This window comes from Pseudoalteromonas sp. SR44-8, assembly GCF_014163635.1.
Taxonomy (GTDB): Bacteria; Pseudomonadota; Gammaproteobacteria; order Enterobacterales; family Alteromonadaceae; genus Pseudoalteromonas; species Pseudoalteromonas rhizosphaerae.
In genome coordinates this window covers 57672-115342 of record NZ_JACJDS010000003.1, presented here as the reverse complement: position 1 = coordinate 115342, position 57671 = coordinate 57672, and the positions used below count along the sequence as shown (strand labels likewise).

Genomic DNA, 57671 nt, shown 5'->3' with positions numbered 1-57671 from the left:
CGTTCTAACTAATGTCATGTTTAATATGGGGGGACGTGCCCCCCAATATCCTTATTCTTGGGTCACAGTTGCTGTGTTGTAATCGCCCACTTGGGTGATCACGACTGAAGTGTTAGAAGCGGTAATAGCACCTTCAACTAAGTTGCCATTACCTACTTGTGTGACTGTGAAGTTGATGTTGTCACCACCAACGATAAATGCACCCGTATCGATACCTGCTACCATATTCATATCGCCTTGCTGCGAAATATCAATAGAATGGTTGCTGCCTTCCATAACTAAATCAATCGCATTCAGATCGCCACTTTGGCTAAAATCAACGCTATTGTTATTACTATTTAGCACACTTGCAAAGGTTAATGTTGCTTCATTTGTGCTGCCTAATTGACTGATATTAATGTCATTATCGTTTGAATTAAGCGATGTGTCAGGGTACGAAGATTGAATTAAAGCGGTATTCATGTCACCGGCTTGAGCTAAATCAACGTCGTTGCCTTGACCATTAAAATTAGCGATGTGAGCGCTGTTTTCGTTACCAATTTGAACGCTTGAGAATTCATTGTCAGCGCCAATTGTGCCCAAGTAGGTCTCGTTCATTGAGCCATTTTGCATAACAGTGAGTTCATTGTTATCACCTAATACATCAGCCCCAACTTGATTATTATCTTGTTGTTGATCAACCGAAACTTGATTGTCATTACCGGCAAATAACTCAGATGTGAAGGTATTGGTATTACCTTCTTGATCGATTGATAGGGTGTTTTCGTTTCCTTCAACACTTGCAAAAGTCGCAGTATTTGAATCACCCGCTTGTTCGATGTCTAAGCTGTTTTCATCGCCGCGAACAGAAGTAACCGTAACGCCGTTGAAATTACCTTCTTGTGCTATTACTACTTCATTCGTATTACCAACGAGTTCAGTAAGTGTAAAAGCGTTAAACAAGCCGTTTTGAGTAACTTCAATGGTGTTTTCGTCACCACTAATAGTTGCCAGCGTTGCTTCATTTAAAAGGCCTGCTTGAGATGCGCTAATTTTGTTGCTATTACCTTGCAAATCCAAATTATAAAACCAATGGCCGCCATCTTGCTGAGTAACTGCAATGTCGTTAGCATCACCTTGAACTACGTTAATCGCTTCGTTATTAATACCAAAAAAGCCCGTGCCAAACTGCGCAACATTGACTGAGTTATCATCGCCTGTTATGTCTGATAGAGCGCCATTAACTTCACCATCTTGGCTGTGACTTAGGGTGTTGTTATCGCCTATTACGTACGTTAAAGACAAGTTTTGAATTTGTTTTTGATCAACATTAATGCTGTTGTTATCGCCTAAACTTGTTACGTTTGCTTCAAGGCCATCACCTTGTTGCGTGACCATTACATCGTTACCCATACCTTGCAATGATGTTTGTTCAATAGTGAGGACATTGCCTACCGCAGTAGTTGACACTTGACTTGCTAATACAGAGGTTGATTGGTTTTTATCGTCGATATTTGCGTGTGCAACAAAGCTTGAACTTAATGCAACTGCGATTGCACATGTCAATAAAGATTTATTTAACTTCATGATTTTTCCTTAACTTATAATTATTAGAGCAGTCATTAATGGGTTGTGGATACCTTAATGTTCTGCATAGTTTGTTCGGCATGCCTTGCCGATTTAAGTTTTGTGATATCAAGAGCAAAAAGCTCACTCATACAAAAGTGAGTGAAGAATTATATTGATATGCAGTGTTGTGTTTTATGCAATTAATGCTTTTTTACTTACGCACTGCTACCAATTGACGGTTAACTTTATTGTGTAAACGTAATATTCGAAATCATCTCTTTTTATGATTTTTAATCTACTTTCTTTTCAATTGCTTACTTGTTTTCCACCGTAATCAGCTTGGAATGTTGAATAATCTGGTAATAAAAGATGAGGCGAGTAAGGCATCTACTGAGCGCTAATTACTCATAAAAACGATTGTGTTGTTAATAAATTGACCGTTAAAAACAGTGTTAAAGACTGGTTTTTTAGTAATTTATTGAATTTTTCTTGTCTGGTTTAGGTTTTCTCTGTCATTTATGGTGCTTGCCAGTGATATTTCAAAAGTAGTGAAGTTAGCGAAACTTAGTAACAAAGCTAAGTTAATATTTCTAACTATGGATACAAAATATGAAAACTAAATTATCTATTTTAAGCTTGGCTATTTTGCCATGTTTAGCTGCAGCACAAGTAACAACCATTGCTGCAGAGCCTTCAGCACGAGCTTCTCAAGACTCATTGCTTGTTATGTATAAAAAAGGCACTTCTGTGGCAATGCGAAGTCAAGCCCGCAGTTTAGTAAAAGCTAAAGTAAGTGATTTAAATAAAGATGGTGTTGATGATAACTATTCGTCGATTTTATCTGGTCGTCTAGCTAAGTTTGAAGTAACTGGCATGAGCACCAAGCAAGCAATTAAATTACTGCAAACACATGCAGCGGTTGAATATGTTGAGCCAGATTATCGCGTGAGCATTGCTACGGCTCCTAATGACCCTGATTTTTCAAAGTTGTGGGGATTACACAATGAAGGCCAATCTGGTGGAACGGCCGATGCGGATATAGATGCACTCGAAGCATGGTCAATTACAACAGGTGGTAAAGATGTCGTTGTGGGCGTTATCGATACTGGTGTAGATCACAGTCATAGTGATTTAACGGCAAATATGTGGATAAATCCGAATGAAATCGCAGGCGATGGCATCGATAATGATGGTAATGGCTACATTGATGACGTGCATGGTATTAATGCCATTACAAATGTTGGCGACCCAATGGATGACCAAGGTCACGGTACGCATGTCTCAGGGACAATCGGCGCTGCAGGTAATAACAATAATGGTGTTGTGGGTGTTAATCATGAAGCGGCGATTGTTGGTTGTAAGTTCTTAGATGCATCAGGCAGTGGCTCTACATCCGACGCTATTAAGTGTATTGACTATATGGTGAGTCTGAAAAATGCCGGTGTAAATGTTCGCGTACTAAATAATAGTTGGGGCGGTGGTGGCTTTAGCCAAGCGCTTGCTGATGCGATAACCGCCAGCGAACAAGCTGACATTTTATTTGTTGCCGCTGCAGGTAATGACGCCGTTGATAATGATCAAAATCCACATTATCCATCCAATTATGAGCATGAAAGCGTGTTGTCAGTGGCCAGCACTGATCGTAACGATAATATGTCAGACTTTTCACAGTGGGGTTTAACCAGTGTTGATTTAGGCGCACCAGGGAGCGCTATTTTATCAACCGTACCGGGTAATGGTTATGCCACTTACTCTGGTACATCAATGGCCACACCGCATGTTGCGGGTGTCGCTGCTTTGGTACTATCACTCAATCCTGACTTATCAACAAGTGAGCTTAAACAGCTGCTTATGGATAGTGGCGATGATAATGCACAACTGGCAGGGAAGACCGTATCGGGCAAACGCTTAAACGCTAATCAAGCTCTTGAGCAGGCAGACCCTACACCAAGCTTTAAACTATCTGTTACACCAACAGCTCAGCAGATCACTGCCGGTGAAACGGCAACATATACATTTGAAATTGGCTCAATTGCCCAGTGGCAAGGGGTTGTAGACCTTGAATTAATTGGCGATTTAGCTGGTGCTAGTTTATCAACAAACACTGCAACGCCTGGTGATGTGGTGATACTTAGTGTGCCAACTCAAGAGTCAACACAATGGGGGCGCTATGACTTTAGCGTAAATGCATCTTCTGGCGAGTTGGCTAAGCAGAAGTCAGTAAGCTTATTAGTTGATCCTGTTGGCTTAAATGATTTTACCTATACGAATGATACCGCAGTAGCAATCCCCGATAACAATGTTGACGGTGTTGATTCTGTGATCACCGTAAATGATCCACTGACTGTTTTTGCAACTCAAGCGAGTATTGATATTTCACATACTTACATTGGTGATTTAATCGTTACGTTAACCTCGCCTAGAGGAACAAGTTCTACATTGCATAGTCAGTCAGGCGGTAGCGCAGAGGATATAGTACAAAGCTACTCTTTAGCTGATTTTAATGGCGAAGTGGCAACGGGTGATTGGGTATTACATGTTGAAGATACCTATGCGGCAGATACTGGCACACTGAATAATTGGTCACTTACATTTAGTGCAATTGGTGAGGTAACCCCGCAGCCACCACAAGCTGATTTTGACTATGATGCACAAGCTTTAACAGTCTCGTTTACGGATTCAAGCAGCGATGCAAATAACGATATTACACAATGGAGCTGGGACTTTGGTGATGGTGCAACTTCAACAGATGCAAATCCAGTTCACGCTTATGCGCAATCAGGTAACTACCAAGTAACATTAACTGTAACCGATAGTGAAGGTAATACTGATTCGTCAGTACAGACCGTGGTTGTGAGTGATGTTGCAATTGCGTTGAGTTTAACCCGCGCGAATAAAACCCGCTTAAACACTATGCGTGTTGATCTTAGCTGGGAGCAAGTGGGTGCTCAATCACTTAATGTATATCGCAATGGTGAGTTTGTAGGAACAACGACTGATAACGGCCGTCACCGTGACTTCTTACGTAATGCAACTTTGCCAGCCTATGATTACCAAGTTTGTGTTACAGCAGATGTATGTTCAAATATCGTAACAGTGACATTTGAATAAGTGCACTTAACATTTAAATAATTCCCCGTGAAGTCCCAAGCCTTGCTGTTCCCCTGCAAGGCTTTTTTATTGCCTACTATATTGTTCCTGATAGTTAAACTCTGCACTTCAAACATCTAATAATATTATCAGATAGTCGTATTGTGGATTTTAACAGGCTCTGCTAACGTTCAACGATTACCCATAGTTTGAAATTCGGGGCGACTGACAACGCGCTCTATATTACAAAAAGAGAAACGTGCTTATGATCATCTTTTTTATCTGCCTGACTATTTTAATATTAGGTTACAAGTTCTACAGTCCCTTTGTAGAAAAACAAGCTGGTATGGACGCCACCATTGATACACCACAAAAACGTTTTAGCGAAGGTGTTGACTATGTTGCAATTCATCCTGTTCGTGCGTTTTTAATTCAGTTTTTAAATATTGCAGGGGTAGGCCCAATATTTGGCCCTATTCTCGGTGCTCTATATGGACCAATTGCTTTGGTCTGGATCGTACTCGGTAATGTATTAGGTGGAGCTGTACACGACTTTTACTCAGGTGTTATGAGTATCAAAGAGGATGGTAAAAGCCTACCAGAAATTGCAGGTAAATATTACAACGTTTTATTTAAAGGCTTTATGTTAATATTTACGGCGATGTTACTGTTTTTTGTCGGCGTGGTATTCATAATGAGCCCCGCTGGATTATTAAGCAACTTAGACGTATTTAAAGATACTATATTTGCCAATAATACCTTTTGGGTTTTGGCTATTTTGGCTTATTACTTTTTAGCTACTTTACTGCCAATTGATAAAATCATTACTAAATTTTACCCTGTTTTTGGTTTATTAATGATTGTGATGACGGTTGCAATTGCTGTATCACTGTTAATTAATGCGCCGCATTTACCGGTAGCTGGTGATTTTTTAGCGTATTTTGAAGCTGATCATGCCCATGACTTTTTAACTCCAAATCCAGATGGATTACCTACGTGGCCGTTATTGTTTATTACCATAACCTGTGGTGCTATTAGTGGTTTTCATTCTACGCAAGCACCAATTATTGCACGTTGCCTAACTAACGAAAAATACGTTCGTCCAGTTTATTATGGCGCAATGATGTGTGAAGGTATTGTTGGTTGTGTATGGGCATTAGCGGGTATTGCTGCTTTCCCAGAAGGCTATGCAGGTTTAAAAGCAATGCTTGATTTAGGCGGCCCAGGTTTGGTGGTTAACCATATAGCAAACAGTTATTTAGGTGTGTTTGGTGGTATTATGGCGATTATTGCAGTAGCAGTATTCCCAATTACCTCAGGCGATACGGCGTTTCGTTCACTTCGTTTAACAGTGGTTGATGCGTTTAGTATTCCGCAAAGTTTGCGTAATCGTTTATTGCTAGCAATCCCTATTTTAACGATTGCCTACTTTATGACTAAGCTTGATTTCTCTGTGATTTGGCGCTACTTCGCATTCTCAAATATGCTGCTTTCTACGAGTGTGTTATGGCTTGCGACTAAGTACTTATTTGACCGTGGAACATTTCACTGGATTGCCAGTGTACCTGCAGTCATCGCTACAGCAGTGACCTTGTCATACATAATGACTGCGGCAATAGGGTTAAACTTATCAAGTGATTTAGGTAAACCGATTGGTGCAGCAGTGGCGGTAATAGGCTTTATAGTACTAGCGATAGTGCATTCAAAGCATAAAGTGCGTGCAGTTTAATAAATCGTAATCTTAATAATGTAAAAGCGAGCCTTATGAAGGCTCGCTTTTTTATGTTTAATCGAGTTGTAATTTAGTTAATAGCTTTATCAACTTTTTGATCACTAACCGTTCAGGCAAACTATTAGCCGTTAAAAAGTAGCTTGCTCAAAGTAGCGAATATCATCAAGGGTGTTGCTGATCATCATTGCGCCCTCTAATAAACTCACTGTTTTAATCGCAGCACGTTCAGGATTAAGCTCTCCATTTATTTTATGTGCTTGAGTTAACCAGGCTAAATTTTTAATGAAAAAGCGCTTTACTTCATCGCGCACTTTATCAGGAAGGCTGTCACTTTGTGCGCCAAGTAAGCCACATAAACACATTTTTTTATCCATCACTAACGCATTTCTAAATAATTGCGTGTAAATATCGATTGGATTTTTACCGTTTGCTTTATGTGCCTCCGGTTCGCCAAGCACAGCGATAAAGGCATCAGTGTATTGATGCGCGAGTTCAGCACCTAAATCAGCTTTGGTCGGAAAATGATAATGCACACTCGCACTTTTAATACCAATTTCATTCGCCAACTCTCTAAAGCTAAAATTGCTATAGCCACCAAGTCTAACCTTATTTTCTGCTGCTTTTAACAGGGCTGCTTTTTTTGTCATTTTAAAACTTCCTTCATATCGCTGCAAAAAATTATCAACCAGTAGGTAGTTATTTTCAAGCTCTTTTATTTTTAGTTTGCAAAGATCGAGATCTTAATATAAATTACCTATCAGTAGGTAGGTGGGTAGTTTAATCTTGCCAATATTAGTTCAAACTGTGGTTAAAAATATAAAGAGATAATTATGAAAATTTATGACGTAGAAAACTTTCCTAATCCATTACGTGTACGTATTGCACTTGCTGAAAAAAATGCGACTGACAAAGTAGAATTTGTTGCTGTTGATTTATTAAATGGTGAGCATCGTACTGAAGCCTTTTTAGCTAAAAACCCCTTAGCAGGCGTGCCTGTTTTAGAGCTAGATGACGGGACATATATAGCAGAATGCACCGCGATTACTGAATACATTGATAGTTCTTTTGCTGGCCCTTCATTAACCGGTGTTGAGGCAAAAGAACGCGCGGTGATTAATATGATGCAAAAGCGTGCGGAGTCAATGGTCCTTGATGCTGTAGCCAGTTACTTTCATCATGCAACGGATGGCTTAGGCCCAGCACTTGAAACCTATCAAAATGTTGCTTGGGGAGAAAAGCAAGGTGAAAAAGCGCGCCAAGGCTTTGTTTATTTTAATACAGTGTTAGCCAATTCTGCTTATGTTGCCGGTGAGAATTTTAGTGTTGCAGATATTACTTTGTACGCCGGTCTGGTGTTTGCAGGCTTTGCGAAAATTGCTATTCCTAGTGAGCTATCACATTTAATTGCATGGCAACAAAAGGTCGCTCAACGTCCAAGCATTGCCGCTTAGTTATCAATTTATAATGTGGAGCTACTTATGAAAATTGCAGCTGATTTTAGCGAACGTGTTGTTGTGCATAGCGAATCGTTAGAATGGATAGCCTCACCGATGGCGGGTGTTGATAGGCGTCCACTTGATAGAGTGGGCGATGAGGTTGCACGCGCAACCAGCATTGTACGTTATGCGCCAAACAGCCATTTTTCTGCCCATACACATACCGGCGGTGAAGAATTTATTGTGCTTGAAGGTGTTTTTCAAGATGAACATGGTGATTTCCCCAAGGGTTCTTATATTCGTAATCCGCCTGAGTCAAAACATACACCAAGCTCTGAAAACGGGTGCGTTATATTTGTAAAATTATGGCAGTTTCAGCCAGAGGACAGAGAGCATGTTCGCTTGCAAACTAATACCATGCACGGTGTTCCTCACCCTGAGTTTAGTGATGTAAATGTAGCTCCTCTTTATAAAGACGCCTTTGAAGAGGTGAGTATTTTAGCATTTGCACCTAACAGTGAAATATCGTTAAACGCCTTGGGTGGGGGCGAGCTTTTAGTTCTTGAAGGCTCGCTTGAAGAGCAGGGCGATACATTAGTAAAACACAGCTGGTTAAGAGTGCCGCCTAACAGCGAAATTAAAGCAATAGCAGGCAGTGAAGGAGCCAGAGTTTGGCTTAAAATCGGTCATTTAACAGATGTTGAAAACCAAATAGCACGGCTTAAAAATGCATAATTAAGCATTTAATTAAAATAGGCACAATAAAAGTATATGTGCCTGTTTTTTGATCTACTTCACTATTGGTTACTAAGCTATCACCTATACTCAATGCTCATTTTATTGCGGAGTTCGGGTTATGGTAAATTTAACACACGGCTTATCTATTGGTATTGAGCGCTCTGGTTGCGAGTTTTTTTTAACCTTAAAAGCCATAGGCACACTCACTCACAAAGATTATGAAGTGATTACGCCGATGATAGACTCTGCGCTTGGCGAAGTTAAACATCCTATTGTTAATGTACTCATAGATGGAACTGAGCTTGATGGCTGGGAACTTAGAGCCGCATGGGATGATTTAAAACTTGGCTTAAAACACAACAAAGAGTTTAAAAAAATAGCCATATACGGCAACAAAGACTGGCAATCAACCATCGCTAAATTAGGCAGTTGGTTTGTATCAGGTGAAATTCAATATTTTGAGAACGCCACTGCGGCTTTAGAATGGTTAAAAAGTAATGATGAAGAAGTAGATGCTTAAATAAAGGCCATAATCGGCCTTTATTTTTAAAGTATTTATACCAATTCGCTTAATTAAGTGATCTATTTTGAGGCTGGAAAAACGTGTTGATAGCTAGGCAAAAAATTTGCTATTTAGTTGTTCTAAATGAGAATTTTTTAACGCAGATAGCGACACGTTTAGCCCCGTAAAATTATTAAGTATTATTGCGGATTGGTATTATACCTCTTGAAGTGTAGGTAATGCTGGAAAAGCCCCCTTGGCTAAGCAGGCTTTAGAGCCACAGCGAAGGCCGAAATTTAAAGCGCGTTTTACTATTTGCTGATTGTTGAGTTTATCCGTGAGCAATATATTTTCATCATTATGATTTAAATAATACAAAACCCCGGCAATAAACGCATCGCCCGCACTGGTGGTATCAACCGCCGTAATAATTGGTGCAGCTTCAGTAAATGTAAATACGTTATGGTAAACCGTTGCCGGTGCAGGGCCATCGGTTAAAAATACCAATTTAACACCTGTATCTAAAATAGATTGTAAATAATCATCAGGTGCTTGCTGTGTTTGCTCAGCTAAAAAGTTCAGCTCATCACGCGATAGCTTAACAATATCGCAATAGGCGTAACACGCGTGTACATTTTGCTCAATGTCATTGCTATTTTGCCACAAGCTATAGCGTAAATTCACATCAAAGCTGACTAGCTTATGGTTCTTTTTAGCCAGCTTTAAAGCATTGATCGTGGTGCGCGCAATGGCTAAATTAGTTAACGTGTTGGAACAAAAGTGTAGGGTACTCAATTCATCCCATTTGATATGGTTTAAATGCTCACTCGTTAACAGTAAATCGGCGGTATTGTGGCGATAAAAATTAAAGCTGCGTTCACCGGTTTCATCCAAACTGACAATAACCACGGCCGTTTGAGAGTCTTTAATTGTAAATAAGTACTCTGTACTTACCTTATATTGCGCAAGCGATTTACTTAATTGTTTAGCAAAATAGTCATCGCCCATACCGCCACAAAAAGCCGCTTTGCCGCCCAGTTTGGCATAACCTACCGCTACATTGGCAGGAGCGCCGCCAGCAATGGGCAAATAAGCACTGTTTTGAGAATCTTGCGGCAGCATATCAATAAGCAGCTCGCCAAGGCTAAGTAATTTGGTCATATTGTAAATCCTAAAAAACCTAGCAAGGGCTAGGTCAAAAGTAGTGGGAGAGTCTTTCAAGGTAAATAGATGTTAGGAGATCAAGCGCTGAAAATACATTATTCAGCGCTTAAAAATACTAAAGTTCGGTTAATTAAATAGGTATTTAAGTGTTAGTGACGTTGTACGGCCGTTAATAGTGCGGGCACGAATAATATTATTATCTGGGATAGAACCTTCTTCGGCTTCAGTAATACCGACTGTATCAAATAGGTTATTTACATTAAGCGCGATGCTAAGGTTTTCAGATAAATCGTAGCTTACAAAGCCATTTACTTGGGTGTAACCATCAAATTTAAGGTCGTTGTTGTCTTGAGCGTATGCATCGGTAGTACCAATAAAGCTTACACCAGCTGCACCTTTCTCGTAGCTATAACGCGCCATTAGTGAGTAAATTAAATCTGCTTGGCGTCGAGGCGTATTACCTTCTACTTCCGGTGTTAGTGCATCTTTAACGATTTCAGCATCGGTCCAGGTTAAGTTACCGCGAAAATCCCACGCATCGATGAAGTAAGTTGATTCAATCTCAATCCCTTTGGCTTCGTATTCACGGTCGAAAAAGGTTTGTGATGTAGCTTCAAAATTTTGCTCTTCAGTTTCTGCATAAAAAGCAGTTGCAAATACAGAGAAGGAATCAAAACGTTTTTTAACCCCAAACTCATATTGATTAACTTCATCTACAGCATCTTCTTTCGCAACAGAGCCATCTGCACGTACTTTACCAAATAAAAGTCGGTCAGCATTCGCTCGTCCGCCTTTACTGATACGAGCAAATGTTGCCAGACTTGGGTCAATTTGATAGTTAGCACCAATTGAATAAGATGTGTAGTTCCAGTCGTAGTTAACTGGGCTGGCATTAGTAATATCAATGCCTGCAACATTTTGTTCAGGAACGGATATTTCACCATCACGATTCATATCAACTGTAGAGGTTACTGCACCTGCGTAATTACCGCGAGCTTCCCCACTATCGTAACGGGCACTTGCATCAATACTTACATCGCCAAGTTTTGTAGAAAATGCAACGTACGGGGCGCGAGTGTCGTATTCTGTGTCGTAATCACGCTGACAACAGTTACCCCAAAAAGGTGTTCCGTATGCGTATAAACCATTTTCAGAAAACTCAGTACCATCGGCAGCTGTGACATTTAATAAGGCTGCGTTATCGCCCTTAAGCTCCATTAGATAAGAGTTCCATAACCACGACATGGCAATGTTTTGCGTTGATGCGTAGTAACCAAACGTAATGCTGGTGTCGTCATCGAGCGATTTAGTCAATTTAAAGTCGTTCACAATAGAGTCAAAGTCGTTCATTGTGACGTCAAACGTATGAATACGCATTGCTAAATTGTCTTTAAATGCAGCCCCAGTATTTGCATTGCTGAGTGTTGCACCTGCGCCGCCAATACTTTCTGCAATCGACGTTGCACTGCCTACTTCAGCAGGAATAAGTGAATTAAAGTTACCGCTTACAGATGATTTACGAAAACGGTTTTCGATACGCCAATCATTATCTAAGTCAAATACTGCTTCAAAGCCAATTGAGTCAACGTTAGGGTTCATACCGTCGCGAATATCGCCACTGCTAATTTGGTTTTCGCCGTTTAGACGCACTGTTTTTGTAAATAATGCCGAGTGTGGTGTATCCGATTGTGCGTCAAACCCAGGGATAGAATCGCCATTTGCATACATTGGCATCGGTAAGTAACCTACGCTTTTATCATCTAAATGCTTGTAATAAATTCGAACATAGCCGTTTTCAAAATCTTTGGTTAGGTTGGCTTTAATTTGCCCGCCTTTATTTGATGTGTAACCTGTTTCGCGTGGACCTTCACCTTGGCGAACAAAGCCACCGACATGAAAACGTACACTATCGCTTAGGTAAGTACCGTATTCAAAGTCTGTACGAACGCTATCGTAATCGAGGCCCAGAGTAGTTGATACGCTGCCTGATTCGTTTTCACCATTTTTAGAAATAAAGTTAATAATGCCACCAGGTGCATTACTTGCAGCCGTCGATGCTGAGCCGCCACGAATTGATTCGATTGTTTGTACGGTATTATCTAAGCGCATAAAAATATCAGCGTTACCAAAAGCGATATCACCGTATTGCAGTACAGGTAAACCGTCTTCTTGTAATTGTAAAAATTTCGCACCGCCAGATGCCACAGGTAAACCACGCACAGCAATGTTTGCGTTACCTTCACCACCGGTCGATTCTGCGCGAATACCCGGAATGATTCTAAACGCCTCAGCGGTTGAGCGAGGTGTAGACACTTCAACTTGTTCAAGCGACAAGCTACTGACTGATACGCTTGATGCCATAATCGTTGTACGACGTGGTACACCAGTTACAACGATTGTTTCAAGACCTTTGTTAGCTTGTACTTGAGAATTTTGATCTTCTTGTTGCGCATGTACGCCTTGGCTTACGGCAAGTGCTAATGCACTGATTAAATATAAAGGTGTGTTGTGTGTTGTCATGGTTACGCCTCGTTGTGTTGAACCCAATTGGATTTGTATTTTTACTTAATCGATTAAGTAAAAATAACAAATATTTTACAAGAAGCAAATTATTTTGTGCTTAATTTGCTCTTTTTTTATTCATTCATTGATTTATAAAGTATTTTTTATTGTCTTAGAATATAGGTTTACTCAGTTACAGGGTTATCTTGCTGTAAAGCCGTTGCTGATGGATCTTTAAAATAATTAAACAGCATAGCTAAAAATAAAATGACAGCAAAGCCCGTAGCTAAATAAAAACCGTAACGCACATGGCCAAAGTAATCGCTGATCATACCCATGAACAAGGGTGCTAAAGCCGCCGAAAGTGCGGTAAAAAATAATATCACGCCCGCCACAGCACCGTGCTGTTGCACTGCAAAGCAGGATATACCTTTAGAGTTTAAAGTCGGATAAACCATCGACATAAATAACCCCGAAAGCGGCAATAAACCCACAGCCCAATCAACGCCACCGAATAATGTACCGACATAACACAGCGCAATGCCTAAGCTTAAATAGGCCATAACACCTTGCCAGCTATAGCGGTTTAGTAACCATACGGCAATAAATCGCCCTGCGGCACGCAGTACAAAAAATATTGTCAATGCATAGGTTGCAAGTAGTGGCCAAGAGCCAGTGTAATCTTTTAACAGCGTAGGCATCCATACATAAATAGCAACCTCCGTGGCCACATAAAGGGCAATTGCCAGAGAAAAACCTAGCGCATACGGATTTTTGATCATTTTCATGGTGGTGGCAAGCGAAGTGGGCTTTGCTGTGGTTTTTACAACGGCTGGGTAGTCTGCACGCCACGCTAGTAAAGCGAGAATTAAACACATTACACCTGCAATAATGTACAGGTAAGTCCAGCTTACATTTTGCACCAGTAAGACGCCTACTAGAGCTGGCCCTACAATGGCGCCTATGCCAAAAAAGCCTTCTACCTTATTCATCGTTTTAGTGTGATCTTCGTTACTATGTGAAATATCACCAAGTAACGCAAGCGCACCCGTTTTAAATAAACCAATGGCTAAGCCTATGCAGCAAAGTAGCAATAAAAAGAAGGTAAAGCTGGTGCTAAACGCAAACAAGAAACAGCTCGCCGAAAATATTAAAAGGCCTAGCATGATGGTTGTTTTACGCCCTAAACTGTCTGCTAAAAAACCTAAAAACAATCCACTAAAAGCAATTAGCGCCATAGGTGCATAATGGAACGCGCTTGCTTGGGTCATGCTTAAACCAAACTCTTTAATAAGTTCAGGTATGATCATGCCCACCGCATCAGAAGTCATGGCAAACATAAAAAACATCATATATGTAAGCCAGCGTATTTGTTGCAACGGATCGCTGCTTACGTGTGTGTGTGATTTTGTCATGTACTTTTTCCTCGTTAAATGCTCAGTTAACACTTAGTAAGTCAGTTAGTTACTTATTGTAGTATTACGTGAGCCACGATTTTTGTATGTAAAATTATTAAAAATTACTTGTAAATTCTTACTTGCTAGTTAAAGATATATCTTAATCGATTAAGTTTCAACATGGTAATCACACAATGATGAAGAATAAAGTTCAATTGATCACATATGCTGATCGAATCACTGGCCAAGATATCAACGCATTGACCGCACTTTTAAATGGTCCATTACACGGCGTGTTCGGAGGTGTCCACCTATTGCCATTCTACAATCCAATTGATGGTAGTGATGCAGGCTTTGACCCTATTGATCATAGTGCCGTGGATGAACGGATCGGTACTTGGCAAGACATTCAAGTGTTAGGAGCAGACTATGATCTGATGGCCGATTTGATTGTGAACCACGTATCGGCGCAATCCTTTCAGTTTCAGGATGTACTAGCAAAAGGTAAAGCATCACCGTTTTGGGATTTATTTTTAACTAAAGAAGATGTCTTTCCAAATGGTATGAGTGACGCCGAGCAAAAAGCGATTTATCGCCCGCGCCCTGGCAGTTGTTTTACTCCAATGCCATGTGGCGATGGTCAAACGTATGATTTTTGGACCACGTTTACCGATAATCAAATCGACATTAATGTTAAAGTTGCTGCGGGCGTTGCGTATTTAAATAATGTATTAACAAAGTTCTCTGCTAATAACGTTAATATTATTCGTTTAGATGCGGCGGGTTACGCGATTAAGCAAGCTGGCACAAACTGCTTTATGCTAGATGAAACGTTTGATTATTTAGATAAGTTATCGGCGCAAGCTAATGCATTGGGTATGGAAACAATTGCTGAAATTCACAGCCATTATCAAACTCAAGTTGACGTCGCAAAGCGGGTCAATATGGTTTATGACTTCGCATTACCACCATTGATTTTGCACAGCTTATTTACCAATAATAGTGATGCACTTGTAAAGTGGTTAAATATTTCACCACGTAATTGCTTAACAGTACTCGATACCCACGATGGCATTGGTATTATTGATGCGGGTCCAATGGGTGATAAGCCAGGATTATTAAATGCAGCGCAAATTGATAATCTAGTTGAAACTATTCATGCAAATAGCAACAACCAAAGCCGCCAAGCAACTGGGGCTGCTGCCAGTAATGTCGACTTGTACCAAGTAAATTGCACTTATTACAATGCGTTAGGTGCAAATGATTTTGACTATTTAGTTGCGCGCGCGATTCAATTTTTTGCACCCGGCGTACCACAAGTTTACTACGGTGGCTTATTCGCAGCTAAAAATGATATGGCGTTACTAGCAAAATCAAATGTAGGTCGTGATATTAATCGTCCATATTTAGATGCTGATATCATTGCGCAGTCTCTTGCAAAGCCTGTTGTACAGGGATTACTAAAATTAATTGAGATACGTAATACTCACAGTGCCTTTGCAGGTGAGTTTAGTGTTGAAGGTGATGACAATAGTTGTGCTTTAAAGTGGCTATTAAACGACAGTGAAATTGTCCTAAAAGTTAATTTTGCACGTCGCGAAGCGTTAATAATTGAACGCACTGGGAATGAGCAAATACTCACCTCACTAAATGATTTGTTAAACTAAATTAAACCTTACAATCAGTCACTTATCAGCCACTATGACCTAACTGTAATTGGTAGTTGATAAGTGCTTTTTGCTCTTCTTTGCTAATAAATAAATTAGCTGCTAACGATCCTTTTTCTTCACTATTTTGATGAATTGTTGTTAATGTTGGCATAGAGCGCTGCGCTTCATCAATGCCATCAAATCCAACAATTCGCAATTCTTGGGGTATTTTTATACCTATTTTAACTGCTTCGCGAATTGCCGCGAGGGCAATAAGATCACTCATACAAAGTAATACATTGGGTCTAGGTATGCAGTTGAGCGCCTCTTTTGCTGCGATGCTCGCATAACGTTCGCTACTTTCTGGAATATTCCAAGTTCTATCGTCACCTAAGGTAATGTTAACTTCGCTTAATGCTTTTTGATAACCTCGTAATCTTTGATGTGCAATTGATTGACCGGCTTCGCATTCATGGTGCTCATATACACGACACAATACATTTTCATCTAATAACCGCAGTCCCAATATAGCGACCTGATCAGCACTGCTTTTTAATACGTGTTTAGCCACTTCATAACTAGCTTGTTCGTTATCTATGTTTACTGAGGCATTACGATCAATATCAAAATCAACGGTAACCACATGTTTGGGTACAATTTTTAATTGATCTACAAGTGATTGATTGCGCGGACGACCATAACAAATAAAGCCATCAACAAAATCTAATACGCTGTTAAGGTTTTGACTATTTCCCGAAAATAATAATAAGTTAATATTGTTTTTTTCAAGGATAGAAGCCACACCACGCATAAAACTACTGGCCACAGGATCCGACACCATATACTCAATACTGTCAGGTAATACCAGCGCAACAATATTAAATTTACCACGGCGTAATGATTGCGCTGCTTTATTGGGTCCAAAATAGCCAAGCTCTTTACACGCCAATAAAATAGACTCGCGACGACTTTTTGATAGTTGATCTGGACGATTAAATGCATTTGAAACGGTGGCGTTAGAAACGCCTAATTCTTTGGCGATGCTTTTTAATGTCCAATGTTTTTTTTGGGTCATACGACTTCTCATGATAGTGAACGCGATTCACTAATAAATTACCATATTTCACGCTAAATCAAAGTGTTAATTATATTGTAGCGTGTATAGCAAGTTACGTAATTAGGTATTAGGAACAAGAATGAACTAGAAAGTGGTTGTTATTAATAATAAAGTACTGGCTTTTTTATATCTGCTAGCTTACTAACTCACACGTTACTGTTTGGGTGATTTTTCACAAAGTCGCCTTATCATTTATATCTTTACATATGTACCATTTTTGATGATAAAGTACTGTTGTTTTCTATTTTGCTACAACTAATGAATTAAAAATTTTTTAGTTTTAGGCAAAGTATATTGTATGTAATGGCGATTATATGTTGCAAATTGCGTCCTCGATAACCCGTTCTGGATTGAAATAATAAAATTTATCAAAGGTAAATTATGAAAATGAATAGATTGATTTTGGCGTTACCGTTATTAGGATCAAGCTCTATGGCGCTTGCTAATACGACCCATCAGCGCGTATTCAAGCCACAAGCTGCGATTGTTGAACGTGTGCATCATCATGGCGTTGAACACGGCCATAATGAAAAAGCACCAATAGCACAGCTGCAATCACAACCCCAAAAATTTAGTATGTTAATGATGCGTAGCCAAGCTGCAACAGTCAGCTGCGATTTAAATGCACTGGCTAATGCTAGTTCAACGAGCATTATTACTGAGCTTAAAAATCAAGGTAGTGGCTGTGTTAATGAACTATTTAGTGCATCAGCATCAACTCAGAGCCTAGTATTTAGTTCTGATAATATGTATGCGGTTGCTAATCATGCAAAGTCACTCTCACAGACTTATGCTGGCGGTGGTGACATTGAACTCGAGGCATTGTTCCTATATTTACGAGCTGGTTTTTATGCGGAATTTTACAACGACAACGTGAGCTTTAGCTCTTGGGTTACGCCTGCCGTAATTGATGCGATAGATGCTTTTGTAAACAACAGCCATTTTTATGACGATAATGACGGCCATGGTAAAACGCTTTCTGAAGTGATCATTACGATGGACAGCGCTGAACAGCAACATCGTTACTTGTATGTGGTGAAACAGTGGCTAACGCGTTTTAACGAAAGCTATGCTGCAAAATGGAATATACGCAGTGCGGTGAATGGTATTTTTACTTTGCTTTATCGCGGCCAGTGGAATGATGCATTTGTTACAGCTGTAGCTAGCGATACTGATTTAGTTACTAAGCTGAATGCATTTACCCAAAAGCAGTGGATGATTGACTCTGACGCACAATATTTAATTGTTAATGCAGCCAGTGAGCTTGCGCGCCTTAAGCAGTATTCCGACACTGCTATTCAAGCTACTGTTGATACTGGCTTAAAAGCGGTTTTTAGTACTTATAACAGCTTTGGCTATGGTGATGCAGTATGGCTTGCGGCGGCAGATTCTGTCAGTTATTACGCTGATTGTAATGACTATGGTATTTGTGGATTTGTTGATGAACTTACTCAGCAAGCGCTTTCGCAAAATTATAGCTGTAGTAGCACTATTAAAATTCGCTCACAAAATATGACTGCAGCACAACATACAGCTGCATGTGCTGCAATGGGCGCAGAAGAAGGTTTATTTCACACTAAACTTGCCACCAATAACACCCCAGTTGCCGATGATAACAACAGTTTTTTACAAGTAAATATATTTGATAGCAGCGATGATTATAGTAAATACGCAGGTGCGATTTTTGGCATTAACACCAATAATGGCGGCATGTATTTAGAAGGTGACCCCGCAGTTGTGGGTAATCAAGCAAATTTTATTGCCTATGAGGCGAGCTACGCCAATGCTGAGCATTACGTGTGGAATCTAGAGCACGAATATGTACATTACTTAGATGGTCGTTTTGACTTATATGGAAACTTTAATTCACCAACTGAAGATATCGTGTGGTGGTCAGAAGGCGTTGCAGAATATGTTGCTAATCTTGATAATAATGACGCCGCTAAAAATACCATCAGTGATGGTTCGCGTTATACCTTAGCGCAAGTATTTGCCACTAACTATGACGGTTTTGATCAAGACCGTATTTATCGCTGGGGTTACTTGGCTGTGCGCTTTATGTTCGAACGCCATTACAGTGAAATTAATGCCATGCTTGCAGATACACGCATTGGTAATTGGAGTGCTTATAAAGCGAAAACTGTGCAGTGGGCAAATAATTATGAAAACGAGTTTGTACAATGGTGTGATGACTTAGTTGCAGGTACAACCACTAATACGCCACCAATCGCATACATCAATGGACCTTATGCCGGTATGCAAAACAATGAGATCAATTTTACGAGCAATGGCAGTATTGACAGTGACGGCTCAATTGTTAGTTATCAGTGGAGCTTTGGTGATGGCAGTAGTTCTAATCAAGCAAACCCGGTGCATACTTATACAACATCAGGACAATATAGCGTATCGTTAACGGTTGTTGATAACCAAGGTGCCAGCCAAACCGCATCAACATTGGCTAGTATTGAAGAGGATAGCAGCGTTGGTAACGGCGAGTTGATAAACGCTCAACCAATGACTATTGCTGGCGAGCAAGATGAGCTGTTGTATTTCAGCTTTGATGTACCGCAAGGTGCCAGCGACTTAGTGTTTAGCTTAAGTGGTGGCACGGGCGATGCTGATTTATATGTGAGTTATGCTGCTACACCAACAATGGATAGTTATGATTGTCGTCCTTATGTCGGTGGTAATAGTGAACAATGTGTAATAAATCCTGCACAAGCAGGTGTTTATCAAGTAATGGTTCGTGGCTATAACATGTTTGATAATGTGCAATTAACTGCTTCATACACAGGAGCAAGCAGTAGTGTACCTGATGCATGTGCTACCCAAGGTAGTCGTAGCAATGGCCGTTTAAATGACGGTGAAGTGATTTGTTTGGGTAACAGCGATCCTATGTGGTTTAGTATTGCTGACGTTCAAAGTCAAAGTGGTGTGGCGATAACCACCGCTAATGGCAGTGGCGACATCAGCCTAAGTTATTCAAACAGCAGCTGGCCAAATGGCAGTAATGAACAGGCTCAGTCCAGTAATAGCGGCAATAGCGAATGTATTTATATTAGCGATCAAAGCCAATATTGGGGTTATTTAAAGGTGTCGGGCAATAGTACTGGTGCAAGTCTAGTGGTTGATTTTAATAGCCAAGGGTGTCGTTAAAATTATCATATTAAAAAAGTAAAGCACCTACAGCAAAGCCCATCTAGATGGGCTTTTTTAGTGTTGTAACTTAAGCGTTAAAGTGAGTTTAGATTGCTCGTTTATACACCGCGAGTGGATGCGAAGTACTTAACGATACGTGCACGCTATCGCCAGGGTATACCACGACTTCGTGGCTTACGCGGCTAGTAACCACTGTTTTACAGGCAAGCTCTACTGCACATAAACGACTCCCTCCTTCAAAGCGTACCCATACGACCACACCGTTGTTGCCGATCTCACCTTGTACTAGCATTACATCGTCGGGGCGAAGTAGGACATCCACCTCACCTTGTTGGCAATCTACGGCTAGAGCGGGCACATTGCCGATGGCTGTAGTTGCTTGATTATTCTCAAAAAAACCGCTAATGAAACTTGCTTCACCTAAAAAACGTGCAACAAAGCGATTGTTGGGCACACTAAAACAACGCTCAGGAGTATCAAGTTGCTGGATTTTTCCGGCCTTGAGCACACCCACACGATCGCCTATTGATAAAGCTTCTTCTTGATCATGAGTTACCCAAATTGCAGGCACGCCAGCTTTTTTCAGGGCATTTCGGATATCCCAGCGCAGCATATCTTTTAGTGCCGCATCAAGGTTTGAAAGCGGCTCATCAAGTAACACAAAGTCAGGTTGGTGGGCAAGGGTACGTGCTAGTGCAACTCGTTGTTTTTGACCGCCTGAAAGGGTGGCTGGCTTTTTATGACGAAAGTCATCAAGACCCAGAAGGGCTATCCAATGATCAGCAACGGCGGTATCTTTTAAACGAAAGCCAATGTTTTGCTCAACGGTTAAATGAGGGAATAACGCAAAGTCTTGAAATACCATACCTACGCTGCGTTTTTCAGGCGGCACAGTCAATTTGGGGGTAGCCTGCCATTTACCTAAGTTAATTTCACCTTCGCTAATAGGAATTAGTCCGGCGAGCGCTTGTAAAATTGTGCTTTTACCACAGCCCGTAGGGCCTACTAGCATGAGAATTTCACTTTCACCAAGCAACAAATTTAGGTCGCTTACTACACGGTTACTGCCATAATCTATAGACAACTGGCTTACAGATAGCATTTGTATTTAAATCCTCAATGTTCGAGTTGGTTACGTTTTTCGCCAGACATCATAATAGCTAAACCGCACGCAGAAATCAGTACTAACAATAACCCAGGGATAGCAGCACGACCAAAATAGCCCGCCTCATAAACACGCCATAAATAAGTCGATAGTGTTTCAAAACCAGTTGGGCCAAGTAATAAGGTTGCTTCTAATTCACGCATGGATTCTAAAAATACTAAAGCGGCACCGGCTATGATCCCACGGATTGTGAGTGGTAAAGTTATGCGGGTAAATGCTTCGCGCGGACTGGCGCCTAAGACCCGCGCAGATTTAACTAAACTTGGATCAAGGTGCTCAGTGCTAGTGCGCACAGAGCCTACCGCTAAGGGTAAAAAACGCAGCATATAGGCAATGATCAACAGCCCTAATGTTTGATATAAAAACGGCAATTGCAAACCACCGTAAACTAGCGCGGTGCCCATTACAATACCTGGAATACCAAAACCAAAGTAAGTAACACGCTCCATGATACGACCCGCTTTACCGCTAAGTGCAGCATGGGCAACAGGGATAGCTACAATCACCGCAACCACTGCAGCAATGGCTGAGGCATACGCTGAATTCCACGCGATGCTAAAATCAAATGAGCTAAAGCCATCACGCGCTAACCACAGCGAAAATATCGCCAGAGGTAAGCCAATGGCTAATAATAAAATAGGCGCAAAAGTGGCAAACATAGCCGCTAGTTGCCACTTACTAGGAAACAAAATTAATGGCCGGCCATGGCGTTCGCTAGCCGTTTTAATTTGTGACTCAATCAACAGTAAAAAGCCCACAATCACCAACAACTGTAACGATAACATTGCCGCACGACTTAACTCAAAAGCATTGTACTCGACATAAATAACCCGGGTAAAGGTATCAAGGCGCATCATTGCAGGTGTGCCAAAGTCAGACAAAGTATACAGGGCGACCAATAACGAACCTGCGGCGATGCCATTTACTACACGGGGTAAAATGACTTTAAATACACTTTCGGTCATCGACATACCTAAGGTGCGGGCCGCATTAACCATGCTTGCATCAAGACTAAGTAAAGATGAGCGGGTAGTCATCATTACAAATGGAAATGTGTAAAGAGTCATGACAATAGCTGCGCCGCTGAGTCCATCCATCGATGGCAGTTCAATACCAAGTAGATTATGTATCTCTCCGCCGGAGCCAAAAGCCGCATAAAGCGTAAATGCACCAATGTAACTGGGAATGGCTAGAGGCGCGGCAAAAAACACCAGCCATACTTTTTTAAACGGTAAACGCACATAAGCGCTGATAAATGCTAACGGTACCCCGATTAAAATAGAACCAATGACCGTTAATACCATCAAGGACAAAGTATTGCCGAGAATACTTAAATTATGATTATCAAACAAAGAGCTGGCATCAGTGGCCAGCGTTATTAAAATAAAGATAGGAGATAAAACAATAAGCGCTGCAAGCAGCGCCATTGGGTAAGAAGCTGGTAGTCGCATTACAGTACGCCGCTATTTCGCATCAAAGCTATGGTTGGCCGAAGATCAGCTAACTGTGTTAAGTCCACTTTGGGTGGTGAAATATTGGCTAAAGATGGTAACCCTTCAGGTAGAGGGACACCATTTACCAGCGGAATTTCATAGGCTTCACGAGCCAAGTAACCTTGCACTTCGATGCTTAATAAATAGCGCATAAAGTGAGTGGCAAGAGGGTCGTCGTTCAATGCCAAAATACCTGATGCATTGACTAAACAGCCAGCATCTTGTTGGGTAAATGCTAAATCAAGTTTGGCATCTGGTTTGCCTGATTTTAAACGTAAGGTGTAATAGTGATTAGCAAAACCAATATCCACTTCACCACGTTCAACGGCCATTACTACACCCAACTCACCGGCATAGGTTTTAGCACGCTTCTTAATCTTTTTCAGCCATTTCGCTGTTTTATCGTCACCTTCGAGAATACGCATTGCCGTTACAAATGATTGAAACGATGCATACGCAGGTGCCCAGCCAATGCTTAAGTCACTATCAGCAATGTCCATAATACTGGTTGGAATTTGCTCTTTGGTCAAACGCGAAGTGTTATAGGGTATAGTGCGCACACGACCGGTGACAGGGGCCCAATCTTTATAGCGAAACTGTGGTTGCAACTGCGCTGATAAATCACTCGGAATAGGTTGTGCAAGGCCGGCATCTGAAACCAAGCCAATAGCGCCAGAATCAACAGCCCAAAACAAATCGGCTCTACGCACCCCTGCTTTTGCTTCAGCAACAATGGTATTGGCTAAAGCTGCTGTAGGACCACGACGAATGCCTAGTTTAAAGTTGGGGTTTCTGTCTTGAATTGCTTGTAGCACATTTTCATACAAACCACCTTCACCACGACCTAGGTATAAGGTCAGCTCACCTTCAAGTTTAGGTAAGTCATCAACAGACACTGGGTTTGCTATGTTGGCAGCTAGTGCGCGAGAAAGAGGCAATGGTAATGCACCGATTGCCCCAAACGCAGCTAGGCCTTGTATAAAGGTCCTACGCTTCACTTAAAATACATCCTTACGTGCTTTTTCGGCTTTTTCGAGTAATACCTTAGCGCGGTCTAATTTAGTGTGCATGCTACTCACCACTTCGCGTACTTCATCAACACTTTTGTTATCTGAAATTGCTTTTGGCAGTGTCACGTTAAAATCTTTTTCTAATATTTCAACAAGTTTGGCATCTTGTTCGATAAGTGTGCCTTCAACACCTTCAAATAGGTGAAGGTAAGTATCGTGCACAATGCTGGTTGCTTCATCACTTAAACGCTCTGCATATTTGGCAATGACACGATCAAGTTTATGTTTAATTTCATCGATTGTAGCACTTTGCGTCATGCTTGTGGTTGCAGTTGCTTTAACGTTTGCAAGCAAACCTTTTTGTTGAAATTGCGCCGCTAGTTTAACTGCGCCAAGACCTTGCCACAAGGCAGCATTCATAGCTTGTTGTTCTTTACGAGCTTCAGTCGCCGGCTTGTTATTATCAATGGCCATTTTTACGCCATAAATACCTTGCCAGATTGACGCATATACCGGCACAAAATTTGTTTCAATCGCGCTGTGAAACTTCACTGATTCCCAATATTCGATTAAGTCATCGCTTTTTACTGCTTTTGCGCCTTTGCTTTCATAGTTGCTTACCATGGTATCGACTTTGCCGATCATCCATTCAACTTCTTCTGAGTAATCTTTGATATTTGCTTGTAAGTGATTTACATGTTCGCCAATAGGGCCATTAGCAAATGCAGGTTGCGCAACAAATGCTGATACTAAAAGAAGGCTCACACCTAAGGTGGTAGCTGATTTAAATACTGCTTTCATAATAGAGGATCCGAAAGGTAATTGTAAATGATAGCCATTATCATATCCATAAAGATGACTAAAAGCAATATACCTAAATTAGCCTTTGAATGCCCATTTTATCTCTGTTTATAAAGCATTTGTTTGTATTAGGGCGGTTGTAATGATTTGTCGATATAAACCTTAACCGCAGGATCGGTTGGTTTATGAGCGAAAGTAACAAAAAAATACATTTTTCTTTGCTTCAATTGAATTTACAGCAGCACAGAGTCTATCGACAGGTTACTTGCTACTAATTCAAATTTATTTTTTGCACTAGGAAACAATAATTACATGCCTAGGCTAGCAAGTCGTCTTTGGCTGATAAAAAGGATTATGATGAAAAGACAAGTACATTTATGAAGTGATAAAATACGCATGCTTTCTTTAATTAAACTTGCCACACTTTTTAAATGCGTTGACAATACAAAGGCAAAATTTACTAGGTAATTGTAGTAAAATAGCAACTCGGATATGGTTTGTGTTTCACAGCTATAATCTAAAGAAGAGTTAACTATTCTGCTTGCTGTGACTTTTAGCTGTTTAGTAATAGTAATAAATACTATCTATGCATTCTGTGCTACTTATGCAAAATCAAAGCTATCCTCGCAAAAAAGGGGGACGATACTTAATAAGGTCAGTGGTGGAGTATTCGTCGGATTTGGCGTTGGTCTCTTGCAGCGTCAAGTAAATAATTTCATGCCATAACGTAATCTTTATGACATCTACTTGCGCCTGTTTAGATCATTTTACTTATTCAAGATAAGAGCGGTTTATGCCAACATTGAATGCGCAACAATTAATACAACACAATAAAATCATTTTATTCGACGGGCAGTGTAAGCTATGCAGCGCGTGGTGCAATTTTATTATTAAACACGACAAGCAGTTGCATTTTAAACTATGCAGTGTGCAGTCTTTAAAAGGCCAAGCGATACTAAGTTACTTTAACTATGCAACAGATAATTATAAAACTATGATTTATGTTGAAAATAATCAATGTATTACGCAAAGTGATGCATTTATTAATATTGTTACGCAGCTTGGTTGGCCTTGGCAGATAGCTAAAATATTGCGAATAATTCCCAAATGCCTACGTAACTGGGCGTACGATCGCATTGCGTTTAATCGATATCGCTTATTTGGCAAGTACGATTACTGTCGTATACCAAACAGTGACTATGATCAGCATTACTTATAAGGCATTAAATGTTGTGTTAAAATCGCCGCAGTTAAATTGAGTAGAGACAAATAATGGCCAGCACTGCACACGCATTACATATTTTGGTTAAGCATAAAGAACTTGCTGAAGATATCATCAAGCAATTAAAAAAAGGCGCTAAGTTTCAAGTGCTCGCTAAAAAGCATTCAACCTGCCCATCAGGGAAAAAAGGCGGTGATTTAGGCGAGTTTAAACGCGGCCAAATGGTTCCACAGTTTGATAAAGTCGCTTTTAGTGCTGAGATCTTAGAGCCACATTTAGTTAAAACCAAATTTGGCTGGCATGTTATCAAAGTGCTGTATAGAACGTAAGAGTAAATAAAGTTAGCTAGAAAAACGAGTGACTTTGATTTAAACGTAAAAACCACCTACAAAGGTGGTTTTTACGTTTAAGCATCCAGTAACTTTAGCTGCCAACGGCACTTGGTTGTACATCTAAGCCGTAACCAAACATTACTGCAAGCACTAATACAATTGATGCGGCTAACATTAACTTAAGTAACAATGGTAAACAAAAGCGGAACCAATGGCCATAAGGGACGCCTGCCATCCCTAAAATTCCCATTAAGACTGCATTAGTTGGGATGATCATATTTGAAAAGCCATCGCCAAATTGATATGCAAGTACAGCCACTTGGCGTGGCACGCCGACTAAATCGCCCAGTGGGGCCATCAGCGGCATAGTTACATACGCTTGCCCAGATCCTGATGGAATAAAGGTATTGAGTATTGTTTGAATGACTAACATTCCAATGGCTGAGATCTCGGCGTTCACATACGAAAGTGGTAGCGACATACCATGCACTAAACTATGCAAAATTTGCCCATCTTCCAGTATCAAGGCAATACCACGGGCCACACCAATTAAAATAGCGGTAGTTACGAGGTCTGAGACCCCTTCAATAAAACGGTTGGCAGTTTCATCTGCTGATAAGCGCCCCAGTACAGCAACAATCGCACCCCAGGCAATAAATACACCGCCTAGCTCGTATAAGTACCAACCTTTAGTGGCAATACCCCACACAGCGACAGCAAGAGAGATGATAAAACTGCCTAAAATTAGTTTATGGCGCAGCGCAAGTACAGGATACTGCGGTGTTGCTTTATCGCCTAAAGGGCAAGGTACATCAAGCATCATGGATTTACTTGGATCGTTTGCGACTTTTTTAGTGTATTGCCACACATGGTGAAAGCCAATTAATACAAACGGCACGAATATCGCCAAACGTAACCATAAGCCAGAATACACTGGAATTTCAGCAATTTGCTGAGCAATTAACACCGTAAACGGGTTAAACGCCGATACCCCATAACCAATCCCGTAACCTGCCACAATCATACCGACCGCAGTCATTGCATCAAGGCGCATGGCTTTACATAAAGCGACTAAAATCAGCACAAACGGAATGTATTCTCCCGCAGTACCAATGCTGCTCGATGCTAAGGCAAAGCAAAATACCACCATAAAAATAAGTCGTTGTGGTTGTCTACCATGGCGTTCAAGTAAACGACCAATCAACGCATCAACCGTGCCGGTAGCACGGGCAATGGCAAGTACGCCGCCAACAATCAATACAAAAAAGATCACATCTTGCGCAGCGGCAAAAGCACGCGGAATAGCGGTTAATAAATCCCATGGGGTCAAATAATGACGTTCTGCAACAGTTTGATAGGTGCCGGCGATCACCATTTCTCGGCCAGAATCAGATAATGTAGTATCAAAAAATCCCTGCGGTACTAGCCACGTAGCAACTAACGCAGTGACCATCATACCCAGCAGTAAAATTAAAGTATGCGGCACTTTAAAAGAATTACTCATACGTTCTCCATTTTTATAATTAGTGCAGCGAAAATATAGACGCTACTTTTTGTGAAGAATACCACGACTTGTAAAATCACAATAAAAATAGGCACGCAAGTCTGTAAAGGAATGTAACAGGGAAGAGCCATGCTTATAGTTAGCTGGTTCAAGAAAAAACAGTCATTAGTTTAAAGTGGGTGTCTTTAAATTGGGTTGTGTAATAACACAATATTTACGCAGACACCCATCTTAAAATTAGCTTATTTACGCAGACACCCATCTTAAAATTAGCTTAACTTTTAAGACTCATGTGATACTTAATACAGTGCTATATCTTTACAGCTTGTTTTAAGTTATTTGCTTAGAAATCAAAATACAACAAGGAGAACGGTTCATGGTGGTAGCGGGATCTTTACTGTTATTCTGTGGCAAAATGGGGGCAGGTAAATCAACCGAAGCTAAAAAAATAGCTCTTGAACGAAATGCCGTGCTTATCAGTGAAGATGACTGGTTGGCTACACTTTACCCTGACCAAATCAAGTCGTTTGAAGATTATATTAACTACTCTGGTTTATTGAGGTCTTTACTCAAAATTCATGTTCAAAATATTCTGCAAGCTGGCGCGACTGTGGTTATGGACTTCTCTGCTAATACAAAAAAACAGCGAGCATGGTTAAAAATTTTAGCTACTGAAATACAAGCTAATATTGAGTTTACTTACTTAAAAGTATCGAATGAGTCATGCCTTCAGCAAATTGCCCGGCGATGCATTGAACAACCAAATAGAGCTGCATTTGACACTGAAGCTGTGTTTAATCACGTTACTCAATATTTCGAAGAGCCAAGCGATAGTGAGTTTTACAATATTAAAGTAATTGATAAAGAAACGCTGTAAGGTTGCCATGCTCTTACGTATTTACTGGTTTTTTTGAAAGGGAAATTATGAATTACGTTAGTCTTTTTGCGTTCTTAGCTTTTGCCTCATTTGTCAATGCAAATACGGCTTTGCCAGATAACCAACATATTGTAGTCACCGGGGAGGCGCAGTTAAAAGTAAAGCCTGATATTGCTGTGATTAACCTCGAGGTGGAAAGTTTACAAGTCTCTAGTTTAGATGCGAAAAAGGATGTTGATAATCGGATCAATAGTTTTTAGCTGGCCTCTCTAAGTTTAATATTGATGAGAAAAATGTTTCTGCTTCAAGCATTAACACGCAGCCGAGCTATTCGTATACCGAGAGCGATAAACAGCAATTGGAAGGCTATACAGCTAACCGCAGTATTAAAGTAACATTAACGGATATTAAGCGCTTGAATGCACTCCTGGATATTGCACTGAGCGTAAAAATTGATGCAATTAAAAGTATAGAGCTAAAATCATCAGCAGCGAAGGCTTTAAAAGCACAAGTCAATGCGATGGCTGTGAATGATGCAAAAGAGAAAGCCAGCTCATTAGCCAAGGCATTTGGTACTAAGCTTGGGAGTATTTATAGTATCAACTCGGCTGCCAATAATAGTTTTAATCGGTATGGCGAAAATCAAGCTATTGATCGAATTGTAGTGAGCGGTAATCGGACTCAGCAATTTACAAGCCCTGGTAAGTACTTGCAGGAAAATATTGTTTTTTCGGCATCAGTCAGTGCCGTATTTGATTTAGAACTAACTGATTCAACAGCACCCTAAGATTGGCACATAAGGTAAAAAGCCACGTAACTTAGTTGAAGTGACCCCCAATAGTTGTTACATGGCTTTTTATTTTACTGCTGTGCTTCTTGCTCGGCGATTTGTTTAAAGGCTTGCACAAATGCGTCACTTGGTTGGCCGCCAGTGAGGGCGTATTGCTCGTTAATGATAAAAGTTGGCACTGAGGTAATGCCCATCTGTTGTAGCGCACTTTGCTCGCTACGAACCTCTTGGAAATACTCACCAGAGTCTAAAATTTCTTTTGCGCGGGCTCTATCAAGGCCAACGCTTTGCACTACATCAAGCAGCGTATCTTGCTCATTTAAATAAACTAAATCAGTAAAGTGCGCTTTAAAAAATGCCAGTTTTAATTCAGTTTGCTTGCCTTCAGTGGCAGCCCATGTCAGTAAACGATGTAAATCAAAACTATTGATCATGATTCGTTTGCCGTCAAAGTTAAAATCAAAGCCTGCTTGCTCGCCCATCTCTAAAATACGTTTACGGTTTTCGTCACCTTGTTCTTCAGTGAGGCCGTATTTTAGTGCTAAATGCTCATGTAAATCTTGGCCAACAACAGGCATGTCTGGATTTAGTTCGAATGGCTTCCAGCTGATCTCAGCTGTAAATTCGTCACTTAATTGCGCAAGGGCTGTTTCAAGGTTTTTATAACCAATAATGCACCATGGGCACATAACGTCTGAAACTATGTCGATTTTAAGCTTTTTCATCAGTGAGCCTATTTTTTACAAAATGTAACAGGGATATGCAGGCGAGGGTGAGTAAATTCAAGGGGGGCTATTGTTAGTTTTTATAAAGCTACATGGCAGGGGGCTTACCGTGCAGCTTTAGGGATAAGCTAATTTAAGTTAAATTAACCTGCTAAACCAAATGGGTCGTCAATGCTGTGAGCCGGCTCGGTAAACCACTTAGGGCCGTTGTCGGTCATGTAAAAATGATCCTCTAAGCGAACGCCAAATTCATCGGGTACAACTAGCATAGGTTCGTTACTAAAACACATGCCTGCTGCGAGTGGGGTTTTGTTACCACCGACTAAATAAGGCCATTCGTGAATGTCTAAACCAATACTGTGACCGGTGCGATGCGGACAACCTGGGGTTTGATATTCAGGACCTAAATCTTGTGCAGCTAAATAACTGCGTGCTGCAGCATCAACGGCCTCACAAGGAGCACCGATTTTAGCGGCGTTGAAGGCGGCGATTTGCGCGGCTTTTTCGTAATCCCAAAACTGGCGTTGGCGCTCTGTGGCCTCACCAAACACATAGGTGCGGGTAATATCTGATAAATAATCATGTACTTTACAGCCAGTATCAATCAGTACCATATCGCCTTTTTTAAGAATTTGCGGGTCTTTCACGCCATGTGGGAACGAGGTTGCAACGCCAAATAATACGATGCAAAAATAGTTACCTGGAGCACCTACTTTTTGGTGTGCTTGCTTGATAAACGCTTCAACTTCGGTGGTGCTGATTCCTTCGTGTAACATACTTGCAGTTGCTTGGTGAACCGCTAACGTCATATCCATAGCGCGTTGCATCAGTGCCAGCTCGTTGGCTGATTTATGCATTCGACAATGAGCGGTCACAGGTTGTGCATTGACTAGGTTTAAGCCAGTTTGCGCTTTATTGATACCGTCAAAAATAAAGAATTGTGCGCTTTCGTCAATTCCCACAGTACCATTGGCTGCAATGCCCATTTCGGTGATTATATTTACAAATAATGCATAGGGGTTTTCGTGCTCTTGCCAGCCACGAATTGGTCCATCAATTACTTTAAAACCATTAAGTGAGCCAATTTCAAAATACGGGGCAATGTATTGTAAGTCGCCCTTGGCAGGTAAAATAGCACCTACCAGTCGCTCGCTTGCATACCAACGCATGCCTGTAAAATAGGCAAGGTTAGTGCCTGCGTTTAGATAAATCGCATCAATGCCATTCGCTTGCATATAGGTTTGTGCATTGGCGATACGTGCTAAGTGTTCATCAGCTTGAATAGCCGTCAAATCGCCTGTCATATCACTTAGGCTGGCTAATGCCTGCTCTTTAGTTTGGGTACCAATACCAAATATTGTCATGGTGCTCTCCTTTATTTGTATTTGGCTATTGTGCTTGCGCCACTGCTGTACTGCAAGCGAGTTGCGTTGAAAAGCGGCTCATACAATTGGATTGTAAATTAATCTGTGGTGGATGGTTTTAACTCTTTGGGCTATTAGCTCTACTCTCACGGAGTTTTTTGTTTACTCTAAATTATTGTATTAAAATAAAAATACAGATTTTATGTTTGGTTTCGCGGCAAATAACGATGAATATGACCTAAAACTAAGCCGTTTGATAATAGGCAATTTTGTACTCGCATTCGAGTGCGTGAAGCTCAAGGATTGGTTATTTTTGAAGCTCATAAAGGCGTAACTGCCATGTAACTGTCTGTTTCGCAGATTGATGAAATGTTCGACCTGCGCGCATCACTAAAAGCCGAACTGCTAAGCCACTCAATTAAAAGTCTAACCGACTAAGGTTTAATTTATGCTGAACTTATTTAACAGGGCTAGAATTTGCCATGGGTTCAGATAAGACCGGTTTAGATGAGGCAGGTTTAGATGACACCCACCTCGCGACTGACGGTTTAAATAGCCGCTTTTATGGCAAACTCTACAGCCGCGCAAGGGCCCAAAAACCCGTTAGTTGTTTAATATATAGTAAAAATTTAGAATGTTATGTTCGTATGTATATTTTATTAGCTGGCGGCTAAACCAATGCACTGCGCGATAAACTCATAGCTAAATAGTATTTAGCCTATTTCAAAAGATGTTACACCGAATACTTTGTCCAGAGGTAAATGTGGCTTTTCTTTGGTGTACATTCTTGCAGTTTCAAATGATGGCTTCATGTTATGGTGTTCTGCTAAAGCTAGTGCGGCTTGATTAACTTCGGGTATATCAAGGTATATCGTTTCGTCATAACGTGTTGATGTTTTTAATGCTATAAAAAGAGACTCTGCTAATTTAGCTGTATTTGCGTATAGTGGAGCTATTTTAAAGCCTTCGCGACAAGCTCTGATCACGCCATACCCAGCTAACCGACCATTTTCTAAAATACCTAATGCTTTACTGTTAGGTTGATATATCCAGTTTTGAGTAAAGCCAGATCTATCCGCGGGAAATAATGTTTTGTCATACTCTTTTATATCTGCAAAGGGCAAGGTTGCCAGTTCTATAGTTTCTAAATTCTCAGGAGCATAACCACCACCAGAACCTTCGAATCTAATATTACGGTAAGCCAGTTTAAATCCTGATTTTTTATAGTTATCCTGCTGTTCAATCACCCCATCAAGACCAATATTGCAGTGTTTAAGGTAGGCAAGACCGGCTTGCCAAATCTGCATGCCGTAACCTTTGCCACGATATTCAGGTTTAACAATATAAAAGCCTAAAAATGCAAAACTGCTATCGTATTTTACAACCGAAATTGTAGCGATCGCTTCATCACCAAGGTAGCCGATTAAAAAACCATTGGGATCAGCTTTATAATAATTATGAGCGTCGTGCAGGCCTGGATTCCAGCCTTCTTTCGCTGCCCAGTCAATGGCAATGCCCACTTCTTTTTCTGTCATTACTTTGATAGTGAAGGCTTGATCTTGCATGTTAACCCCTATTAGTTATTCTATCGACTTAGTTTTTTAATCTAGCAGCTATAAACTTAAAATGATGATTATAAATAGAACAACTATTTTGTATCAATAAAGTCCTAAATAATTAACTCTTTTTTAGTCTATTTCTCGTTACACATTTGTTACTATTTATTAGTTTCAAGAAATCAAAGCTATTTGTAACTTATGGGTGCTATTTTCAGCCGATATCTGTTGGATTAAGGTGAAACCGATGGGAGTGATGCATAAAGTTTAATGGCTGATGCTTTACTAATTGGCGGCAATCATGAGCATAAAATATTTAGTAAGCTGCTTTGCAATAATAAGTCATATTCTTGTTAAAAAGTGAACCAGCCTTGAAACTGAGTAGGAGCGGATCGGTATTTTTATCAACGCTATTGCGCCAAAAAACGCAAGGATATACTGTATACAAAAAAATAATCATGACTCAAATGTTATTTATTGATTCCGACAACTAAGTAAAGGTGTTAGATATTTATATTTTTGTTGAGGATAGGAGCGCTCAACGGGTACATCTGTAAGTGCTTGCGCTGCATTAGCTTTTCACCGAAGTAGTTTGCGTAAGTGTATTTGTAATTGCTAAACATATATTGTCTAATTGAGCCAAGCGATCCCTTAAAACTAGGATTTATATTTCGATGAACAGTCAGCTTTTTCAGCGCCAACAGACTTTAAAACAACAATTAACAAGCGAAAATTTAACCGCCATTTTACTATTAGGTCATGAGAATATTCGCTATTTAAGTGGTTTTAGTGGTAATGCCGCGTATGCAATAGTGACGCAAACAAGCTGTGTACTAATTACCGATTATCGCTACTTTGAGCGAGCACAAGCAGAGTGCCATGGTTTTGAAGTGATCAGCCGTGACCGTGATAACGAAAGTTTAGGCGATTGTATTAATCGGTTTTTACCAGCTAACAGCCGTTTAGGTTTTGATGCTGCATTTATTAATGTGGCGCTTTGGCAGCAAGTAGCGAATGATTTGAGTGGTCATACATTATTACCAATTCAAGGACTAGTTGAACGTCAGCGCATGGTCAAAACTGAATGGGAAGTAACGCAAATCAAAGCTGCCGCCGCCATTGCTGATGATGCATTGGCACAAACATTACCGTTTTTTAAAGCTGGTGTAAGTGAGCGAGATTTAGCGCTAGAGCTTGAGTTTAGAATGCAAAAATTAGGCTCTGAGGGGATGTCATTTGCGACCATTTTAATGTTTGCTGAACGTACCTCTTTACCACATGGCAGCCCAAGTGACCGCCAGCTCAAAGAGGGGGATTTTATTACTTTGGATTTTGGTGCGGTTGTTAACGGTTACCGCTCAGACATGACTCGCAGTTATGTGTTAGGGAAAGCATCTACAAAACAAACCCAAATATACAATACTGTTGTAACTGCGCAACAAGCGGCAATTGATTTACTTAGTCCCGGTGTTAATTGTGTTGATTTACAAAACGTATCGCAACAAATGTTAGACGCCTCAGGCTTTGGTAAATATGCAGGACAAGGGCTTGGTCATGGGCTCGGATTATTTTTACATGAACAGCCTTTTATAAATATAAACTGTAAACATCAATTAGAAGTTGGCAATGTGATCACCATCGAGCCTGGTATTTATATTCCTGATTTTGGTGGTGTGCGCCTTGAAGAAGATATTTTAATTACACCAACAGGCTATGAAATATTAACTCATGCTCCCAAACCATTCGAATTGGAGCTGTGATATTGTAAATTGTAGATACAACGTAGGTTAGTTTTAATTTAAAAGATAAGTTAAAAGACATCCACTACTTTTAAAAATTAAAATGACACCCAACTTCAATACAGTTACATGAGTTTTTATGTGTCTAATGATATTAAAAAACTCTTCACAGAATAATAAATGTGTATTTTGGGGCGAATATAGCAAATAACTGGCAGCATAAGCTTCAGCCTTGAGCTGATAAAAAAGTAAAGAGTTGTTTTATATGGTATTACGCTAATAGTTTTTCGCAATTTTTGAGGTTACTTCGTCGTTTAAAGTGTTGGTGTTCACAATACCGGTCAATTGCATCTGGTTTACCAACAGCACCATGAAAGACTTTAGTAAACTTACTGGTGATTTTTAGCCAGTTTTCAGGGCATATGTTTAGCTGCTCTAGTAGCGGTGGCAAAGAATGATCTATATAACCTGTTTTATCTGTTCTTATGCAGCGCCCTGTTTTATCAACAAGGTTTAGGTAAGAGTTCAGTTCAAAAGGCAAACCATTTACAGTGTGTTTTGTCGTTAAACCTGCAAAGCGAAATAAGGACCTAGGTTGTTTGGCATTTTGTGCTGCTGCAATACGTTTTTTAATACTTGTATAATTTGAGTTTTCAGGTGATGAAGCGGTTCCAGCACGGATTGGGTTTAGATCGACATAGGCCATACAAGCCACTAGTGCTGACTCATCAAGTAAAGCTTGAGATTTAAAGCGTCCCTCCCAAAATCTACCTTTACAATTATCTTCTTTATTAGCTTTGCGAGCAATGTACTCATTAAGTGATCGCATAAACCAGCTAATGTCCATTAGCCTTGAACGATATTCTCCAATGCTAGACTTTACTAATTGCAGTTCGACAGTAGAGAGCACCTCATTTTTCACAAAGCGTTGAGTTAATAAAGTACCTTTAAATGCTTTGTGCCAGCGTAAAGCAATGGCTTTATCATTTAGGCGGTTAGCTTTATTATTATCTACATGAAGGATGATATGTGTATGATTACTCATCACAGCATAGGCGCATACATCAATACAAAATATTGAAGCGAGCATTATAATTTTATCTTCAACCCATTCTCTGCGGTGCTCATACGATTGGCCCGTATGCTTGTCTATGCCACATAAATAAGCTTTTCTTACGCAACGAGATATACAGTGATAGTAGCGAGTATCACTTAGGCTAATTTGTCTTTTTCGAGCGATTGCCATAAAACCTCCAATGTTGTGTTTCTATAAAAATACTAGTCACTTTATATAGGACTGCAACTTTATGATGGGTTTGAATTGGAATCAGTTGTTGAATTTAGATTTAAATGGGTGTCATGTAAGTTTATATAGGATTGTAACTTTATGATGGGTTTGAATTGGAATAAGTTGCTGAATTTAGATTTAAGTGGGTGTCATATAAGTTTTTACTTTATATAGGACTGCAACTTTATAATGGGATTGAATTGGAATCAGTTGCTGAATTTAGATTTAAATGGGTGTCATGTAAGTTTATGTATTGAATTTAGATTTAAGTGGGTGTCATGTAAGTTTATGTATTGAATTTAGATTTAAGTGGGTGTCATGTAAGTTTTTGTTGAATTTAGATTTAAATGGGTGTCATGTAAGTTTTTTATCATTATGCGACTTGTAATAAGGTGTAATGTTTTATTTCATGTCGACGTTTACGCTTATAGGGCTGTTAATCCTAGCAGCGTAAACGTCACAGGAACTCGACAATGATTACTTCAAAACTTTTATTTGTGGTTTTACTTGGTACGGCATCGATTGCGCATGCTGGTACGCAGTACACAACACAACCTGCAAGCAATATTACGACAACATCGGCGCAGTTAAATGGTTATTCGGCATCTACTATTGGCTTAAGTGGTGAAATAATTGATTATGGTGAAACCACAAACTATGGCTTTAGTGTTTTAGTCACACCCGCAGGAGTTAATGGCCCTGTGAGTGCGCAAGTAGCTAATTTAGATTGTGGAACGCAGTATCATTTTCGGTTTCATGGTGATCCAAAACCGCCCAGATCAACACTGCAAGGTGAAGATCTCACTTTTACCACGCTACCATGTAACCCCACTATATTAAACAATATCTCCCTAGAAACAGGTGGCCAATATTACGTTGTGGCTGAGAATAATGGGGGGGATACAGTGAATGCAAATCGTCTTGCAATTGGTCCATGGGAGCAATTTAATTTAATAGATATTAATGGCGGTGATTTGCTAAGTGGTGATGAAATACATATCCAAACAACATCAGGATACTATTTTGTGGCAGAGCAAGGTGGTGGGGCTGCACTTAATGCAAACCGAACTGCGGCATCAATATGGGAAACGTTCACTATAGAATTACCAAATAACCCTGGTGCATTAATTCAAAATGGTGACAACATCGCGCTTAAATCGATTAATGGTTATTACGTACAAGCGGTCAATAATGGTGGTTTTGGAACCAATGTTCTGCCTACAGTTATAGGTTGTAATGCAATGTATCCTTGCTCATTAGAAATGTTTAAAATAATATTTTAAGTGTGGGTCGCAATTACCAAAACAGTCTATTGTAAGGTAGTTGCGACTTTCAATATAATACGTTGCACTTGCTGCTGAGGTTTACTCCATAGCGCAGTGTTAACAACCGTATCAAAGTATGATATTTAATTATTCAAAGTATATATGACACTCTTAACAATCATTTTCAAAGCTCAGCTGCTCTATTTAACGAGGTTTTTTAGCATAGGGTAGACGCGTTATAGCGTGTGTTTTGTGATAACTATCTAAGCCGCTAATGGTGACGGTGTTGATTGACTCTAAATCGATAAAACCATCCTCTAAAATTGCTGAGTCTTCAACATGTAAGTCTATAATCTCACCGATTACTAACTCAGTGCCATTTACGGCAAGGTGTTGATGCTCAACAAATTTAACTGCATACTTTAAACGGCTTTGAGCAACAAACGGAGCCGAAAAATTAGCCAGATACTCGGTTGTAAGGCCTGTAGCATCAAATTCAGATTCATTTTTATCGTAACGGGCAGAAGTCTGGTGAGCTTGTTCCACAATCTCGCTATTCACTTGGTTAATAGTGTAAACACCGGTTGCTAAAATATTCTCGAAAGTATGACGAGGTACACTATGTGGGCGCATAATCATACCTACAAGCGGTGGATGCGCGCCAAGGTGAATAACCGAACTTACAATTGCTAAGTTGGTGTTGCCTGCACTATCTTGAGTACCAATTAAGTTGGCACTTTTAAAACCAGATAGTGAGTTTATTAAATGCGTACGGTAGTGTTTATCTAACTGACTAATGGCGTCTGTTGTAAAGTGCATGGTTTATCCTTACCAGTGTATGTGCTCACCTTGCCAATCAATGTAGGCGGGTTGACCTACCTCAGTGAGCTGTTCAGGTTGTTGTAAAAGAGTATAAAGTTGTGATGCTACAAACTCAGGTGTAAAGAGCTTACCTGCGGGTACATTTTTTTGAAACGGCTTAGATAAATTAGTATCTGTTGTGCCCGGATGAAAAAGAATTAAACGTGTTTGTTTTGCGCGTCGTTGCAGTTCAATAGCTGCTGTTTTGAATAACATATTAAGTGCTGCTTTTGAGGCGCGGTAGCTGTACCAGCCGCCTAAGTTATTGTCTGTAATACTACCTACTCGCGCACTTAAGGCCGTTATGGTACAAGGTGTTTTGTGGCTAAGTAGCGGCGCGATTGCTTGCAGGCACAAAATAGGAGTCAATGTATTGGTGTTGAGTAAGGTATTGAAATAATGCTCATCGATATCGTCGAGTTTTTTTTCAGGCATAGATTGCGCATAATGTAGCTGGCCGTTAAAAATAACTACCTGAGTTGGGTATATTGCGCGCTCTTTAAGTAAGTTTGTTAATTCACTTAAGCGTGCTTTGGAATAGTCACAAACAAACTGCTCAACAACAATACCGACAGCGGATGTGTCGATAGAGCTGCGACTTACACAAAAAACCATAGCCTGTGGATCGTGTTTGGCAATTTCTTTTAGATACGCATTTGCAATTTCACTACTTGCACCGAAAATAATATAAGCGTTAGTCATTATTTTATCCCACAACTTGATTGACAGAAAATGCGTGTGATCTGTCTGCGGTACTTAGCAAACAGGCGATAACCTAAATCGGCAATAAAGCGTATTATGGGTAATTGTAGCAGCTTTAGCCATGAATGACGGCCAACCGTTTGCCATGCTTCAAATGTGACATCTAATCCGTAAATCATTTCACCGTTATCACGCTGGCCATGCAAAAACGCCATGGCATCGTGGCGTTTTATGTTTATAAAGCGCTGCTCAAAATCATCTTTATTTATATCTTCGAGTATTATTTTGTTGTGTGTGTCAGCACGCTTAAGTGAATCCATTTCTTTAACACAAAGCGGGCAATTACCATCGTAAAAAATAATCATAGTTACTCAAAATTCATCGATTCATTATGTCTTGTTACGAAATAGAATAAGCCTTGGATCTGTTAAATTATCCATTTGGATGATATTAATAGAGTCTTACAAATATAAAGGTAAGCAAAGTGTCGATTTTTTACCGCATTTTACACTCCACACTTAAAAATTGAACACGGCTTATTATTAGTACCTTTATGGTATAAACATCAACAATGGAGTATCAGGAATGAGTGAACAATATGCCGCCTTGCGTGGGAACGTTAATTTATTGGGGCAATTATTAGGCCAAACAATCAAAGACGCCCAAGGACAAGCGATTTTAGATAAAGTAGAAGAAATTCGAGCTTTAGCTAAGTCATCCCGCACAGGAAACGAGCAAGACCGCCATACCTTAATTAATGTTCTGCATGCTTTAACCGATGAAGAGTTACTGCCAGTGGCACGTGCTTTTAATCACTTTTTGAATCTAGCCAATGTTGCAGAGCAGTTTCATACTATTTCTCGTTTTAATGACGTGGGTTTTTGTCAGCTAAGCCCGTTAACACAAACTTTAAAAGCATTAGCTAGCCACGCACAGCAGGGTAAAATAAATCCCAATGAAATCGCAGAAAGTTTAGCTAAACTGCATATCAATTTAGTTTTAACTGCACACCCAACTGAAGTAACTCGCCGTACAATTATTAACAAACACGTTGAATTAAGTGATTGTTTAGCAGCTCTTGAGCGTACCGATAACCTGCCTTATGAGCGTGAAAATATATTAAACCGTATCGCACAGTTGATCAGCCAAGCATGGCATACAGACGACATCCGTCGTTCACGTCCAACCCCAATTGATGAAGCAAAATGGGGTTTTGCAGTTATCGAAAATAGCCTATGGCATGCCGTTCCGCGTTTTTTACGAGACTTTAATAAAGAAGTAAAAGAGCACCTTGATTTAGAGTTACCAAACGATTACAGCCCCGTTGAATTTACCTCATGGATGGGGGGCGATCGCGATGGCAATCCATTTGTAACAGCATTAGTGACGCAGCAAGTGCTGGATCATGGGCGCTGGATGGCACTGGATTTATACAGTCGCGATATCGACACTTTAAGCACTGAGCTTTCTATGTCACAAGCCAGTGATGAGCTAGTCGAGCTCGCTAGACAAGATTTTGAACCGTATCGTGCGGTATTAAAAGTACTCAAAGCGCAAGTGAGTGAAACCGTTGCTCATCTTGGCGCTAAAATTATGAATAAGCGCACCGATGCACAAGACATCGTCACTGACATTGAGCAGTTAAAGCAGCCGCTTGAGGCATGCTACCGTTCTTTGCTTAAGAGTAACATTGCGGTGGTAGCCAATGGCTTATTATTAGACGTGTTACGTCGTATTAATAGCTTTGGTATTCGTTTAGCTAAACTAGATGTGCGCCAAGACTCATCACGCCACAGTCAGGTATTTTCAGAGCTCACTCGTTATTTAGGTTTAGGTGATTACGACCAATGGCAAGAAGAAGATAAGCAGGCATTTTTATTAGCCGAGCTTAACTCTCGTCGCCCGCTTATTCCTAAACATTGGCAACCAAGCGCTGATGTAAAAGAAGTCCTCGACACCTTTGATGTAATCGCCAAGCAAGATGCGTCGACGTTTGGTTTATATATTATTTCAATGGCACGCACAGCCTCTGATGTATTAGCAGTACAACTGCTATTAAAAGAAAGTGGTTGTAGTTTTAAACTGCCTGTTGCGCCATTATTTGAAACCTTAGATGACTTAAATGCAGGCAGCGATGTTATTACTCAATTGCTAGATAATAACTGGTATCGAGGCCAAGCTGAGGGCATACAGAATGTTATGATAGGTTACTCAGATTCAGCCAAAGATGCTGGGATGATGGCTGCCGGGTGGGCGCAATACGAGGCAATGGATAAGCTTGTACAATTGGCAGAGCAACGTGGTATTGAGCTGATATTATTCCATGGCCGTGGTGGTACTGTTGGCCGTGGTGGCGCACCTGCTGCGCAAGCCTTGCGTTCACAGCCACCAGGTTCACTCAAAGGTGGCCTGCGTGTTACCGAACAAGGGGAGATGATCCGCTTTAAGTTTGGCCTACCTAATGTGGCGCTGGAAAGTCTAAACATCTATGCCGGTGCTGTGCTTGAAAGTAATTTGTTACCACCACCAGAGCCAAAAGATGAATGGCGTGATGTAATGGCGTTGATCAGTGAAAAGTCATGTGAGCATTACCGTAATGTAGTGCGTTTTGATGAAGACTTTGTGCCGTACTTTAGAATGGCAACACCAGAGCAGGAACTATCAAAATTACCGCTTGGTTCGCGTCCAGCAAAGCGTAATCCCAATGGTGGTGTTGAAAGCCTGCGAGCTATTCCGTGGATTTTTGCTTGGAGTCAAAATCGCTTAATGCTACCAGCATGGCTTGGGGCACTAACTGGTTTACAAGCTGCACTTGAAAAACACGGCATAGACACCCTTAATGAGATGAGTCAACGCTGGCCGTTTTTCAGAGCCCGTCTAGAAATGCTTGAAATGGTATTCAGTAAAGCGGACTGTTGGTTAAGTGCGCATTACGACGACGCTTTAGTTGAAGAGCAATACAAACCACTAGGTGAAAAACTGCGTAAAGAGCTCAAGCAGGCTATTTCACTGGTACAATCGTTAAGTCCACAGCAAAGTTTGCTTGCCGATCAACCTTGGATAAAAGAGTCTATTGGTTTGCGCAACCCGTATACGGATCCATTGAATGTGCTTCAAGTTGAGTTGTTAAAACGTTCGCGCGAAGCGGCAGAAGGCAGCTCTGGTGACATTGATAACGCGTTAATGATTACTATGACTGGGATTGCCGCAGGTATGCGTAATACCGGTTGATTATCCAATAATTAAGTGTGGACTTCTTTGCTGTGTTTAGCAGCGAGAGGTCCATTAATTAGTTAATTGAGCACTAACAGTGCGCTGTGCTGGTAAGGTTTGGCGCATATATTACCAAGTAAGTTATATTTATCCGCATTAAACATCTTATTTAATCTTAGTTCAGCTTAGATGTATTGAATACAGTTACTTCCTATCGTTAAGCTGTTTCAGGTTATAACTTAGTTACAACAAGGTATTTTTTGGTATCATTTTAGCAAAAAAAACCATCCTTTATTCTGTATTAACGCTCTGGTCAGACCTGATTTGCTACTAGATATTGACTGTCTGTTTTTTTTATCTAGAATGTCGGCTGTTTTGCCATAATGGTAAGTGTATTAATAATTGAGTAGTAATATGTCAAATGTGTCTACTTGCATCACGTATGATGCATCTACGTCATTAATAATGATGACGCTAAGAGGGACGGCAAGTGCACAGGATGTGATGAACTTTTATCAAATCGCGCAGCAGTACGTATCTATTTACGGCAGTAATAAGTTACTCGTTGATGTGTCTGAATTAACGCATAAATTTCCGGCAAGTGAACTGCTGACTATTATGCCAGCAGTATCTCAGTGGTTAGCTAGTTGCTTTATTGCTCGCGTCGTTAGTTTTGATGGTTTTATGCACGATTTGTTTTTGCAAAAAGCACAACGCTTTGATATAAAGGCAGAAAACTTTGATTGTTTTAACAGCGCGAAAAATTGGTTAGTAAATCAACCTAGCATTTAAGCGTTGAACCTTCTAAACTAGTTAGCCATTAAATCATAAAACTAGTCTATGTCTTCATTAACGCCTACAGTAAGTACTCAAACTAGCTGCGTTTTTAGCTTCAGTGAAAAACAACAGCAGCAGTTATATCTTCACGTAAAACAGCACAAGGGTATTTTAAATACCGCTGATATTACAGCTTTGTGCGCGCAATATAAGCAACCTGTCGAGGTTATACTGCGTGCCTGTTTACCTATTGCTGCAAAATTTGCAGTTGTGCCTATTTCACATTTTTTTGTTGGGGCAATTGTAGTTGGCTACGATAAACATGGTGAGCAACATTTTTATTTTGGGGCGAATGTTGAATTTGCACAACAAGCATTAAGCTTAGTGGTTCATGCTGAACAATCGGCAATTAACAACGCTTGGCTCAATGGCGCGAAAAAAATAGCTAAAATTGCTATCAGTGATGCGCCATGTGGTTATTGTCGTCAATTTATGAATGAGTTGGCTGATGCGCAGAGCTTTGATATTTTATTACCGCAGCAGCAATTCAAGCTGGCTGATTTGCTCCCTCACTCATTTGGCCCGCAAGATTTAGGTAATTCTTATAGTTTGTTTAACCCTGCTCCACAACAGCATGAATTTGTTGTAACTGATGAACTGGATAAAACGTTGCTAAGTTATGCGTTGGCTGCATATGTACCTTACTCTGAAAATTACAGCGCAGTGAAAATTAGTACTTTCGAAAATGGCAATTTTTATGGTTGTTATGCGGAAAATGCCGCGTATAGCCCGAGCTTATCACCACTGCAAAGTGCGGTGAGTCAATTGCATTTAGCCGGTTTGGCAATGACTAAAGATGTTGTCAAAGGGATTGAGTTACTACAAACGCAGGGCAAGGGAAATCAGTTGAGTGTCAGTCAAGCAGTACTGGCAAGTTACACCGAATTGCCAGTACTACAAAGTATAAGTTTAAATATTAAGCCAACAGCAATTTAGCGGCTTCTAGTACCACGGCGACTGATTTTTTCTCAATCTCGCCGTGATCTACATTGGGGATTTCTTGGCGAGTACGATTAACCAACACACCAGCTACACAGGCTGCTTTTAGCCCCAGTGCTGCACACATTGTAAATAAGGTTGCTGATTCCATTTCATAGTTCATCACGCCCAGCTTTTGCCATTCTTCACAGCTACCTTGAAATGCTTTTGGTACATAACCCGAGTAAGTGTCGTAACGTTCTTGACCTGGGTAAAAAGTATCGCTTGATGCAGTAATACCAATATGAAAATCAATGCCTAAATTACCGCACGCATTTACCATCGCTTGTGTGGCGAAAAAGTCAGACACCGCAGGGTAGTTCAATGGCGCAAAATGTTGGCTCGCACCATCTAAACGCACAGATGCTTGGCTGATTAAAATATCACCTTCATTAATATGAGGTTGAATAGCGCCAGTTGTGCCAATTCGTAAGAATGTTTCAACTCCCAATTGCGCCAGCTCTTCTACTGCAATGGAGGTTGAAGGACCACCAATACCGGTTGAGCAAATAACCACAGAGTTACCGTTAAGTTGACCTAAGTAAGCATGAAATTCTCGGGTTTGGACGAGGCAAGTTGGGTTTTCGAGAAAAGTTGAAATACGTGCTGCACGATCTGGATCGCCCGGTACAATTGCAAGTTTTGCACCGTGTAGATCGTCGCGGGTGAGTCCTAAGTGAAATACCTTTTCCATAGCGGGGCCTTATTTATAACTTTTGTTCTAACGTCAGTTAATAACGCTAATTTATAAAGAGTTGTTGTCAATTTAGCATAATTACTACAATGCATTGCCTTGTACAGGACGGATGTCCGTTATCAAATTTATTCATTCTCTTTGAATATTCAAGCAACTGACTTTAATTTGTGTCATCGCCGGTAGTTGACTTGTATTCATAGACACTATATCAATCCTACTAGGCACTCTATTTTAGTTTATACGTTGTTGGACGAATAAGTATAACCAATTGTTATTATAGAGATTTATATAGTTATTTAAAATGTAGCTAAAGCGGCGAGAGTAATAAAATTGCGAGTGAAAATCGGCGCGTGAATCTTTTATTAATTTTATTTTCAACAACGCTCTTTTGCATAACTACGCAAAAGCACACAGTAAGGAATTGCAATGAGCACACAATGGCACACATTTAAAAGTAAAGTTGAGCACTGTTTATGTCCGCCGGGCGATGGCGTTTTTACGGTTAATACTGCAAAAGAACGTAAAGCGGCGCTGCGTATGAAACTGTATGGACAAGAAGATAATGTCGATACGCTATGGCGTGTATCACTCGATACACTTAGTCAAAGTGAGCATAAAGCGGTGACTTTAGGCATTAGCTCTGACTGTGGTGGTGGCATTTTACGCGGCGCCAACTGGGGGCCGTTGTTTTTACGTTCAGCATTGATTGATCAGCAGCCTCAGGCAAAGTCGTTTGATTTAGGTGATGTAAGGGTTATTCCACATTTATTGCATGATAAATATTTAAACGACGCGACTATCAGTAATTGCCAACAGGCATTATATGATAATCCAAGCAGTGAGTATTATGTCAGCCCGTTGTCTATCACTGAAGATGTATGCGATAGCTTTTATGCAACGTTTACTGATAAAGGCATTTTTGGTATTGGTGGTGATCATTCAATTAGTTACCCGTTAACTAAAGCGTATTTGAAGGCAAAGCGTGCGCAAGGTAAACGCACTGCGATTATTCACTTTGATGCGCATACCGATTTACTCGTTGAGCGTTTAGGTATCGATTTATGTTTTGGCTCGTGGTGCACGCATATTTTAGAGTTTTTACCTGCACCACATCATCTGATCCAATTTGGTATTCGTTCAAGCGGTAAGCCAAAAGAACACTGGGAATCTACCTTTGGCGTTAAACAACATTGGGCCCATGAGATCATCGAACGAGGCGCGCCGGCAATTGCCGCAGAAGTAATTGCTCAGCTTAAAGCTGATAATGTTGATGAACTCTACGTCAGCTTTGATATTGACGCCCTCGATGAAGAGTTTGCATCAGCAACAGGCACACCCGAAGGGAACGGTTTAACGCCGCAGCATGCTTTGGATATCTTGGTTGCTTTGGCTGATGAATTTCCGATCACTGGCGCTGATATGATGGAAATTGCCCCATTTACTGACAGTTCACTGATTGGTCAATCGAGTTCAGATACAACGCTTAGAGAAGGTGCAAAAATTTCAGCATTTTTAATTAATGCCATGAACCGCGCATAGTCAATAACAGTTAATATAAGCAGCATGCTGAGGCATGCTGCTTTTTTAATTCACAAATCAGCTATTTGCCGTTATATTTAATTTACATCAAGAGAGGCTTAAAATAATAATCGGTGGGGTAAGAGTGGCTAAGTGGTGTTATTTTTTATTAATAATCTTAAGTAGTCAAACTGTAGCTAAATTAAACATAGTTACAGAAAACTTTCCGCCTGCTCAATATATTGATGAAAATGAACAGCTTGTTGGCTATATCGCTGATAAAGTTCAAATGGTGTTAGCTTCTTCAACACTCGATTATACAATTTCAGTGCATAGTTGGAGTACTGCATTTAATATGGTACTGCGCGATCCGCAAACGTGCATTTTTTCTATGGCGCGCTCAACTTCTCGTGAAAAGCAATTTATTTGGATTGCAGAATTAGCACAGTTGAACACTTATCTTTATGCTTTGAATTCGAAAAGCATCGTTATCGATTCCCTAGAGCAAGCAAAGCAATACCGAATTGCGGTATTAAAAGATAATTACAGCCATCACTTTTTATTATCACAGGGCTTTGAAGAAGGTGTAAATCTAATGCTGATGAATAGTTTTGATAATATTTTTAAAATAGTTCAAAGCCGTCAAAGCACTATCGATATCGTCGTATTACCTGAACAACGCGTTAAATTTGAACAGTCTAAAAGGCAGGTTACTGACAAGTTAACACCAATTTTAAGACTCAAGATCACGCAACCAGCACTGTATTTTGCTTGTAACAAAGCGCTAGATAAGCCAACTCAAACCAAACTCAGCAACGCATTCAACGCGTATCAGTAAGCTTTTATTGTTGGTAATGTACTGATATTTAATTACTTTTAATATTAATTAAATTTAAATTGCCCAACCTTTAAAAGAGGTTATAATCCAGCTGCTTTTGCTTATAAAAGCGCTTATTTTTGGAGTTATAAATGGGTGACTTAATCGGGATTGGTTTATTAATCTTGATCAGTGCGTTATTTGCTATGTCGGAAATCGCCATCGCAGCATCACGTAAAATTAAATTAAGAGTCATGGCGGACGAAGGCAATGCTAAAGCGGCTGCAGTATTAAAGCTGCAAGAGCAACCCGGTGCTTTTTTTGCCATGATCCAAATTGCCCTTAATGCAATTGCTATTTTAGGCGGTATAGTGGGCGAACAAGCGCTTTCACCTTATGTTGAAAGTGTACTTGTGTTGTTTTATCAAGGACCGTTACTTGCGCAAATTAGCTTTTTACTGTCGTTTTTGACAATTACTTCATTGTTTATTTTATTTGCTGATTTATTACCAAAACGCTTAGCTATGATCCTGCCAGAGGCTGTTGCGGTTCGCGTAGTCACGATTATGCGTTGGGTAACGTATGCATTAACACCGTTGGTATTGTTTTTTAATGGTGTAACTAATATTGTTTTACGCTTATTCAATGTGCCGGCAGAGCGTGAAGACATTGTAACTACCGAAGACATAGTCGCAATGATGGATGCAGGCGCAGAATATGGTAGCTTACAACAACAAGAATATGATTTAATTGGTAATGTATTTGATTTAGAAGCGCGCTTTTTATCGAGTGTAATGTCACCTAGAGATCAAATAGTCTACTTTGATATTAACGAAGCCAGCGATGGTATTTCGGGCAAAATCATTGATCATCCACATAATCATTTTTTGGTATGCAATGGCAATTTAGATAAATTAATTGGCTCAGTTGAATCAAAAGATATTCTTCGCCAAGTGCTCAAAGGCGATGCAGCGAATATTAACGACGAAATGCTCGAAAAAGAGATTTTTTATCTACCAGAAACACTGAGTTTGTCAGAGGCATTAAATGCCTTTAAAGGCGCAGCAAAACCCTTCGCTGTGGTGGTAAATGAATACGCACTTGTCGTGGGAATTGTGACAGTTAAAGATCTGATGAAAGGCTTTATGGGAGATTTGATCACCCATAATGGTGATGAATTAATTATCGCACGTGATGCAAATTCATGGTTAGTTGATGGTTTAACCCCAGCCGTTGAGTTGGCAAAAGTACTCGGTGTGGATGAATTTCCAGATCAAATGCATTATGAAACTGTTGCCGGATTTTTAATTTATACCATGAAGCGAATTCCTAAACGAGCAGAATATATTCAATACGCAGGTTTTAAATTTGAAGTTGTGGATGTTGAAGGGATCCGAGTTGAACAGTTATTGGTGTCTAAAATACTACCGGTAGAACCAGCCTTATAATAAACGTGAGGCGCTATGCGCCTCATTATTTATTCAAAAGCGCCTTTTATTATTGCAAAGCCGTGCTCAACCATATGAATGCCATTACTCCATACATGTTGTGGCGCTAAAGTGTTGCTATCAAGTAAAACTAAGTCGGCGTCTGAGCCTTTGCTAATAGTGCCTTTTTTAATCCCCAGTACATTAGCGGGATTAGTGGTTATGGCCATTAATGCGTGCTCTATACTCACCTCATATTGACGTATAGCTTGTTGGAAAGCACCTAACAGAGATGCTTCTTTACCAATTTCAAGCCCGAGCAAATTAAATTGCTCGTCAAATATTGGCAGGCTGGCATGGCCATCTGAACTCATAGTCAATTGTGTTGGCTTAACATTGTGTGTTAAACAGTAAGCTAACGCTTGCGCGGCAGCATATTCGCCATGGGCAAGATCATACTCAGTTGTGCTGGTGGTAAAATCAATTGTACCGCCGGCTTCACAAAATAAAATCCCAGCGTCAAGCAGCGCTTTATTTCTATTCATGTGTGTTGGATAAAACTGACTCAATGAAATATCAGTATTTTTATCAACCTCATGCAGAATCGCTAAGTGACTATTAACGGGGCCGACATGAATGCTCACGGTGCCTTTTTTTGCGCTTAGCATGCCGGCGACTTTTGCTTCTGCTGCCAGCTCTGCGAGTTGTTGAACGGTGGGTTGGCTGCTACGGTGATCTGAAATCGCCACTTCGCCTACGCCAATAAACTCGTCAATATACATTAGGTCATTTGTAATACTACCCGTCAGTGTTTTAGCGGGTAAGTGATAAGAGCCAGTATGGCAAAATACATTAAGACCAAGCTCTTTTAAGCCTTTCGCTTTAGCAACTAAGTTGGTTAGTGTGCGACTGCTTGAGTCAGTGCCCAGCGCTGCAATAACGGTTGTAATACCTGCTAAGGTGGCATCAGTTAAGTTCATTTCTGGCGTTCGACTAGTAAAACCTGCTTCGCCGCCACCGCCTGTAATATGGACCAGAGAGTCAACAAAGCCTGGTACTAGAATGTTTCCTCGGCCATCGATAATCTTTACTTCGGTATTACTTTCTAGTTTGATCTCGGTTCGAAAATCAATCACTTTAGAACCAGCGATGAGTACATCCATCTGCCCTTGAGGGCTTGGAGTATAAAGGTTTGCACCTCGAATTAATGTCAACATAGTGAAGTCTTTTTATTGATAATTGATAAAATAAGCAAGAAATATGAAGCCGCTTGCTAAAGTAAATAATGCTAAAGTGAAACGCCAAATAAAGGCTGCCCATTCGCTCCAATCAAGCTTTACAATACCTAAGCAACCGATCAAGCTGGCTGAGGTTGGAATGAATATATTCGTTAAGCCATCGCCAAACTGAAAAGCTAATACCACAATTTGTCGTGAGACATTGAGTAAATCGCCTAATGGAGACATCAGTGGCATAGTGATAGCGGCTTGGCCGGACCCTGAAGAAACAAAAAAGTTAAACACACTTTGAAATAATAACATTCCCCATGCCGCAACAAAGTCTGGTACCGCAGCGATACTACTAGCACTATGATAAAGTAATGTATTTAAGGTTGACGGTGCATTTAAATCACTGCCGCCAAGTAATAATACCACCCCTTTGGCAAGAGCGACTAACATAGCTGCGGGCAACAATTCTTGTGCACCATGTTTAAATGCATCTGCACTTTGGTTGGCTGTTTGTTTATTAAAAATACTGGCTATAAAAGCACTGATCACACCAATACAAAAAAACTGTGCTGCGAGCTCTGGAATATAGTATTGGCGCGCCATCACACCCCACACAACCCAAGTAATACCCGTTATAAAAGTAATCAAGATAAGTTTATCGGCGATATCTAATTTTATATCAGTATGGGAGTCGCTTTGCGCGGTGTTAATGGTTCTGATCGAGTTGGCATAACGTATAGTAAAAAATAAACCAAATAGTGTAAACACAACCCATGCGATCATTCTAAAGCCAGCACCAGAAAAAACTGGTATTTCAGCAATAGATTGTGCAATTGCAATACTAAAAGGATTCATCCAAGACGTTGCAAAGCCAATTTGTGTGGCAACATACGTAGTTAAAACCGTTACTTTGGCATCATAGCCGAGCTGTTTCATGATCGGTAGTAAGACAATACAAAAGGCAATGGCTTCTTCGCCCATACCAAATACTGCGCCACCTAACGAAAATAACACAAATAATAATGGTAGAAACAGCCATTCAACTCGCTGAGTTTTATTGATAAGCGCCATAATACCGTTATTAATTGCGCCTGTTTTCATAATGATACCGAACGCGCCGCCGGTAATTAATATAAATGCCATGACACCGATGGTTGCGCCGTACTTGTCACCCGATACTAAACCTTCAAACAACACATTTGCCAGGCCAATTTCACCGCCTTCAGCAAACAGCGGCGTTTGCTCGCTTACAGCCACTGTTTGGTATTGAGAAAGTTCAACACTGTGGCTATCTTTTTGGGCGTTAAACATCCCAGGAGTAATAAACAAGGTTGCCAAGTAGGCAATTAATGCAACTGATAACAAGATGATACTTGCATCAGGCATAGTAAATTGTTTGTTTTTCATAATTTCACTTTTCGCAAAGAAATAGGTTGCTTAGACTAAGCCGCACACCTGCTTATTTTAACACGAAGTTTATTTGAATAAGTGACCTTACTCTACAAAGCAAAGCCACTTAGTACAATTTGGATGGTGTTACGCACAGCGACTAGTGCTGCGCGTATAATTTTTAGAAACGATAGCTGACACTAAATGTATAACGCGCGCCATAAGCATTATGGTTTATAGAATCAAAACCACGACTTGAGCCGTATAGCTGTGGCGGCTCTTTGTCAAAAATATTATCAATGCGCGCTCTTAAGGTAAGGGCTTTATTTACGTAGTAACCTGCAGATAAATCCCATACGAGCCAATCGTCAACTTGATGATTACCTTGTGAGTCAAGTTTACCTAAACTTTCCAGTTCATCAATTTCACGGCCTCGAAGTCCTTCAATGTCATCATCATAGCTGCTGGTGTAATTTGCGCCAAGGTTCAGGTAGTAGCTTTGAGCTTCCCAATCGATTGACATGCGACCGATGTTTTCAGGGTAGCGATACGTGCCAACTAACTTTTCAATTGCATCAGACCCTGGTTTACTGCGCTCAAATTCAAGATAGTGCGTGCCATCAAATGCAAAAGTTAAATCGCCACCTGAAAGCCTAAAACGGTGATCAAACTTAATATCAATCCCTGCTAATGTTTGTGTGCCGGTATTTTCAAGTGGGATAACATGGTCACGAAATAATGGTAAAAATAGCTCATCATCACGTGGGTTAAACTCGGTAATATAGTTATCTAAAATTTCATTTAGATTGGCACCATCTTGCTCGATACTTAAACCACTATTGTCATAGACACCACATAACCTATTATCGTAAGAAATACCTTGTTGACCTTCTGGGACAATACCGCAATGGCGTAGTGATGCATCAGTAATGGCACGATCTAGCACCGCAGTCATATTAGTATCAATCACTTCTTCGTGATCAAACTGCCAGTAATCAACGGTTAGGTTAGTATCAGCGCTTGGGCTCCAAGCAAAACCAACACTAATAGCTTCTGATTCTTCTGCTTTAAGATTTTTATTTCCAAGCTCGAGTGAGTTAACACTTACCTCTGTTCCTTGGCCCATACAATAAAGATCAGATACTGCTTGGTTAGCACCGCAATCGAAGGTTGATTGAGTGGTTCTTAATTTAACACCAGCTTGCGTAAGAGAAGGGGCACGGAATGACGTAGACCATGAGCCACGTAACACTAACGAGTCGTTAGGACGATAGCTTAAGCCTATTTTTGGATTAAAGGTGCCGCCAAAATCGTCATAATGATCGTAACGTCCTGCCGCCTGTAGCTCAACTTGATCGGTCAATGATACACTTATTTCTGCGAACGCCGCGTATTGAGTGCGATCAGCCTCTGATAAGCTCGAGCCAAAACCAAATACATCCACTAAGTAGCGGTTTTCAGGGCGTGCTTGCGAGTCAAGTGATGGAATGTCAGTTAATTCTTCACGGCGAGCTTCAACTCCAAATGATGCATAAGCGGGTAAATCATTAAAGGTGAATAGCTCACCGTTAAAGTTTGCATCCCAGCCGTATACGGTGCTTTCGCCACTGCGTGTTGGACGTGCCTGTGCCGTTGCTAAAACCGCATCGTTGGCGGCATCGCCTTGCACAAATGGATTATAAAATGGCAGTAAATCGCCTGATACACAGTTAAGGTTCGCGCCGTCGTAGTTTGCTAATGTACCGTCTGAGCATAGTTCACCAGTAATGGCGGCATGAAATTGATAGCGATTGTAAATACCATCAATGGCTTCTTGCTCAGAGCTTGAGCGAGAAAAGGTTACGCCTGACTCCCAGCTCCAGTCACCAACATCACCTGCAAGGCTACTCACTAAGCGGAAGTTTTTAGTTTCTACTTCGACAGTACGTGGGGCATTAAAACGCGCATCAAAGCCAAAGCCGTAAACTTCGCGGCCAGCTTGCGTATCAAATTCAAATGGGTCAATAAACACTTGATCCATCAAATCATTACTGCCATCTGCATTATCATAAATGAACAGCGCATCTTCTAAAATGAAAGGACCATCTTCATCATTTATTTGATTAATCGGTGAGGGTGACGAGTACGCTTTTGCCTTTGTTTGGCTATAGAAAAAGTCAGTATGCCAATCAACACCGCCTAAGCTGCTATTGAACATAAAGCCAGTCGATAGACTCTCAAATGGCGTATCCAGATAATCGTCTTGATTTGGGTAATAGGCACAAATGTCTTCACCAAATTCAGTTGTAACTAATTCAGTCTGGCAATTTGGCGCTGGCAATTCATTCCCATCACGCGAGCTGTAATAATAAATATTTGGCGCGTTTTCAAGTTTTGGTAAGTACGAATAACTATTCACCAGTGGTGATGATGCAGTGAAATCTCGATCGGTTGCTTTAAATGCGTTACGGTCAAAAATATCGGCAAAAACCGTTAAGTTACTCTCACCAATTTTTGTACCGTATACTAGGTTAAGTTGTTTTTTACCTTCATCATGACTGTTAAAGCTGTTTGCGTAGGATGCGTTTACTTCAGCGCCTTCAAAGTCATCTTTTAAAATATAGTTAATTACACCTGCTACGGCATCTGCACCGTAAACCGCTGATGCACCGGTTGCAAGAATATCAATGCGCTCGATAGCTGCAAGTGGAATTGAGTTCACATCGACAAAGTTTTCCGTGCCAGCGGCAAATGAACTGGGCGCAACACGACGACCATTAATCAGTGTTAATGTGGCTGATGGGCCCATGCCACGTAGGCTTGCTGCAGATTGTCCCGCAGGTGTTGAGGTGGATGTGCCACCGCTTTCTGAAGTGGAAAAAGTGCCGCTACCACCTTTGAACACGGATAAATCCTTTAGTAATTCGTGAATCGTGTTGGCGCCAGAGCGTTTGATGGCATCTTGGTCTAATACCGTTAGTGGAATCGTTCCTTCAAGATCGACGCCTTTTAAACGTGATCCGGTGACTTCTACTCGTTCAATGTTTTCAGCTTTAGTGTTTTCTTGCGCATACAAAAAAGTTGGGCAAAGCACTGCGCTTATTGCCGTTGCAATTGTTAATTGACGAAACATATTGGTTTACCTTTGTCTTTATTTTAAGCACAGGTGTACTGTACAGTGCTTATTTTTTGATTATTTAGACAGGGCCGTGATCGATAGACACAGTTAGCCCCTCACAGAGAATGTGAGGAAGTGGCTACTCGTCAAACCACTCCGAAAGGTAGTGAGGAGAGTAGAAATATGTACACAGCGATGTTGCGTTTTTAAACATAATTCCAATCCAAAAGGTTTTTGACAAAGCTAGTATTTGGGTGCTAGCTTACTCGCGATTTAAAAGTTCCTTATTTTTATAGCAAGCATAAAGTTTTACTGCAAGCTATTTTTTATCATTTTTTACATGAGTATAACATTATGGAAAACTTTCGGGAACATCTTGCAAAGAGCCCTAAATGTGGTTTTTTTGCTGCTTTTACACTGGTAATGACCGCTTTTTCGGCGAATATATCTGCAAATCAAACTGAGCAAACCTTGCTGTTAATTGGTGGCGCATTAACGACTTGTTCAAGTTTAAGTCCTAAAAATTGCATTGAAAAAACATCATTAATAGGAAAAAAAGCGAATCAATTTCAATTGACGGGCAAAGCACTAAAAGAAATAAAAAGCCAATGGCCTGATGATAGTACTAATAACCGCAATGAAACCTTGCGGGTTTTATCAAAAATTGCCAAGCAACAGCCTAATCTTATCGATAAAGGGTCTTTGCTATGGGCTTGGCGGGATTTAGATAGCCGCTCGCTCAATAATTTAACTGATCGAGAATATAACTTTGTCACTGATATGCTGGAAGTGGCGGTTGTTGATGCTAAAGGCCAGCGCATAAAAGAAACGGTGCAAAGTAAACAAAATAATGAGCCGGCTGCTAATGATATAGTTAATTTTATTTCTGCAACAGCTAAAGTAAATAGTAAACAGCCGAGCTTATTAGCTATCACAGCATCGAGTCGCGACCCTTATGAATCGGCTGACTTTTACGAAGGCTTACTGGATTTTGATCGTATTAAAAGTTCATGGCTGGCATTAACTCCGGCATTAGCGCAAGCAATCACAACTGGGCAATGTGAAAAGCTAGCGCAATTTCGCCAGCAAAACATGCAGGTGTTTAATCGCCACAAAATCTATCCTGACCGTATTCAAGCTGAGCAACAACTATGCGACGCGGGTGTTGATAATTTAGTTGCAAAAATCGAATCTGCAACAGGTATTATGCTCAACGGTGGCGATCAAAGTTTAACTCGAAAAGTGTTATTTGATGGTACGGGCAAGCCTTATCCATGGACCAATGCTATACGTTCACGTCCGCTATTGGTAGGTACAAGTGCAGGCACAGCCATTCAAAGTGGTGGCAGTAACCAGTTTGGTAGTGTTGCGATGATCACTAATGGCACTAGTTTAGCTGCATTGCGCGATGGTGCGCACGCAGTTTCTGCACCGAGTGAACGTTGTGAAGATGATTGTAATCAAGGGCTAAGCGCAGATACATTAACCTATCAAACTAATGGTGGGCTGGGCAGCTTTAGTGCAGGTATAGTTGACACCCATTTTAGTGAGCGAAATCGCACTGTGCGTTTAGCGACATTGCTTGCAAAAACAGGGCAACAGTATGGCTTTGGTGTTGATGAAACGACAGCCTTGGTGATCATAAAATCACAACTGAGTACGATTGTGACAGTGTTAGGTAAGCATGGGGTAGTGCATTTAAATAAGGGCAAAGATAAATACAGTTTTGATTATTCATTTTGGCCAGCTGGTGCAATTATAGATGTAACACCCCAAGGGTACCAATTAAGCCAACGTACTATAGACAGTGCTTTGCCTGCAATCAAAATACCACCTTTGCCAATGCAGCGTTTCAATAACATACTCACCGATGCTAAATTGCGCTCGCTTACTCAGGCAATGTGTTTAACTAATGAGCAGTCAGCGGTAGGTCAGCAAGATGAGTTTATAGTGACTTTAAATGCCAGCAAAAATACCCAGTATCAGAGAATAAGTCCAAGCAGTTATGGCTGTGCAATTGAACGACTTAGCGTGAATATTACGACGATTCAATGATGCTTTGATGTAGAGCTACTGTTACTCACAGTAGCTCTTCTTTAAATGACAAAGTAATGTGTTAAATTGTCAACAACACCAATTTGGATATATTAGCTACCCATTTCCCCTCAAATCTCACAACCGATGATTGAACATCTGCTTGCTGTGTCGCTTTTCGTTCCAGACGTACAAAATGACTATTTTTAATATTTACTGCAGCTGCATTGTTATGCTCATTAAAGATAAAATTAACTCTTTTTGTACCTGCAATTAGCAATCGAGTTGTTCTGTTTTTTAGCTCACCGTCAAGTCTTTTTACATCACTTTACATGCTCTTAGATCTTTTAAAAATAATTCTCAATTAACATTGGAAAATGTAATAATTTAATTTAGAATGATCGTTCATTCTAAATTAAGGGTAGTTAACATGCAGCGTTCTCGCGTCGTTCTTTTTACTGTCACCGCTTTGGCAAGTGCAGTTGCTTTATCCGGTTGCGATCAAACTCAGCAGGCGAATGCGCCTGCTGCGCAGCCAGCTCCTGTTGGCGTAATTACATTAAAAAGCCAACCATTAACACTTACTAAGGAGCTTCCAGGGCGAGTAACTGCGTCTCAAGTGGCGCAAATTCGTCCTCAGGTAAGCGGTATCATTCAATCACGTTTATTCACTCAAGGTGCTGAAGTCAAAAAAGGTCAGGCTTTATATCAAATCGACCCAGCTACATTCGATGCGCAAGTAGCAAGTAGTAAAGCTGCTATTAGTAAGGCACAAGCAAGCATTGCTAATGCAAAAGCTAAATCAGATCGTTATGCTGAGTTACTAGCAATAAAAGCAGTCAGTCAACAAGATTTTGATGAAGCAGACGCAAGTTATAAAGGCGCGCAGGCTGATTTATTAACAGCTCAAGCGCAGCTTAAAACCGCACAGATCAATCTTAACTATAGTAAGGTTTCATCACCTATTAGTGGTCAAATTGGCAAATCGAACGTGACCGTAGGTGCTTTGGTAAGTGCTAATCAAGCAACCGTATTAGCAACCGTCACTCAGCTTGACCCAATTTATATTGACCTTACCCAATCAAGTAGTGAGTTGACTCGTTTGAAAAAAGCGATTGCTAATGGTGAGCTTGATAAAGATCTTACTGCGCAATCAAAGGTTGAACTCACTATGGAGGATGGCTCTGTGTATCCGCACACTGGCACTTTGCAGTTTTCTGAAGTAACTGTAGATCCAGGTACTGGCTCAGTAACGTTACGCGCCAAATTTCCAAACCCTGAAAAGCTACTATTACCAGGTATGTACGTCAGAGCTGTGGTTGTTGAAGGTGTTAAGTCTAATGCTATTTTAGTGCCGCAACGCGGTGTTAGTCGTAATAGCAAAGGTGAGCCTACAGCGATGGTGGTGAGTAAAGATAATACTGTTGAAGCGCGAGTATTAAAAACTGACCGTACAGTAGGTGCTAACTGGTTAGTGACAAGTGGCTTGAACGACGGCGATCAACTAATTGTTGAAGGTTTACAAAAAATAGCACCGGGCGCACCTGTTAATGCAGTGCCTGCCGAGTCAGCTACTAAAACTCAATAACGGAGTATTTTAATGTCGAGATTTTTTATCGATAGGCCAATTTTTGCATGGGTTCTGGCCATTGTTGTTATGTTGGCTGGAATACTTGCAATAAGGAGCTTGCCTGTAGCGCAGTATCC

At 40.5% G+C, this 57671-nt stretch carries 47 protein-coding genes (2 of these 47 cut by a window edge); 24 read left to right on the top strand and 23 right to left on the bottom strand.

From position 1 onward, the window contains the following. Both H5183_RS02165 and H5183_RS02160 read right to left on the bottom strand, forming a co-directional pair. Nucleotides 1–18 carry the start of a curli production assembly/transport protein CsgE gene (locus H5183_RS02165; protein ID WP_145234525.1) on the bottom strand. The gene continues 384 nt to the left of window position 1, outside the view, so only the first 18 of its 402 coding nucleotides appear in the window; its start codon is at nucleotides 16–18; the stop codon falls past the left edge of the window. A 33-nt stretch (nucleotides 19–51) separates the two neighbouring features. Beyond that, the gene (locus H5183_RS02160; protein ID WP_145234523.1) at nucleotides 52–1566 is read right to left on the bottom strand and encodes a curlin; all 1515 of its coding nucleotides are present in this window, start codon (nucleotides 1564–1566) and stop codon (nucleotides 52–54) included. Nucleotides 1567–2157: 591 nt separating this feature from the next. Here H5183_RS02160 and H5183_RS02155 point away from each other — a divergent pair. Both H5183_RS02155 and H5183_RS02150 read left to right on the top strand, forming a co-directional pair. Continuing rightward, the gene (locus H5183_RS02155; protein ID WP_182730806.1) at nucleotides 2158–4659 is read left to right on the top strand and encodes a S8 family serine peptidase; all 2502 of its coding nucleotides are present in this window, start codon (nucleotides 2158–2160) and stop codon (nucleotides 4657–4659) included. A 244-nt stretch (nucleotides 4660–4903) separates the two neighbouring features. Next, entirely contained in the window at nucleotides 4904–6367 is a 1464-nt protein-coding gene (locus tag H5183_RS02150; protein ID WP_182730805.1) for a carbon starvation protein A, read from the top strand. Between the two features lie 131 nt (nucleotides 6368–6498). Here the strand turns inward: H5183_RS02150 and H5183_RS02145 are convergent, their stop codons facing one another. After that, nucleotides 6499–7017 (bottom strand): TetR/AcrR family transcriptional regulator, encoded by a 519-nt coding sequence (locus tag H5183_RS02145; protein WP_182730804.1) that lies wholly within the window; start codon nucleotides 7015–7017, stop codon nucleotides 6499–6501. A gap of 183 nt (nucleotides 7018–7200) precedes the next feature. On the opposite strand from H5183_RS02145, the gene H5183_RS02140 reads away from it, so the two are divergent. The 3 genes from H5183_RS02140 to H5183_RS02130 all read left to right on the top strand — a co-directional run bounded on the left by H5183_RS02140 (nucleotide 7201) and on the right by H5183_RS02130 (nucleotide 9064). Beyond that, entirely contained in the window at nucleotides 7201–7821 is a 621-nt protein-coding gene (locus tag H5183_RS02140) for a glutathione S-transferase (protein ID WP_182730803.1), read from the top strand. Nucleotides 7822–7848: 27 nt separating this feature from the next. Then, nucleotides 7849–8541 (top strand): cupin domain-containing protein, encoded by a 693-nt coding sequence (locus H5183_RS02135; protein ID WP_145234512.1) that lies wholly within the window; start codon nucleotides 7849–7851, stop codon nucleotides 8539–8541. A gap of 121 nt (nucleotides 8542–8662) precedes the next feature. After that, nucleotides 8663–9064 (top strand): STAS/SEC14 domain-containing protein, encoded by a 402-nt coding sequence (locus H5183_RS02130; protein WP_182730802.1) that lies wholly within the window; start codon nucleotides 8663–8665, stop codon nucleotides 9062–9064. A 198-nt stretch (nucleotides 9065–9262) separates the two neighbouring features. Here H5183_RS02130 and H5183_RS02125 read toward each other — a convergent pair whose 3' ends face one another. The 3 genes from H5183_RS02125 to H5183_RS02115 all read right to left on the bottom strand — a co-directional run bounded on the left by H5183_RS02125 (nucleotide 9263) and on the right by H5183_RS02115 (nucleotide 14127). Continuing rightward, nucleotides 9263–10207: a carbohydrate kinase gene (locus H5183_RS02125; RefSeq protein WP_182730801.1), complete on the bottom strand. Its 945-nt coding sequence runs from the start codon at nucleotides 10205–10207 to the stop codon at nucleotides 9263–9265. A gap of 129 nt (nucleotides 10208–10336) precedes the next feature. Then, on the bottom strand, nucleotides 10337–12730 hold the full coding sequence (locus tag H5183_RS02120; protein ID WP_182730800.1) for a TonB-dependent siderophore receptor: 2394 nt from the start codon (nucleotides 12728–12730) through the stop codon (nucleotides 10337–10339). A gap of 167 nt (nucleotides 12731–12897) precedes the next feature. After that, nucleotides 12898–14127, bottom strand: coding sequence for a sugar MFS transporter (locus H5183_RS02115; RefSeq protein WP_149981806.1), 1230 nt, complete (start codon nucleotides 14125–14127; stop codon nucleotides 12898–12900). A 176-nt stretch (nucleotides 14128–14303) separates the two neighbouring features. Here H5183_RS02115 and gtfA point away from each other — a divergent pair, with 176 nt between their 5' ends. Then, nucleotides 14304–15776, top strand: coding sequence for a sucrose phosphorylase (gene gtfA, locus H5183_RS02110; RefSeq protein ID WP_182730799.1), 1473 nt, complete (start codon nucleotides 14304–14306; stop codon nucleotides 15774–15776). A 25-nt stretch (nucleotides 15777–15801) separates the two neighbouring features. Here gtfA and H5183_RS02105 read toward each other — a convergent pair whose 3' ends face one another. Beyond that, a complete protein-coding gene (locus H5183_RS02105; protein ID WP_145234500.1) occupies nucleotides 15802–16833 on the bottom strand; it encodes a LacI family DNA-binding transcriptional regulator in 1032 nt (343 codons plus the stop codon). Nucleotides 16834–17256: 423 nt separating this feature from the next. On the opposite strand from H5183_RS02105, the gene H5183_RS02100 reads away from it, so the two are divergent. Beyond that, entirely contained in the window at nucleotides 17257–20031 is a 2775-nt protein-coding gene (locus H5183_RS02100) for a collagenase (RefSeq protein ID WP_182730798.1), read from the top strand. Between the two features lie 88 nt (nucleotides 20032–20119). On the opposite strand, the gene H5183_RS02095 is transcribed toward H5183_RS02100, so the two are convergent. Genes H5183_RS02095 through H5183_RS02080 form a run of 4 tightly spaced genes read right to left on the bottom strand, consistent with a single transcriptional unit; the run spans nucleotide 20120 to nucleotide 24503 of the window. Continuing rightward, nucleotides 20120–21136 carry an ABC transporter ATP-binding protein gene (locus H5183_RS02095; protein ID WP_149981802.1) on the bottom strand — a complete coding sequence of 339 codons (1017 nt, stop codon included), beginning with the start codon at nucleotides 21134–21136 and terminating at the stop codon, nucleotides 20120–20122. 14 nt (nucleotides 21137–21150) lie between these two features. Further along, nucleotides 21151–22650, bottom strand: coding sequence for an iron ABC transporter permease (locus H5183_RS02090; RefSeq protein ID WP_182730797.1), 1500 nt, complete (start codon nucleotides 22648–22650; stop codon nucleotides 21151–21153). Then, nucleotides 22650–23690, bottom strand: a complete 1041-nt coding sequence (locus H5183_RS02085) for an extracellular solute-binding protein (protein WP_145234493.1) — start codon at nucleotides 23688–23690, stop codon at nucleotides 22650–22652. Before H5183_RS02085 ends, H5183_RS02090 begins: the two co-directional genes overlap by 1 nt. Beyond that, nucleotides 23691–24503, bottom strand: coding sequence for a hypothetical protein (locus H5183_RS02080; RefSeq protein ID WP_182730796.1), 813 nt, complete (start codon nucleotides 24501–24503; stop codon nucleotides 23691–23693). A 793-nt stretch (nucleotides 24504–25296) separates the two neighbouring features. On the opposite strand from H5183_RS02080, the gene H5183_RS02075 reads away from it, so the two are divergent. Continuing rightward, complete coding sequence (locus H5183_RS02075) at nucleotides 25297–25722, top strand: thiol-disulfide oxidoreductase DCC family protein (protein WP_182730795.1); 426 nt, start codon at nucleotides 25297–25299, stop codon at nucleotides 25720–25722. A gap of 53 nt (nucleotides 25723–25775) precedes the next feature. Continuing rightward, nucleotides 25776–26054, top strand: a complete 279-nt coding sequence (gene ppiC, locus H5183_RS02070) for a peptidylprolyl isomerase PpiC (protein WP_182730794.1) — start codon at nucleotides 25776–25778, stop codon at nucleotides 26052–26054. A 94-nt stretch (nucleotides 26055–26148) separates the two neighbouring features. On the opposite strand, the gene H5183_RS02065 is transcribed toward ppiC, so the two are convergent. Next, nucleotides 26149–27561: a YfcC family protein gene (locus H5183_RS02065; protein WP_182730793.1), complete on the bottom strand. Its 1413-nt coding sequence runs from the start codon at nucleotides 27559–27561 to the stop codon at nucleotides 26149–26151. Nucleotides 27562–27937: 376 nt separating this feature from the next. Here H5183_RS02065 and H5183_RS02060 point away from each other — a divergent pair, with 376 nt between their 5' ends. The 3 genes from H5183_RS02060 to H5183_RS21700 are packed head-to-tail and all read left to right on the top strand — an operon-like array spanning nucleotide 27938 to nucleotide 29225. After that, complete coding sequence (locus H5183_RS02060) at nucleotides 27938–28438, top strand: ATP-binding protein (RefSeq protein WP_182730792.1); 501 nt, start codon at nucleotides 27938–27940, stop codon at nucleotides 28436–28438. Between the two features lie 47 nt (nucleotides 28439–28485). Continuing rightward, the gene (locus tag H5183_RS21705; protein WP_259397082.1) at nucleotides 28486–28698 is read left to right on the top strand and encodes an SIMPL domain-containing protein; all 213 of its coding nucleotides are present in this window, start codon (nucleotides 28486–28488) and stop codon (nucleotides 28696–28698) included. A gap of 20 nt (nucleotides 28699–28718) precedes the next feature. Beyond that, complete coding sequence (locus H5183_RS21700) at nucleotides 28719–29225, top strand: SIMPL domain-containing protein (RefSeq protein ID WP_310736575.1); 507 nt, start codon at nucleotides 28719–28721, stop codon at nucleotides 29223–29225. Nucleotides 29226–29299: 74 nt separating this feature from the next. On the opposite strand, the gene H5183_RS02050 is transcribed toward H5183_RS21700, so the two are convergent. Then, on the bottom strand, nucleotides 29300–29953 hold the full coding sequence (locus tag H5183_RS02050; protein ID WP_182730791.1) for a DsbA family oxidoreductase: 654 nt from the start codon (nucleotides 29951–29953) through the stop codon (nucleotides 29300–29302). A gap of 143 nt (nucleotides 29954–30096) precedes the next feature. Beyond that, nucleotides 30097–31317: a Xaa-Pro peptidase family protein gene (locus tag H5183_RS02045; RefSeq protein ID WP_182730790.1), complete on the bottom strand. Its 1221-nt coding sequence runs from the start codon at nucleotides 31315–31317 to the stop codon at nucleotides 30097–30099. Between the two features lie 482 nt (nucleotides 31318–31799). Between H5183_RS02045 and H5183_RS21695 the strand changes: the two genes are divergently transcribed. After that, a complete protein-coding gene (locus H5183_RS21695; RefSeq protein ID WP_257326910.1) occupies nucleotides 31800–31991 on the top strand; it encodes a hypothetical protein in 192 nt (63 codons plus the stop codon). A gap of 39 nt (nucleotides 31992–32030) precedes the next feature. On the opposite strand, the gene H5183_RS02035 is transcribed toward H5183_RS21695, so the two are convergent. Further along, a complete protein-coding gene (locus H5183_RS02035; RefSeq protein ID WP_182730789.1) occupies nucleotides 32031–32882 on the bottom strand; it encodes a GNAT family N-acetyltransferase in 852 nt (283 codons plus the stop codon). 665 nt (nucleotides 32883–33547) lie between these two features. Here H5183_RS02035 and H5183_RS02030 point away from each other — a divergent pair. Continuing rightward, nucleotides 33548–34633 carry a Xaa-Pro peptidase family protein gene (locus H5183_RS02030; protein WP_182730788.1) on the top strand — a complete coding sequence of 362 codons (1086 nt, stop codon included), beginning with the start codon at nucleotides 33548–33550 and terminating at the stop codon, nucleotides 34631–34633. Between the two features lie 250 nt (nucleotides 34634–34883). Here the strand turns inward: H5183_RS02030 and H5183_RS02025 are convergent, their stop codons facing one another. Further along, complete coding sequence (locus H5183_RS02025) at nucleotides 34884–35858, bottom strand: transposase (protein ID WP_182730787.1); 975 nt, start codon at nucleotides 35856–35858, stop codon at nucleotides 34884–34886. 515 nt (nucleotides 35859–36373) lie between these two features. Between H5183_RS02025 and H5183_RS02020 the strand changes: the two genes are divergently transcribed. Continuing rightward, a complete protein-coding gene (locus tag H5183_RS02020; RefSeq protein WP_145234434.1) occupies nucleotides 36374–37183 on the top strand; it encodes a peptidase S8 in 810 nt (269 codons plus the stop codon). A gap of 186 nt (nucleotides 37184–37369) precedes the next feature. On the opposite strand, the gene H5183_RS02015 is transcribed toward H5183_RS02020, so the two are convergent. Genes H5183_RS02015 through H5183_RS02005 form a run of 3 tightly spaced genes read right to left on the bottom strand, consistent with a single transcriptional unit; the run spans nucleotide 37370 to nucleotide 39093 of the window. Continuing rightward, the gene (locus tag H5183_RS02015; RefSeq protein ID WP_145234432.1) at nucleotides 37370–37984 is read right to left on the bottom strand and encodes a flavin reductase family protein; all 615 of its coding nucleotides are present in this window, start codon (nucleotides 37982–37984) and stop codon (nucleotides 37370–37372) included. A 9-nt stretch (nucleotides 37985–37993) separates the two neighbouring features. Next, nucleotides 37994–38728, bottom strand: coding sequence for an SDR family NAD(P)-dependent oxidoreductase (locus tag H5183_RS02010; RefSeq protein WP_182730786.1), 735 nt, complete (start codon nucleotides 38726–38728; stop codon nucleotides 37994–37996). Beyond that, entirely contained in the window at nucleotides 38728–39093 is a 366-nt protein-coding gene (locus tag H5183_RS02005; RefSeq protein ID WP_182730785.1) for a thiol-disulfide oxidoreductase DCC family protein, read from the bottom strand. Before H5183_RS02005 ends, H5183_RS02010 begins: the two co-directional genes overlap by 1 nt. Before the next feature lie 220 nt (nucleotides 39094–39313). Here H5183_RS02005 and ppc point away from each other — a divergent pair, with 220 nt between their 5' ends. From ppc to cdd, 3 genes are all read left to right on the top strand, one after another. Further along, nucleotides 39314–41959: a phosphoenolpyruvate carboxylase gene (ppc, locus tag H5183_RS02000; RefSeq protein ID WP_145234425.1), complete on the top strand. Its 2646-nt coding sequence runs from the start codon at nucleotides 39314–39316 to the stop codon at nucleotides 41957–41959. Nucleotides 41960–42355: 396 nt separating this feature from the next. Next, the gene (locus H5183_RS01995; protein ID WP_145234423.1) at nucleotides 42356–42733 is read left to right on the top strand and encodes a hypothetical protein; all 378 of its coding nucleotides are present in this window, start codon (nucleotides 42356–42358) and stop codon (nucleotides 42731–42733) included. 48 nt (nucleotides 42734–42781) lie between these two features. Beyond that, nucleotides 42782–43714 carry a cytidine deaminase gene (gene cdd / locus H5183_RS01990; protein WP_182730784.1) on the top strand — a complete coding sequence of 311 codons (933 nt, stop codon included), beginning with the start codon at nucleotides 42782–42784 and terminating at the stop codon, nucleotides 43712–43714. Here the strand turns inward: cdd and udp are convergent. Next, nucleotides 43695–44450, bottom strand: coding sequence for a uridine phosphorylase (gene udp, locus H5183_RS01985; protein WP_149979966.1), 756 nt, complete (start codon nucleotides 44448–44450; stop codon nucleotides 43695–43697). The genes cdd and udp overlap by 20 nt on opposite strands. Before the next feature lie 429 nt (nucleotides 44451–44879). Between udp and H5183_RS01980 the strand changes: the two genes are divergently transcribed. From H5183_RS01980 to H5183_RS01970, 3 genes are all read left to right on the top strand, one after another. Beyond that, nucleotides 44880–45992, top strand: a complete 1113-nt coding sequence (locus H5183_RS01980) for an arginase family protein (protein WP_182730783.1) — start codon at nucleotides 44880–44882, stop codon at nucleotides 45990–45992. 124 nt (nucleotides 45993–46116) lie between these two features. Then, on the top strand, nucleotides 46117–46809 hold the full coding sequence (locus tag H5183_RS01975) for an ABC transporter substrate-binding protein (RefSeq protein ID WP_145234415.1): 693 nt from the start codon (nucleotides 46117–46119) through the stop codon (nucleotides 46807–46809). Between the two features lie 131 nt (nucleotides 46810–46940). Beyond that, a complete protein-coding gene (locus H5183_RS01970; RefSeq protein WP_145234413.1) occupies nucleotides 46941–48236 on the top strand; it encodes a hemolysin family protein in 1296 nt (431 codons plus the stop codon). A gap of 29 nt (nucleotides 48237–48265) precedes the next feature. On the opposite strand, the gene iadA is transcribed toward H5183_RS01970, so the two are convergent. The 3 genes from iadA to H5183_RS01955 all read right to left on the bottom strand — a co-directional run bounded on the left by iadA (nucleotide 48266) and on the right by H5183_RS01955 (nucleotide 53945). Continuing rightward, nucleotides 48266–49432, bottom strand: coding sequence for a beta-aspartyl-peptidase (iadA, locus tag H5183_RS01965; protein WP_182730782.1), 1167 nt, complete (start codon nucleotides 49430–49432; stop codon nucleotides 48266–48268). A 12-nt stretch (nucleotides 49433–49444) separates the two neighbouring features. After that, nucleotides 49445–50851 carry a putative basic amino acid antiporter YfcC gene (gene yfcC / locus H5183_RS01960; RefSeq protein WP_182730781.1) on the bottom strand — a complete coding sequence of 469 codons (1407 nt, stop codon included), beginning with the start codon at nucleotides 50849–50851 and terminating at the stop codon, nucleotides 49445–49447. 163 nt (nucleotides 50852–51014) lie between these two features. Beyond that, nucleotides 51015–53945 (bottom strand): TonB-dependent receptor domain-containing protein, encoded by a 2931-nt coding sequence (locus H5183_RS01955; protein ID WP_182730780.1) that lies wholly within the window; start codon nucleotides 53943–53945, stop codon nucleotides 51015–51017. Nucleotides 53946–54284: 339 nt separating this feature from the next. On the opposite strand from H5183_RS01955, the gene H5183_RS01950 reads away from it, so the two are divergent. From H5183_RS01950 to H5183_RS01940, 3 genes are all read left to right on the top strand, one after another. Further along, the gene (locus H5183_RS01950; protein ID WP_182730779.1) at nucleotides 54285–55985 is read left to right on the top strand and encodes a cyanophycinase; all 1701 of its coding nucleotides are present in this window, start codon (nucleotides 54285–54287) and stop codon (nucleotides 55983–55985) included. Nucleotides 55986–56394: 409 nt separating this feature from the next. Beyond that, nucleotides 56395–57552: an efflux RND transporter periplasmic adaptor subunit gene (locus tag H5183_RS01945; protein WP_182730778.1), complete on the top strand. Its 1158-nt coding sequence runs from the start codon at nucleotides 56395–56397 to the stop codon at nucleotides 57550–57552. Between the two features lie 12 nt (nucleotides 57553–57564). Further along, nucleotides 57565–57671 carry the 5' end (the start) of an efflux RND transporter permease subunit gene (locus tag H5183_RS01940; RefSeq protein ID WP_182730777.1) on the top strand. It continues 3025 nt past the right edge of the window, so only the first 107 of its 3132 coding nucleotides appear in the window; the start codon lies at nucleotides 57565–57567; its stop codon lies off the right edge, out of view.

What these genes read in the sequence shown, in the direction of transcription:
- H5183_RS02160 (WP_145234523.1), bottom strand. Translation starts at nt 1,566, where the DNA reads ATGAAGTTAAATAAATCTTTATTGACATGTGCAATCGCAGTTGCATTA.
- H5183_RS02155 (WP_182730806.1), top strand. Translation starts at nt 2,158, where the DNA reads ATGAAAACTAAATTATCTATTTTAAGCTTGGCTATTTTGCCATGTTTA.
- H5183_RS02150 (WP_182730805.1), top strand. Translation starts at nt 4,904, where the DNA reads ATGATCATCTTTTTTATCTGCCTGACTATTTTAATATTAGGTTACAAG.
- H5183_RS02145 (WP_182730804.1), bottom strand. Translation starts at nt 7,017, where the DNA reads ATGACAAAAAAAGCAGCCCTGTTAAAAGCAGCAGAAAATAAGGTTAGA.
- H5183_RS02140 (WP_182730803.1), top strand. Translation starts at nt 7,201, where the DNA reads ATGAAAATTTATGACGTAGAAAACTTTCCTAATCCATTACGTGTACGT.
- H5183_RS02135 (WP_145234512.1), top strand. Translation starts at nt 7,849, where the DNA reads ATGAAAATTGCAGCTGATTTTAGCGAACGTGTTGTTGTGCATAGCGAA.
- H5183_RS02130 (WP_182730802.1), top strand. Translation starts at nt 8,663, where the DNA reads ATGGTAAATTTAACACACGGCTTATCTATTGGTATTGAGCGCTCTGGT.
- H5183_RS02125 (WP_182730801.1), bottom strand. Translation starts at nt 10,207, where the DNA reads ATGACCAAATTACTTAGCCTTGGCGAGCTGCTTATTGATATGCTGCCG.
- H5183_RS02120 (WP_182730800.1), bottom strand. Translation starts at nt 12,730, where the DNA reads ATGACAACACACAACACACCTTTATATTTAATCAGTGCATTAGCACTT.
- H5183_RS02115 (WP_149981806.1), bottom strand. Translation starts at nt 14,127, where the DNA reads ATGACAAAATCACACACACACGTAAGCAGCGATCCGTTGCAACAAATA.
- gtfA (WP_182730799.1), top strand. Translation starts at nt 14,304, where the DNA reads ATGATGAAGAATAAAGTTCAATTGATCACATATGCTGATCGAATCACT.
- H5183_RS02105 (WP_145234500.1), bottom strand. Translation starts at nt 16,833, where the DNA reads ATGACCCAAAAAAAACATTGGACATTAAAAAGCATCGCCAAAGAATTA.
- H5183_RS02100 (WP_182730798.1), top strand. Translation starts at nt 17,257, where the DNA reads ATGAAAATGAATAGATTGATTTTGGCGTTACCGTTATTAGGATCAAGC.
- H5183_RS02095 (WP_149981802.1), bottom strand. Translation starts at nt 21,136, where the DNA reads ATGCTATCTGTAAGCCAGTTGTCTATAGATTATGGCAGTAACCGTGTA.
- H5183_RS02090 (WP_182730797.1), bottom strand. Translation starts at nt 22,650, where the DNA reads ATGCGACTACCAGCTTCTTACCCAATGGCGCTGCTTGCAGCGCTTATT.
- H5183_RS02080 (WP_182730796.1), bottom strand. Translation starts at nt 24,503, where the DNA reads ATGAAAGCAGTATTTAAATCAGCTACCACCTTAGGTGTGAGCCTTCTT.
- H5183_RS02075 (WP_182730795.1), top strand. Translation starts at nt 25,297, where the DNA reads ATGCCAACATTGAATGCGCAACAATTAATACAACACAATAAAATCATT.
- ppiC (WP_182730794.1), top strand. Translation starts at nt 25,776, where the DNA reads ATGGCCAGCACTGCACACGCATTACATATTTTGGTTAAGCATAAAGAA.
- H5183_RS02065 (WP_182730793.1), bottom strand. Translation starts at nt 27,561, where the DNA reads ATGAGTAATTCTTTTAAAGTGCCGCATACTTTAATTTTACTGCTGGGT.
- H5183_RS02060 (WP_182730792.1), top strand. Translation starts at nt 27,938, where the DNA reads ATGGTGGTAGCGGGATCTTTACTGTTATTCTGTGGCAAAATGGGGGCA.
- H5183_RS21705 (WP_259397082.1), top strand. Translation starts at nt 28,486, where the DNA reads ATGAATTACGTTAGTCTTTTTGCGTTCTTAGCTTTTGCCTCATTTGTC.
- H5183_RS02050 (WP_182730791.1), bottom strand. Translation starts at nt 29,953, where the DNA reads ATGAAAAAGCTTAAAATCGACATAGTTTCAGACGTTATGTGCCCATGG.
- H5183_RS02045 (WP_182730790.1), bottom strand. Translation starts at nt 31,317, where the DNA reads ATGACAATATTTGGTATTGGTACCCAAACTAAAGAGCAGGCATTAGCC.
- H5183_RS21695 (WP_257326910.1), top strand. Translation starts at nt 31,800, where the DNA reads ATGGGTTCAGATAAGACCGGTTTAGATGAGGCAGGTTTAGATGACACC.
- H5183_RS02035 (WP_182730789.1), bottom strand. Translation starts at nt 32,882, where the DNA reads ATGCAAGATCAAGCCTTCACTATCAAAGTAATGACAGAAAAAGAAGTG.
- H5183_RS02030 (WP_182730788.1), top strand. Translation starts at nt 33,548, where the DNA reads ATGAACAGTCAGCTTTTTCAGCGCCAACAGACTTTAAAACAACAATTA.
- H5183_RS02025 (WP_182730787.1), bottom strand. Translation starts at nt 35,858, where the DNA reads ATGGCAATCGCTCGAAAAAGACAAATTAGCCTAAGTGATACTCGCTAC.
- H5183_RS02020 (WP_145234434.1), top strand. Translation starts at nt 36,374, where the DNA reads ATGATTACTTCAAAACTTTTATTTGTGGTTTTACTTGGTACGGCATCG.
- H5183_RS02015 (WP_145234432.1), bottom strand. Translation starts at nt 37,984, where the DNA reads ATGCACTTTACAACAGACGCCATTAGTCAGTTAGATAAACACTACCGT.
- H5183_RS02010 (WP_182730786.1), bottom strand. Translation starts at nt 38,728, where the DNA reads ATGACTAACGCTTATATTATTTTCGGTGCAAGTAGTGAAATTGCAAAT.
- H5183_RS02005 (WP_182730785.1), bottom strand. Translation starts at nt 39,093, where the DNA reads ATGATTATTTTTTACGATGGTAATTGCCCGCTTTGTGTTAAAGAAATG.
- ppc (WP_145234425.1), top strand. Translation starts at nt 39,314, where the DNA reads ATGAGTGAACAATATGCCGCCTTGCGTGGGAACGTTAATTTATTGGGG.
- H5183_RS01995 (WP_145234423.1), top strand. Translation starts at nt 42,356, where the DNA reads ATGTCAAATGTGTCTACTTGCATCACGTATGATGCATCTACGTCATTA.
- cdd (WP_182730784.1), top strand. Translation starts at nt 42,782, where the DNA reads ATGTCTTCATTAACGCCTACAGTAAGTACTCAAACTAGCTGCGTTTTT.
- udp (WP_149979966.1), bottom strand. Translation starts at nt 44,450, where the DNA reads ATGGAAAAGGTATTTCACTTAGGACTCACCCGCGACGATCTACACGGT.
- H5183_RS01980 (WP_182730783.1), top strand. Translation starts at nt 44,880, where the DNA reads ATGAGCACACAATGGCACACATTTAAAAGTAAAGTTGAGCACTGTTTA.
- H5183_RS01970 (WP_145234413.1), top strand. Translation starts at nt 46,941, where the DNA reads ATGGGTGACTTAATCGGGATTGGTTTATTAATCTTGATCAGTGCGTTA.
- iadA (WP_182730782.1), bottom strand. Translation starts at nt 49,432, where the DNA reads ATGTTGACATTAATTCGAGGTGCAAACCTTTATACTCCAAGCCCTCAA.
- yfcC (WP_182730781.1), bottom strand. Translation starts at nt 50,851, where the DNA reads ATGAAAAACAAACAATTTACTATGCCTGATGCAAGTATCATCTTGTTA.
- H5183_RS01955 (WP_182730780.1), bottom strand. Translation starts at nt 53,945, where the DNA reads ATGTTTCGTCAATTAACAATTGCAACGGCAATAAGCGCAGTGCTTTGC.
- H5183_RS01950 (WP_182730779.1), top strand. Translation starts at nt 54,285, where the DNA reads ATGGAAAACTTTCGGGAACATCTTGCAAAGAGCCCTAAATGTGGTTTT.
- H5183_RS01945 (WP_182730778.1), top strand. Translation starts at nt 56,395, where the DNA reads ATGCAGCGTTCTCGCGTCGTTCTTTTTACTGTCACCGCTTTGGCAAGT.